The sequence below is a fragment of the Natronorubrum thiooxidans genome (assembly GCF_900156475.1).
In the GTDB taxonomy this organism is placed as follows: domain Archaea; phylum Halobacteriota; class Halobacteria; order Halobacteriales; family Natrialbaceae; genus Natronorubrum; species Natronorubrum thiooxidans.
Window position 1 is genome coordinate 1 of record NZ_FTNR01000010.1, and the last position, 54,870, is coordinate 54,870.

57 protein-coding genes, 5 tRNA genes and 1 pseudogene (1 of these 63 only partly in view) are annotated in these 54,870 nt (G+C 61.4%); 28 read left to right on the forward strand and 35 right to left on the reverse strand.

From position 1 onward, the window contains the following. The 4 genes and pseudogenes from BW940_RS13530 to BW940_RS13545 all read right to left on the reverse strand — a co-directional run. Positions 1–512, reverse strand: a pseudogene (locus tag BW940_RS13530) (ISH3 family transposase); the annotation flags it as partial. 26 nt (positions 513–538) lie between these two features. Beyond that, positions 539–2,359, reverse strand: a complete 1,821-nt coding sequence (locus BW940_RS13535) for a hypothetical protein (RefSeq protein WP_076609757.1) — start codon at positions 2,357–2,359, stop codon at positions 539–541. A 5-nt stretch (positions 2,360–2,364) separates the two neighbouring features. Continuing rightward, on the reverse strand, positions 2,365–4,140 hold the full coding sequence (locus tag BW940_RS13540) for an ATP-dependent helicase (RefSeq protein WP_076609758.1): 1,776 nt from the start codon (positions 4,138–4,140) through the stop codon (positions 2,365–2,367). Continuing rightward, positions 4,137–5,165, reverse strand: coding sequence for a hypothetical protein (locus BW940_RS13545; protein WP_076609759.1), 1,029 nt, complete (start codon positions 5,163–5,165; stop codon positions 4,137–4,139). Before BW940_RS13545 ends, BW940_RS13540 begins: the two co-directional genes overlap by 4 nt. 188 nt (positions 5,166–5,353) lie before the next feature. On the opposite strand from BW940_RS13545, the gene BW940_RS13550 reads away from it, so the two are divergent. Further along, entirely contained in the window at positions 5,354–5,632 is a 279-nt protein-coding gene (locus tag BW940_RS13550; RefSeq protein ID WP_076609760.1) for a helix-turn-helix domain-containing protein, read from the forward strand. 852 nt (positions 5,633–6,484) lie between these two features. On the opposite strand, the gene BW940_RS13555 is transcribed toward BW940_RS13550, so the two are convergent. Beyond that, positions 6,485–6,967, reverse strand: a complete 483-nt coding sequence (locus BW940_RS13555; RefSeq protein WP_143823898.1) for a hypothetical protein — start codon at positions 6,965–6,967, stop codon at positions 6,485–6,487. Between the two features lie 435 nt (positions 6,968–7,402). Between BW940_RS13555 and BW940_RS13565 the strand changes: the two genes are divergently transcribed. Continuing rightward, positions 7,403–7,618 carry a hypothetical protein gene (locus tag BW940_RS13565; protein WP_143823899.1) on the forward strand — a complete coding sequence of 72 codons (216 nt, stop codon included), beginning with the start codon at positions 7,403–7,405 and terminating at the stop codon, positions 7,616–7,618. 62 nt (positions 7,619–7,680) lie between these two features. Here the strand turns inward: BW940_RS13565 and BW940_RS13570 are convergent, their stop codons facing one another. Next, entirely contained in the window at positions 7,681–8,514 is an 834-nt protein-coding gene (locus BW940_RS13570) for a hypothetical protein (RefSeq protein WP_076609764.1), read from the reverse strand. Positions 8,515–9,179: 665 nt separating this feature from the next. On the opposite strand from BW940_RS13570, the gene BW940_RS21510 reads away from it, so the two are divergent. Beyond that, complete coding sequence (locus tag BW940_RS21510; RefSeq protein ID WP_159440169.1) at positions 9,180–9,317, forward strand: hypothetical protein; 138 nt, start codon at positions 9,180–9,182, stop codon at positions 9,315–9,317. A 210-nt stretch (positions 9,318–9,527) separates the two neighbouring features. On the opposite strand, the gene BW940_RS13575 is transcribed toward BW940_RS21510, so the two are convergent. Continuing rightward, entirely contained in the window at positions 9,528–10,505 is a 978-nt protein-coding gene (locus BW940_RS13575) for a DUF4268 domain-containing protein (protein ID WP_076609765.1), read from the reverse strand. Positions 10,506–10,750: 245 nt separating this feature from the next. Then, positions 10,751–11,083 (reverse strand): hypothetical protein, encoded by a 333-nt coding sequence (locus tag BW940_RS13580; protein WP_143823900.1) that lies wholly within the window; start codon positions 11,081–11,083, stop codon positions 10,751–10,753. 290 nt (positions 11,084–11,373) lie between these two features. On the opposite strand from BW940_RS13580, the gene BW940_RS13585 reads away from it, so the two are divergent. The 5 genes from BW940_RS13585 (at position 11,374) to BW940_RS13600 (ending at position 13,910) form a co-directional block, all read left to right on the forward strand. Continuing rightward, the gene (locus tag BW940_RS13585) at positions 11,374–11,952 is read left to right on the forward strand and encodes a hypothetical protein (protein WP_076609767.1); all 579 of its coding nucleotides are present in this window, start codon (positions 11,374–11,376) and stop codon (positions 11,950–11,952) included. Continuing rightward, complete coding sequence (locus BW940_RS13590) at positions 11,949–12,272, forward strand: hypothetical protein (RefSeq protein WP_076609768.1); 324 nt, start codon at positions 11,949–11,951, stop codon at positions 12,270–12,272. Before BW940_RS13585 ends, BW940_RS13590 begins: the two co-directional genes overlap by 4 nt. A 146-nt stretch (positions 12,273–12,418) precedes the next feature. After that, positions 12,419–13,120: a hypothetical protein gene (locus BW940_RS21080; protein ID WP_143823901.1), complete on the forward strand. Its 702-nt coding sequence runs from the start codon at positions 12,419–12,421 to the stop codon at positions 13,118–13,120. Next, on the forward strand, positions 13,113–13,292 hold the full coding sequence (locus BW940_RS13595; protein ID WP_076609769.1) for a hypothetical protein: 180 nt from the start codon (positions 13,113–13,115) through the stop codon (positions 13,290–13,292). The genes BW940_RS21080 and BW940_RS13595 overlap by 8 nt, the downstream gene beginning before the upstream one ends. A gap of 291 nt (positions 13,293–13,583) precedes the next feature. Then, on the forward strand, positions 13,584–13,910 hold the full coding sequence (locus tag BW940_RS13600) for a hypothetical protein (protein WP_076609770.1): 327 nt from the start codon (positions 13,584–13,586) through the stop codon (positions 13,908–13,910). A gap of 218 nt (positions 13,911–14,128) precedes the next feature. On the opposite strand, the gene BW940_RS13610 is transcribed toward BW940_RS13600, so the two are convergent. The 3 genes from BW940_RS13610 to BW940_RS13620 all read right to left on the reverse strand — a co-directional run bounded on the left by BW940_RS13610 (position 14,129) and on the right by BW940_RS13620 (position 17,400). Continuing rightward, positions 14,129–15,550: an FAD-dependent oxidoreductase gene (locus BW940_RS13610; RefSeq protein ID WP_076609772.1), complete on the reverse strand. Its 1,422-nt coding sequence runs from the start codon at positions 15,548–15,550 to the stop codon at positions 14,129–14,131. 496 nt (positions 15,551–16,046) lie between these two features. Beyond that, complete coding sequence (locus BW940_RS13615; RefSeq protein ID WP_076609773.1) at positions 16,047–17,165, reverse strand: tyrosine-type recombinase/integrase; 1,119 nt, start codon at positions 17,163–17,165, stop codon at positions 16,047–16,049. Positions 17,166–17,328: 163 nt separating this feature from the next. Beyond that, positions 17,329–17,400: transfer RNA gene (locus tag BW940_RS13620), tRNA-His, on the reverse strand. A 172-nt stretch (positions 17,401–17,572) separates the two neighbouring features. Between BW940_RS13620 and BW940_RS13625 the strand changes: the two genes are divergently transcribed. Then, a complete protein-coding gene (locus tag BW940_RS13625; protein ID WP_076609774.1) occupies positions 17,573–18,028 on the forward strand; it encodes a DUF5814 domain-containing protein in 456 nt (151 codons plus the stop codon). Positions 18,029–18,031: 3 nt separating this feature from the next. On the opposite strand, the gene BW940_RS13630 is transcribed toward BW940_RS13625, so the two are convergent. Further along, a complete protein-coding gene (locus tag BW940_RS13630; protein WP_076609775.1) occupies positions 18,032–18,448 on the reverse strand; it encodes a CopG family transcriptional regulator in 417 nt (138 codons plus the stop codon). Between the two features lie 118 nt (positions 18,449–18,566). Between BW940_RS13630 and BW940_RS13635 the strand changes: the two genes are divergently transcribed. Then, a complete protein-coding gene (locus BW940_RS13635) occupies positions 18,567–19,532 on the forward strand; it encodes a VOC family protein (RefSeq protein ID WP_076609776.1) in 966 nt (321 codons plus the stop codon). Next, entirely contained in the window at positions 19,529–20,203 is a 675-nt protein-coding gene (locus BW940_RS13640; protein ID WP_076609777.1) for an alpha/beta hydrolase, read from the forward strand. The genes BW940_RS13635 and BW940_RS13640 overlap by 4 nt, the downstream gene beginning before the upstream one ends. 59 nt (positions 20,204–20,262) lie before the next feature. Here the strand turns inward: BW940_RS13640 and BW940_RS13645 are convergent, their stop codons facing one another. Then, complete coding sequence (locus tag BW940_RS13645; protein WP_076609778.1) at positions 20,263–20,904, reverse strand: RPA family protein; 642 nt, start codon at positions 20,902–20,904, stop codon at positions 20,263–20,265. Between the two features lies 1 nt (position 20,905). Continuing rightward, a complete protein-coding gene (locus tag BW940_RS13650; protein ID WP_076609779.1) occupies positions 20,906–21,835 on the reverse strand; it encodes a replication factor A in 930 nt (309 codons plus the stop codon). Positions 21,836–22,104: 269 nt separating this feature from the next. Between BW940_RS13650 and BW940_RS13655 the strand changes: the two genes are divergently transcribed. Then, positions 22,105–22,416 carry a DUF7091 family protein gene (locus BW940_RS13655; protein ID WP_076609780.1) on the forward strand — a complete coding sequence of 104 codons (312 nt, stop codon included), beginning with the start codon at positions 22,105–22,107 and terminating at the stop codon, positions 22,414–22,416. Between the two features lie 51 nt (positions 22,417–22,467). Here the strand turns inward: BW940_RS13655 and BW940_RS13660 are convergent, their stop codons facing one another. Next, on the reverse strand, positions 22,468–22,698 hold the full coding sequence (locus BW940_RS13660; RefSeq protein ID WP_076609781.1) for a CDGSH iron-sulfur domain-containing protein: 231 nt from the start codon (positions 22,696–22,698) through the stop codon (positions 22,468–22,470). Between the two features lie 163 nt (positions 22,699–22,861). Between BW940_RS13660 and BW940_RS13665 the strand changes: the two genes are divergently transcribed. Beyond that, complete coding sequence (locus BW940_RS13665; RefSeq protein WP_076609782.1) at positions 22,862–23,155, forward strand: DUF7521 family protein; 294 nt, start codon at positions 22,862–22,864, stop codon at positions 23,153–23,155. 104 nt (positions 23,156–23,259) lie between these two features. Here BW940_RS13665 and BW940_RS13670 read toward each other — a convergent pair whose 3' ends face one another. The 3 genes from BW940_RS13670 to BW940_RS13680 all read right to left on the reverse strand — a co-directional run bounded on the left by BW940_RS13670 (position 23,260) and on the right by BW940_RS13680 (position 24,930). Next, the gene (locus BW940_RS13670; protein WP_076609783.1) at positions 23,260–23,709 is read right to left on the reverse strand and encodes a hypothetical protein; all 450 of its coding nucleotides are present in this window, start codon (positions 23,707–23,709) and stop codon (positions 23,260–23,262) included. Positions 23,710–23,935: 226 nt separating this feature from the next. Continuing rightward, positions 23,936–24,007, reverse strand: a tRNA-Thr gene (locus BW940_RS13675). A gap of 95 nt (positions 24,008–24,102) precedes the next feature. After that, complete coding sequence (locus tag BW940_RS13680) at positions 24,103–24,930, reverse strand: DUF7114 family protein (RefSeq protein WP_076609784.1); 828 nt, start codon at positions 24,928–24,930, stop codon at positions 24,103–24,105. A gap of 61 nt (positions 24,931–24,991) precedes the next feature. Between BW940_RS13680 and BW940_RS13685 the strand changes: the two genes are divergently transcribed. Further along, positions 24,992–25,702 carry an enoyl-CoA hydratase/isomerase family protein gene (locus tag BW940_RS13685; RefSeq protein ID WP_076609785.1) on the forward strand — a complete coding sequence of 237 codons (711 nt, stop codon included), beginning with the start codon at positions 24,992–24,994 and terminating at the stop codon, positions 25,700–25,702. A gap of 70 nt (positions 25,703–25,772) precedes the next feature. After that, complete coding sequence (locus tag BW940_RS13690) at positions 25,773–26,312, forward strand: GNAT family N-acetyltransferase (RefSeq protein ID WP_076609894.1); 540 nt, start codon at positions 25,773–25,775, stop codon at positions 26,310–26,312. 58 nt (positions 26,313–26,370) lie between these two features. On the opposite strand, the gene BW940_RS13695 is transcribed toward BW940_RS13690, so the two are convergent. Beyond that, positions 26,371–27,165: an NAD+ synthase gene (locus BW940_RS13695; protein WP_076609786.1), complete on the reverse strand. Its 795-nt coding sequence runs from the start codon at positions 27,163–27,165 to the stop codon at positions 26,371–26,373. A gap of 155 nt (positions 27,166–27,320) precedes the next feature. Between BW940_RS13695 and BW940_RS13700 the strand changes: the two genes are divergently transcribed. Beyond that, positions 27,321–27,391 (forward strand) — tRNA-Gly (locus BW940_RS13700). Positions 27,392–27,466: 75 nt separating this feature from the next. Here BW940_RS13700 and BW940_RS13705 read toward each other — a convergent pair. The 3 genes from BW940_RS13705 to BW940_RS13715 form a co-directional block, all read right to left on the reverse strand. Continuing rightward, a complete protein-coding gene (locus BW940_RS13705; RefSeq protein ID WP_076609787.1) occupies positions 27,467–28,816 on the reverse strand; it encodes a hypothetical protein in 1,350 nt (449 codons plus the stop codon). Between the two features lie 167 nt (positions 28,817–28,983). After that, complete coding sequence (locus tag BW940_RS13710; protein WP_076609788.1) at positions 28,984–29,418, reverse strand: universal stress protein; 435 nt, start codon at positions 29,416–29,418, stop codon at positions 28,984–28,986. A gap of 181 nt (positions 29,419–29,599) precedes the next feature. Beyond that, positions 29,600–29,839 carry an amphi-Trp domain-containing protein gene (locus BW940_RS13715; protein WP_076609789.1) on the reverse strand — a complete coding sequence of 80 codons (240 nt, stop codon included), beginning with the start codon at positions 29,837–29,839 and terminating at the stop codon, positions 29,600–29,602. Positions 29,840–30,001: 162 nt separating this feature from the next. Between BW940_RS13715 and BW940_RS13720 the strand changes: the two genes are divergently transcribed. Beyond that, positions 30,002–30,853, forward strand: a complete 852-nt coding sequence (locus BW940_RS13720; protein WP_076609790.1) for an NAD(+)/NADH kinase — start codon at positions 30,002–30,004, stop codon at positions 30,851–30,853. 43 nt (positions 30,854–30,896) lie between these two features. Here the strand turns inward: BW940_RS13720 and BW940_RS13725 are convergent, their stop codons facing one another. From BW940_RS13725 to BW940_RS13735, 3 genes are all read right to left on the reverse strand, one after another. Further along, entirely contained in the window at positions 30,897–31,517 is a 621-nt protein-coding gene (locus BW940_RS13725) for a DsbA family oxidoreductase (protein ID WP_076609791.1), read from the reverse strand. A 120-nt stretch (positions 31,518–31,637) separates the two neighbouring features. Continuing rightward, complete coding sequence (locus BW940_RS13730; RefSeq protein ID WP_076609792.1) at positions 31,638–32,393, reverse strand: DNA-directed RNA polymerase subunit epsilon; 756 nt, start codon at positions 32,391–32,393, stop codon at positions 31,638–31,640. Between the two features lie 412 nt (positions 32,394–32,805). Further along, positions 32,806–33,753, reverse strand: a complete 948-nt coding sequence (locus BW940_RS13735) for a nucleotidyltransferase domain-containing protein (protein WP_076609793.1) — start codon at positions 33,751–33,753, stop codon at positions 32,806–32,808. 400 nt (positions 33,754–34,153) lie between these two features. Between BW940_RS13735 and mptA the strand changes: the two genes are divergently transcribed. After that, entirely contained in the window at positions 34,154–35,086 is a 933-nt protein-coding gene (mptA, locus tag BW940_RS13740; RefSeq protein ID WP_076609794.1) for a GTP cyclohydrolase MptA, read from the forward strand. 86 nt (positions 35,087–35,172) lie between these two features. Here mptA and BW940_RS13745 read toward each other — a convergent pair whose 3' ends face one another. Then, the gene (locus BW940_RS13745; RefSeq protein ID WP_076609895.1) at positions 35,173–35,976 is read right to left on the reverse strand and encodes a TrmB family transcriptional regulator; all 804 of its coding nucleotides are present in this window, start codon (positions 35,974–35,976) and stop codon (positions 35,173–35,175) included. An 85-nt stretch (positions 35,977–36,061) separates the two neighbouring features. Beyond that, positions 36,062–37,711: a DUF255 domain-containing protein gene (locus tag BW940_RS13750; protein ID WP_076609795.1), complete on the reverse strand. Its 1,650-nt coding sequence runs from the start codon at positions 37,709–37,711 to the stop codon at positions 36,062–36,064. Positions 37,712–37,870: 159 nt separating this feature from the next. Here BW940_RS13750 and BW940_RS13755 point away from each other — a divergent pair, with 159 nt between their 5' ends. The 3 genes from BW940_RS13755 (at position 37,871) to BW940_RS13765 (ending at position 39,725) form a co-directional block, all read left to right on the forward strand. After that, on the forward strand, positions 37,871–38,485 hold the full coding sequence (locus tag BW940_RS13755; RefSeq protein WP_076609796.1) for an FxsA family protein: 615 nt from the start codon (positions 37,871–37,873) through the stop codon (positions 38,483–38,485). 68 nt (positions 38,486–38,553) lie between these two features. Then, positions 38,554–38,627, forward strand: a tRNA-Ile gene (locus tag BW940_RS13760). Positions 38,628–38,915: 288 nt separating this feature from the next. Continuing rightward, positions 38,916–39,725: a diphthine--ammonia ligase gene (locus BW940_RS13765; protein ID WP_076609797.1), complete on the forward strand. Its 810-nt coding sequence runs from the start codon at positions 38,916–38,918 to the stop codon at positions 39,723–39,725. Between the two features lie 44 nt (positions 39,726–39,769). On the opposite strand, the gene BW940_RS13770 is transcribed toward BW940_RS13765, so the two are convergent. From BW940_RS13770 to chrA, 3 genes are all read right to left on the reverse strand, one after another. Beyond that, entirely contained in the window at positions 39,770–40,123 is a 354-nt protein-coding gene (locus BW940_RS13770) for a 2Fe-2S iron-sulfur cluster-binding protein (protein ID WP_076609798.1), read from the reverse strand. 63 nt (positions 40,124–40,186) lie between these two features. Further along, on the reverse strand, positions 40,187–40,645 hold the full coding sequence (locus BW940_RS13775) for a hypothetical protein (protein WP_076609799.1): 459 nt from the start codon (positions 40,643–40,645) through the stop codon (positions 40,187–40,189). A 244-nt stretch (positions 40,646–40,889) separates the two neighbouring features. Beyond that, positions 40,890–42,248 carry a chromate efflux transporter gene (gene chrA / locus BW940_RS13780; protein WP_173834893.1) on the reverse strand — a complete coding sequence of 453 codons (1,359 nt, stop codon included), beginning with the start codon at positions 42,246–42,248 and terminating at the stop codon, positions 40,890–40,892. Between the two features lie 165 nt (positions 42,249–42,413). On the opposite strand from chrA, the gene BW940_RS13785 reads away from it, so the two are divergent. Both BW940_RS13785 and BW940_RS13790 read left to right on the forward strand, forming a co-directional pair. Then, positions 42,414–43,484 carry an anthranilate phosphoribosyltransferase gene (locus BW940_RS13785; protein ID WP_076609801.1) on the forward strand — a complete coding sequence of 357 codons (1,071 nt, stop codon included), beginning with the start codon at positions 42,414–42,416 and terminating at the stop codon, positions 43,482–43,484. Between the two features lie 174 nt (positions 43,485–43,658). Further along, positions 43,659–44,420, forward strand: coding sequence for an SDR family NAD(P)-dependent oxidoreductase (locus BW940_RS13790; RefSeq protein ID WP_076609802.1), 762 nt, complete (start codon positions 43,659–43,661; stop codon positions 44,418–44,420). A gap of 17 nt (positions 44,421–44,437) precedes the next feature. On the opposite strand, the gene BW940_RS13795 is transcribed toward BW940_RS13790, so the two are convergent. After that, the gene (locus BW940_RS13795) at positions 44,438–45,409 is read right to left on the reverse strand and encodes a succinylglutamate desuccinylase/aspartoacylase family protein (protein WP_076609803.1); all 972 of its coding nucleotides are present in this window, start codon (positions 45,407–45,409) and stop codon (positions 44,438–44,440) included. A gap of 142 nt (positions 45,410–45,551) precedes the next feature. Between BW940_RS13795 and BW940_RS13800 the strand changes: the two genes are divergently transcribed. After that, on the forward strand, positions 45,552–46,070 hold the full coding sequence (locus BW940_RS13800) for a peptidylprolyl isomerase (RefSeq protein WP_076609804.1): 519 nt from the start codon (positions 45,552–45,554) through the stop codon (positions 46,068–46,070). Positions 46,071–46,153: 83 nt separating this feature from the next. Here the strand turns inward: BW940_RS13800 and BW940_RS21085 are convergent, their stop codons facing one another. Next, positions 46,154–46,309 carry a rubrerythrin-like domain-containing protein gene (locus BW940_RS21085; RefSeq protein WP_143823902.1) on the reverse strand — a complete coding sequence of 52 codons (156 nt, stop codon included), beginning with the start codon at positions 46,307–46,309 and terminating at the stop codon, positions 46,154–46,156. A gap of 627 nt (positions 46,310–46,936) precedes the next feature. On the opposite strand from BW940_RS21085, the gene BW940_RS13805 reads away from it, so the two are divergent. From BW940_RS13805 to BW940_RS13815, 3 genes are all read left to right on the forward strand, one after another. After that, positions 46,937–47,887 (forward strand): oxidoreductase, encoded by a 951-nt coding sequence (locus BW940_RS13805; protein WP_076609805.1) that lies wholly within the window; start codon positions 46,937–46,939, stop codon positions 47,885–47,887. A gap of 101 nt (positions 47,888–47,988) precedes the next feature. After that, positions 47,989–48,327 (forward strand): ferredoxin, encoded by a 339-nt coding sequence (locus BW940_RS13810; RefSeq protein WP_076609806.1) that lies wholly within the window; start codon positions 47,989–47,991, stop codon positions 48,325–48,327. 86 nt (positions 48,328–48,413) lie between these two features. Further along, positions 48,414–48,497, forward strand: a tRNA-Leu gene (locus BW940_RS13815). A gap of 108 nt (positions 48,498–48,605) precedes the next feature. Here the strand turns inward: BW940_RS13815 and BW940_RS13820 are convergent. The 3 genes from BW940_RS13820 to BW940_RS13830 form a co-directional block, all read right to left on the reverse strand. After that, entirely contained in the window at positions 48,606–49,742 is a 1,137-nt protein-coding gene (locus tag BW940_RS13820) for an ATP-binding response regulator (RefSeq protein ID WP_076609807.1), read from the reverse strand. An 89-nt stretch (positions 49,743–49,831) separates the two neighbouring features. After that, positions 49,832–51,610 carry a sensor histidine kinase gene (locus BW940_RS13825; protein ID WP_076609808.1) on the reverse strand — a complete coding sequence of 593 codons (1,779 nt, stop codon included), beginning with the start codon at positions 51,608–51,610 and terminating at the stop codon, positions 49,832–49,834. Positions 51,611–51,687: 77 nt separating this feature from the next. Next, positions 51,688–52,512, reverse strand: coding sequence for a winged helix-turn-helix transcriptional regulator (locus BW940_RS13830; RefSeq protein WP_076609896.1), 825 nt, complete (start codon positions 52,510–52,512; stop codon positions 51,688–51,690). A 279-nt stretch (positions 52,513–52,791) separates the two neighbouring features. Between BW940_RS13830 and BW940_RS13835 the strand changes: the two genes are divergently transcribed. Then, a protein-coding gene (locus tag BW940_RS13835; RefSeq protein WP_076609809.1) for a right-handed parallel beta-helix repeat-containing protein crosses the window boundary here: on the forward strand, positions 52,792–54,870 show its 5' end (the start). 6,762 nt of this gene lie beyond the right edge of the window; the window shows 2,079 of its 8,841 coding nt (coding positions 1–2,079); the start codon lies at positions 52,792–52,794; its stop codon lies off the right edge, out of view.

A 54,870-nucleotide genomic window follows, 5' to 3' on the forward strand; every position in this document is an offset into this window, starting at 1 on the left:
GCGTCGGCCTCTTTCTCATCGCTACGGACGTACGTCATCGTCAACGTCACTGGCTTTCCGTTCGAGACGAGATACGCCGTGCAGTACCGGTGGCATGTCGTTGTTCCGTCTTTCGCGTGCATGCGGCAGAGTTCACCTTCTTCATCGGCGTACGTTCCGTGGTAGGGGTTATCGACGAAGTCAATGGAAACGATCCTCGACCGATTAGGGTCGAGGATCGTCATCGCTACCTCTCTGAGAAGGCGGTTAGCAACCCGCTCAAGCCACTCTCGGTTGAGCGTATGGAGCCAGTCCATGACAGTATCGTCACAGACAGCGTTGTCGTTGTCCTTGCACGTCTCCCAGATGGACGTCTGATTGACTGCTGCAAGAATGACAACAGCCCAGATATCGCCGGGATCGAGGGGCGAGCCCTCGATCCCTGGCAAAGGGAGCTGGCAGATGACGTCTTTCGCTAGATCTTTTACGTCCGAGTCCGAAAGAACACCGTCTGGTTGAGGGGTTTTGAACACATTCACTTAACCAGACATCTTCCACATCAGATCAACGCTTTAGCTCCAGCACTCATACCGGTTGGGAAGTACCGATATTCGTTCTCGATGCGTGAGAGGGTCGCGTTGAACACCACCGCGTCGAGGCCGTAATCGTTGAACAGTGGCCCGATGTTGTGTTCGTTGGCGACGTGCCGGATGGCTGCCCACGGAATCGGATCTGACGTCGGGATGTACCGTTCTTTCTTCGCGTGCTTCCACGCCTCCCACACCTCGCGGCGGCTGAGCGGGCCTTCGGGTGCCGAGGGATGGCGGACGCCTGCCTTGCACAGGATGTACGTCAGCGCGTTGTACGCCACTTTGTACTTGTGTTCGTAGGCGAGTTCGTCGCTGATGATGACGAAGTAGTCCTCTCGACTGCCGTGGTGGCCGAGCGGGTTGTTGAGGCGGTCACCCTCGCTAAACCCGGTGACATCACGGAGTGTCAAGTCCCACAGTTCGGACTGCTGACGGTCGTCAGAATCGGTGTCAGAATCCTCGTGTCGATTACGTTCGCGGCGCGACTGCTCTCGGGCGGCATTCTTGCGGGCTTCCTCGCTGGCGGCGGGGTGGTACCCAGCCGGCTTTGCGGAGGCGGCGAGCGCGCGGATGTTGCCACCCCACTCCTGCACGTAGTCGTCGACATCCATCTTGTGCCCACAGGGACGTGGGGGCGTTCCCACCCGAACGTCGATGCCTCGGTCGGCGAGGCATTCGCCCGTCTTGACCGCACCCTTGATACCGTGACCGTGCTGCTCGATGCTGAGCACGTCCGTTATGCGGCTGGGGTCGTCCCCTTCGAGACGCGCGACGTTCGCCTCCTCTGAGTCTTGGAGGATATAGACGCGCTCAATCTCGTAGTCGTTAAGAACGCGGACGAGCCGCTCCTGCGCGTCGCCGCTGAACTGGGTGGTGACCGGCGAGATCGCCGAGATGCCCTGTTCGTGGAGCGTGTACGCGTCTGCGATGCCCTCGGTGATGACGGTCGGCTCGCTCTCCTCGATGGAGTCGAGGCCGCAGATTGGTTCCTTCAGAGGCACATTGTCACGGCTGATGAGCGGCTTGTCGTACTTGCCGTCCTTCCAGTCGGACGGGTGGCCGGAGTCCCGCGAGATGGCGAACACGGGCTCGCCATCGTAGATGTACGGGATGACGTACCGGCCCTGCCACATCGTGTAGAGGTTGCCGTCATCGTTCTCGCCGAACAGGCCGGTCGCCAGCATCTCCTCGCGACTGAACCCCTGTTCGTGGAGGTGAACCATCAGGGCCTCGCCGTCTGCGGGCGCCCACCCAACCATCTTCTCCGCGATCAGGTCGTCGCTCCAGCCGCGTACCTCGACGAAGTATTCGCGCGGTGTGTCAATTTCGACCTCGTCGACGCCGGCGAGGTCACGGTCGAGCTGTTCGTGGTAGTACCGGCACGCGACGTTCATCGCCGCGAGCGCGCGGTCGACGTCCACCTCCGGTTCGACTTTCTCGTCCTCGTCGTCCGTCTCCTCCTCGTCGCGATCGTCGTCCTCGTCAGTGGTCTGCGGGACGCGTTCACCGACGTCTCCGGTGACCTCCTCGTCCGTGTCCTCGCGCTGTGCGTGACTGGAACCGGCCAGCCAGTACCGTCCGTGTTCGTCGCGTTCCAACCATCCCTTCGATACCGCCCGCTCGACTCGGGGGCGGGCGCGGTCAGCCGTCTCGAAGAACCGCCTCCCGACGAGGCGGGCGAGCGTGTCCTCGTCGACGCCGTCGAGCGGGTTGTTGCCCGCGTCGCCGTCGTCATAGGCCTCTTCGATGATTTCGATCCAATCGGTCTGGGAGAGCTTGCGGTGCGTCATTGCCCTTAGTCTGCATGTTGGGTTTCGGTGCTGTCTGTCGTGCTGTGCGGGAGTCCGTCGCGGAACAGCGGCATCTGCTTGCCCGAGAAGAACTCGCGGGCGATAACCAGCTCCTCGCTGGCCCGCGTCGCCGCGACGTAGTACAAGCGTCGTTCCTCGGCGCGGAACTCGTCGTCGTCCCACCACTTCTCAGCGAGGTTGCGCGGATAGCCGGCGAAGGTCACGACCGCAGGGGCCTGTCGCCCCTTCGCGGCGTGGATGGTGCCGATCTTGATGTTCTCGGCGGCCTCGCGTATGTCCACGCCCGGGGACTCAGCGGCGGTCAGCACCATCTTCTTGCGCCATCCACCAGTCTCGAGCTTCTGCGCGATGTCGGAGATGTCCGAACAGCCCGGGAAGGCCGTCCAAATCGGGACGTCGGGTGCATCCTCTACGTCCGCCGGCGGGCCGGCATAGTCGGCGTCGCACTGCCTCCACCGGCGGTCGCTCGCCACCGCGGCGTCGATGAGCTGGTAGGCGTCCTCGTAGTCGAGGACGTCTGTGCCAGCGGCCATCCCTCGGAGGAGTTCGGCGACGTCGATCCAGCGGTCAGTCCACGGGTGCGTCTCCTCGGGATCGGCGTACGCTGGCGCGAACTTCATGCCAATCCCCGAGAACGGAACGCCCTGCTTTCGGAGCGCCCGAGCGATACTCTTCGCGTGTCGATTTGTTCGAGCAAGCAGGTACACGTCCCCGCCGTCGTCCGCATCGTGGCGGTCGAGGAGGCTGAGCGCAAGCTCCGCCGCCTCCACGTCCGTCCACAGGGACTGCTCCCGTGCAACACCCTCGTCGTCGAGCGCACTGTTGATCCCGCTCTCGGGGAGGATGCCGCGGGCGACGCGAGTGACTGCCTCGGGGCATCGGTAGCTCTGCCTGCGGACGTTCTCGACGTCGACGGGCGTCTCGTCGAACAGCCACGGCTTCGCGCCCTTGAACGAGTAGATAGACTGGTTCTCGTCGCCGGCGATCACGGCGAGGTCGTACTGATCCGCGTCCATCCACTCGCGGAGGATGAGGTACTCCGCCGGTGCGTAGTCCTGAAACTCGTCGATGAACAGCACGCTGCAGTCGGGCCAGCGCGCGTACTGCGGCTCTTCGTGGAGCTTCGTCGCGTACTCGCAGATGTAGTCGTGATGCTCGTAGAGCCCCTGCTCGTCCTTCCACGCGCGGTACTCGGCGAGGATGGCGGCAACCTCCGAGCCCGCGTACGTGGTGTCAACGGGCACCTCGTCAATCCACTCGGGCGTGAGTTCGACGCGACTAGCGTCAATGGCGTCGCCGTGCTGCATCAGCCACTGGTCGATCGCGAGGAGCTTCTCGCCCTCGCTCATCTCCCGTGACTCGTCTTCCTCGGCCTTCCGCAGGAGATTACCGGAGGGCTTGAACCGGATGCCGCGGTCGGTGAAGAACTCGTGGATGGTGTCGTCGTCGCCCGCGCCCGTCACGATGTCGTCCCCGTTGACACCGTTGAGCGACTTGACGAGCGAGTGGAGGGTCGTGACCCGCTCGGCCACGGTGTCGAAGTCGTCCGGCGTGAACGGGCCGTCGCCGCCGCAGAGGTCAATCACGAGGTCTCTGGCGTGCGAGTTCGTGAAGCTGATCCAGCGGAAGTCGTCCAGTTCGTAGCCGTCGTCAAGGAGTTCCTCTGTGCGGTGGAGGATCTCCGTGGTCTTTCCCGCGCCCGGGACGCCGCGGATGCGGTACACGTCCGCATCGTTGAGTTCGTCGGCGTCAGGTATCATGCGTCGATCACCCGCTCGTCGGCGGACGTTTCGCTATCCTCGTCATCACCTCCCATCAGGTCAGTCTCGTCAATGTTGAGCGCCTCTGGATCGAACGGGTAGCAGTGAATCTGCTCCCCGTCGACGGTGACGCGGTGAGTACTGTTGATCGTGTGACCGTTGCGCTGGAGCGCACCGGACAACTTACCGTGGTAGCCGGTGCCCGACTTGTTCGTCTGCTCCTCGACAACCTCCTCGATGGCCTCGGACTTGACCCACACTGTGGGCTCGTCGAACCGGCTGTCGGACGCATCCTCGTACAGGGCACCCCAGTGTCGGGAGATGAACTGTTCGCGGTCGCGGGTCGCGGCGGTGCTGCACCGCTGCGCAACGCGATCCGTCACGCGGTCGGCGATAATATCTTCCTCTGTCGCCTGCTCGGTCATCGCCACGGTTTTCTGCGCGTTCCAGTCCTCCCAGATCGCGTTCCAGTCCTGATCGCCAATCTCCGGTTCGACGAGGAAGTTCTGGTAGTACTTCGCCTTCACCGTCTCGGCGCTGTCGCTCCTCCACTCGGAGAGGTCGAAACGGAAGATCCGCGTGCCGTCGATGGGGGAGGATGTGGGTGATTCCACCCACACCATCACGGTGAGTCCATCGGCGGACTGATACGCCTTCACGTCGCTCGTAAGCTCCTCCACGAGCTTCTTCGCATCAGGCGTCATTTCTGTCGTCTCGTCGTCCTTCATCGTCAGGGCCAGCTCGCGGAGCTTCGTTTTCAGCCAGCCGCTGTTAAGATCGTCGCGGTCGGCGGCGTCCGCCATCTGGTTGCCGTACTTTTTGCGCTTCTGCTCGCTCTCGAACCAGTCGCGCTGCCAGTCGTCGCGGTACAGCATCTCGTCGTCCGTCGCGTCGCGGAGGCGGACGCGCATTTCGTCAGCGGAGACCTCGATGCTGAGGTGGTAGTTGTTTCCGATGTCGATGACTAGCTCGTCGTCACCTGCGTCACCTTCGCCCGGTCGCTGAATTACCTCGATTTCCTGCATATTCGCTGGAGAGGGTGAGTCCTCCGAGCTGGAATGGACGCGCCGATTAGGGGCGGCGCCGGGGTCTGGAGAGCCCATTGGACTCGCTCGAGCATATCCGGGAACAACATAAAAGATACACGCTACAGGGGGTGAGATGTATACGGCTCGGGCCACTCTTTTATATTTCCATCTATAACCAACACACGATGACGGGTCAGACTGACGCGCCGCCACAGCTCTCCAAGACGGACACCACGCTCCTTGGTCATCTCCGTGACGGACGGAGCACGCCTTCCATCCTCAGTGATGAAGACGATGTCTCCAGCAGCAGATCGTACGTCAGCAAACGTCTCTCCAAGATGCGTGACCAAGGCCTCGTCGAGCTGGTTGACGACCGGCACATCAGCCTCTATCAGATCACCCCAAAGGGCGATCGGGCTCTCGACGCGTGGCGCGAACTCCGAACAGCACTCGCCGAATCCTGACCTCTTCTTGCACATCTTTGGACTTCCTCACAACCAGTAGTGGTCTTTGCACCCTTATGCACGCGCGTTGAGGGGGCAGGTGGGGGGATACATACCCCTCTCTGCCGGATCGGGGGCGGGGGGTGAGGAATTTCGGCAGTAGAACCCTACCATATGCTCAATAACAGGCAGTAGAGCAATTGTTAGGGTCAAACCATCCCCAACATTCACCGCCGTTGTCTGGCGATTGGAAATGTGGGGGCAAATCACGCTCTACATTTCCCGGCCTAGTCGGGAGGTTCTTGAAACCAGATCTAAGGATTATGGCGCTCAAAGGTGGGTTAGCGGCACGTTCGGCGGCAACGCGCCCGCGTAAAGGGGCCAACACCTCCCGACTGGGTTCGTAGTACCGTGGCGGGATCTCGGCGGCGAACCCCGTCCTGCGTGAGGTTTACACCGGTTCAGGGCCTACTATCGGATGGAGCCGGTTGCTGGTTCCCGTGGTCTGGAGAGCCCACTTTCCTGCGCCTGCTTTCTGGGCGTAGGACGCTTCACGTCCCGCCAGCCCTACATCTGTTTCGCGTCTACGATGCGGTGTAGCCGGATTCTGGGTCTTCTTTCTGAGGTAAGGGGGGATCAGATAAGGCGGCGTCGAAAGCTGAAGGACTCGGTTGGCATCAGCAAGCGATGGCGCGCCGTACTGGCGAACGCTGTAGTGCCGTACGTGGCGTCTGAGGGTGTGGGTGACGTGGAGGTCATACGAGAACGAAGAGGCCAAATCTGCGTCTGTGAGCGGGTTCCTCGAAGCGATGTCGGCGTGGAAGGTTCTATAACCTTCTCGCCGAACAGGGAATGGAGATATTCCCCGGACTCCTATTCTTTGGGCGGATACCAGAAGACCGTCTTTTCTACCTCCTCTTCGGAATAGTAATCAGTGAAGTAGTGGCGTTTACGAATCTCGATCTCGTCTAGTGAGATTACCTCTGGCCACGCGACGCGTCGAAGCCTTTGACGTCCCATTGTCGGATGCTTAGGCTTGGACACTGTTCCAACCTTTCCTATCTGACCGGGAAATACCATCTTCGTCGCCAAGACTGTACAACTTAAGTCAGGGATATAGACGAGAAGTGCAAATTTTCCTCGAGTAACAAGTTCTACCCACTGGTCGTCCCAGACAGCAAATTTCCCGACTGACCCATCTTCGTATTCGCATGCACAGGACTTGATCTCAATTGGCTCATCGTCTTCAGTGCGCGCATCGTGCCACGACGCATGATCCTCAATGAGGCCATATTCCTCGATTACGTGTGTTTCGGCTCGCTTCCAGCGCGGCGGTGGATCACTATGAGGGAGCATCTGTTCCTGCCACGAATACAACGACTTCACTGTCGACCACCTCGTACAGTACGCCTGAAATCGGACGTCGTTCGGATGCTGGCTAGTATAGACATGCCTGTCTTGGCTCCGGTGAACGGAATCTTGTCGTCGCTACCGCGGCTCCAGCTGGCTTCTGTTGCTGGGGCCAGTCTCGAGGATCTTCCGATCGGTTATAGCAATTTTGTCAGAATCGCGATCTCGGATAGATCATCGAATTTGCTGTCTATCTGGATGTGCTACGAGTAATAGAATGCTTCCGGAAAATCGTCTCCTTACCTTCTTGCTCTTCTTTCGAACACGAGGAAGAATGAGTGGTTCTTGCGTGCTCGTCGTTGCTCGTACGTGCGGCCAATCGTCGATGCGATGCCCACCGCCCTGCACGCCGTCTGCATCGCCCTAGAAGCCCCCAGTGCGATGGCCCTTGCCGAAGCCCGCCGCCACGCGCTCGCCGAACACCTCGCGGAACTCCCGCACGCCACCGTTCTCGCCCCCGACGGACGCGGCATCACCTCGGAGAGCGACAACTGGGCCACGAACGCGTGGGCGGGGTTCTGCCGCACCCTCGACAACATCATCGACCGCCCACGCGTGCAGGACGCGCTCGACGACACGCACGCAGAAGAACAGTAGTCGTCAGTCTCGCTGAACTCCAACTCAGTGGCCAGACTCGCCGGGTATCGATCGCAGCCCTGCTACCCGAATAGACCACCGCTGTCGTCGTCCTCATCGTCACCGAGATTGAACACCGCCTCTGCCACCGCCTTCTTCGCCTCACCGTAGCCGTGTTCGGGGATCAGACCGACACCAACCCGATCCCAGATTTTGGCGATGTAGTTCCGGTTCTCGTTCACCATCTCGGATAGCGTCTCCTCGTCGCGCCCCTTCAGTGCCGCCTGCACGTCGCCGACGGACTCCTCCAACGACTCCACCTTCTCCTCGAGATCCTCGACGTCACCGCGGAGGTCTTTGATTTCCTGCTCGCGGTCAACGTCCTCGCGGATGAGGGAATTGAGGCGGTCGAGACGGTTGTCTACGCGGTCAACGTCACTCTGGAGGGCATCCATCTGACCGTCCCACCCGTCGACAGTCTCCTTGATGTCGTCGATCCGGTTGTTCGCCGTGATTGCACGAGTAGTCGCACCCTCGGCGTGCTGGCGGGTCAGATCGACGTTCTGCAGGAGCTGATCGATCTGCTGTTCCAACTGCCCACGATGGAGTTCCGGGGCGAGGTCAAGGTTCTGCCTGAGGGCGAACGCCTCACCTTCGTCGGTGAGTTGGTAGACGGTGGACTGGTGGCCGTTGTGTTCGCGGGTCTCGCCGGCGTCCTCGACGAGGCCGCGCTCGGCGAGAGCCGACCGGCCACCGGTGTCGAGATCGCACCTGTAGTGGACTTGCTGAGTCTGATCGAAGCCGACTTGTTCCTTGATAAACCCGGCGGTGGCACTACCCCCGGTGTTGAGCAGCACTTCAAGTGTCATCTGACTGTGGAAATCGAGGTCACCCCCTGTTTCTTCCACTTCTCCCATACGTGTTCTAATAGTCGCTCGATTCGGTTAAACACCCTGTTAAAATTAAGATGTTTCTGCTAACAGGGAGAGTACATTTGACGGCGTTTGACGGAAAATCGGGGCCACGACTAGAACAACCCCCGGTGTTCCCTCGAATAGCTCCGGGGCCGCATGGCCCGACGAGGACTGGGGCCTCAAACACCGGCCCCTGTGACCCCGCTTAGAAAACCATTAGATAGGTGATGAATCCTCGAGAAGAGCAGAGTTCCACGGGTGGGAAAGGAGTGCTCCGCAGACTCCGCGAGCGGGATCCCCGCCGGGGTGTCTCCGCAGGTAGAACAGGGGCTCTCAACGATGAAGGGTCGAGCCCCACCAGTTCTCCGGCCACCAGCGTGCTACCTCGAGGAAAGAGACCTCGATACATTGCGTCGACAATAGCAGACATCGGCGCCAGCGGCGGGCAGGCAGGCAGGCCCGCGTCTGCGTGCAGGAGGGACTCCCCGTGAGCATCGCCGCCGAGAATGGCAGCGGAGCAGGCCCCGTCTCGCGGGAGACAGGCTTCCCCAGTGTCCCCTCGAGAACACTGGTTCCTCACCGCGCCCACGCGCAAGCAGGCTTCTCCGGCTGTCTACGCTCAGGTAGGTTCCCAGAACTCTAACACGCAAGAGCGCGAACATACAATCATGATCAGCGACGACGAGATGACTCCCCGAGAGGAGCAGGCCATCGACGATCGCATCGAGGAGATCAACAACGACGAAAAACAATACACCACCGAAGAAGTGGCACAGAGCCTCGACATCGATCTCGACGACGAATAACCACCATTCTACGCACAAGTAGGGTTCCCGGCACTATCGCCGATAAGGTCTCGAGAGTCTCGACACGAACCGAAGGGGTTCCCCGACATCGCCAAGCGAGGAGTTCCGGGGAGACGCCGCGGCTTCGGAGTGGTGGCGAGGACTGACACATGCAAACAGATCATCAAGATCGGGTGTTACCGAGTTCTTGCCGAGGCGTCGGAGCGACAACTACAACTGACTGTGTAACCGCTGGATCCGGCCGGCAAAGGTCGATCGAAGGGCCCGTGTGGCCGATAGGAGCCATTGGTGATACGCGTCGTATCGGTTCACGGCCCGAAGGTCAAACTCGCCCTCGCTGTACTGGGTGGCGATGACGTCACGGATTTTGTCCTCTGACCCGCGTTCCCACGTGATCTCGGCGTCGCCCCTGATGCGAGAGCGTAACTCCTCGCCGATCTCCTGTCGGTTGGCTTCGAACGCGTCGAAGGCGGTGTGGTCGTCGTCCTTGTCGATCTCCAACCGGACGGCGAGGCCGGTTCCCGTGGCCCGCAGCGATAGCCGGTAATCGCTGGTCGAGATGTCAGCAGCGATAGGGAGGTGATAGACGTGCGGAGCCGAGGAGGAATGGGGGTGGACATCCCCGCTAGCGAGGGCCTCGTTACCCTCGTCTTCAGCGATCGCGACGAACTGCTTGAAGAACTGCTCCTGATAGACGCCGCGATCGACGTCCTCGCCGTAGGGCCACTCGGTCGGCTCAACCTCCGGCACGAGGCGGAACGCCGCCCGGTTGCACCCCTCGATTTCGACCACCTCGGCCCGTAGTGCAAACACGGCCCGGTCGGCGGTCTCGTTATGGTCGCGCACTGCCTCGCGGTGGCCATCGGTGAACTCGCCGGCGATCCACACGATCACATCGGCGTCAAGGTTCGCCGAGTAGGTGTTCGCCTTCCCCCAGTGGTCGTGGTCGGAGCGGCCGAACTGGTTCTCCACAACGACCTCCACACCGAAGGTCTCATCCCGAGCGTAGATGTCGACGAAGTAGCCCTCGACCTCGCGTTCGAGTTCCTCGGCGACCAGACCGTGCAGGCCAAGCACCTCCCGCAGGTAGTGGATGTTGTCCTTGTCAGCCAGCCACGCGCTGAAGGACTCCTCGTCGGCCCAGTACTCAGAGAAGGGAGGGCGCTGGAGAGTACTGAATTCCGTCATATCCCACAATGTTGTGGCCCAACGTATGTGCCTTGCTCCCTACTTCCGGCGAACGGGTCTGGAGCGGTACTACTGCAGGATCAAGACCGGGAACGCGTCCTTCGAGCGATCACAGAGCGCAGCGATGAAGCAGCTCGAACGAGAGAAGCACATTCTCAAGATCCGAATGCTCATCGAAGAGTTGGCCGATTACCCCCTGTGAATTCACGAGGTCGAATTGCCGACCTAACTAAGGCTATTTCGACTTACTCGTCTTGCCGTGCGTTTGCGTCCGCGCCGAAGCTCTGCCGGGGCTGGTATCCGTACTCGCGAAGCAGTCCGTGGAGTGCTTGTCCGACCTCGTGGCGCACATCGGTCTCCCGGATCACCGCCGCACGCTCGGTTTCATCGGTGGCGAGTCCAGAGCGTTCCTCCGCGTCGCTCTCCATCTGTACCTCGTTACCCTCCTCGATCTGTGACTGTGCGAACGCGTCTATCGCATCCGCGAAGTCCTCGTATCCGCTGAACTCCTCGACCGCATCTTCGGCCGCTTCCTCGGCCTCGGCCATGTGTTCTGCAACGTCGTAATCACGTGACATAGGGACGACGAGGAACAGCAAGCACATTAATTTGGTTGGTGTGCCGTCGTCTGGTCACTTCATCGGTTTCGTTTGAATTCTCTATCCGTCACAGCTGTAGGGAAGACCTGATCACGGCCTCATTCCATCGACTATCAACGAATCGGTGTAGGTCAGTATGATTCCCTCTATGCAGGAGGGCAGTCGGAACTGGGATATTTACCCTATAGCTACTGAGAACACACTACTCCACAGTACCCTCACTAAGGAAAATACTGAGTGGTAGTGTGTTGTTCTGTGGAGTAAGGGGAATGACGACGATGACTATAACCGGCGACGGAATCTCCATCAAGCGCGAGGTCTCCGAGGAGACGGCACTCGAAGTCATGGAGGTCGCAATGAGTGACGAAATGAACGACGACGCTCCCACCGTCACCGTGGCCCTGAGCGGCGAGGGCATGGAGTTCGGTCGAGAGGTGTCCGAAACGGCCGGCGTCGAGGCGATGGACGTCGCCGTTCATGGAGGTTCACGGATGGTTGCCGAGAGAGAAGACGAAAGTGCCGGCGCTGACGGACTCCCGGACGACTTCTTCGACCGTCTGTCGACACGGCAGCGAGTCATGTTGGAAATCCTGCTCGAATCAGACGGAGAGTGGATGCGCGGCACCGATATTCGGCAGAAGATGCGCGAGGACTATGACATGGACGTCGGCGAGGGCGGCCGGGCAACCGCCGGTGTCATTGCCGGACTCACCCGGAAGTACAACGAGGAGTTTAGACGAGAGATGATTCCCGGACAGTGGGCCGACGAGACCCAGCAGCACGCGGAGTTCAAGATCGGTGAGAAGTACAAGGAAGAGATTCAAAGAGGCCTCAAGGAGGAAGGATGACCCGCGATACGCTCCCCGATGACTTCTTCGATCGGCTGTCCCCGAAGAAGGAGGCACTGTTACAGGTGCTGCTTGACGCTGAGGGCGACTGGGTTCGCGGCGTCGATATTCGAGAGCGGATGCGACAGGAGTACGGTCTATCCGTCCCCCACCATCCCGGCGCAATCGCCGTCCATCTCGGCCATTACACGCAATGGTACTCCGAAGAATTCCGGCGGGACGTGATTCCCGGCAGGTGGGTCGATAACAGCCGCACGCACGCAGAGTTCAAAATCGGCGAAAAGTACGAGGACGAATTGCGCGAATGGTTCGGTAAGTAGTCGCAACTGTCTGTTCCCACGTCCTCAACAAGTAGGAGATCACCGACGACCTCTAGGAGCGGTGCGAGGGGGTGGCCAATGTGACCGGCGATGACACCACCGAAACATTCTAAAATCTCGACTGTGCGACTATTAATCTACACAAGATGGTAAGCAAGCGGGAAACTCTTCTTGGGATATTTTATTACCTCGCCGGTTTAGCCGTTACTCTCGCCAGCCCGGAATTGGAAGTTCCTCAGCGGTTCGTGGTATTCAGTCTGTTTGCATCGATTGTTTTTGTTATTGAGTCAGGAAGGCGGGTTCTGAAGAGGAGAAAAGAAGATGCAATCTCACGGGAGCCACAGGTTGAAGTATTGCTCGACGGGTTAATAGAAAAGTATCGAGAGCGATCTGACTGCCACCTTCGCGCAAACGTCATGGTGCCGTTCGAGAATCGTCCAATCCAATCACAGTTTCTTAAACGACGATCCTACACGACGCTTGAGTTCAAAGACCATACTGGTGGATATTCTGAGCAAGAACTAGAATTATCATACGAGTCTGGACAGGGATCATGCGGCCTCGCTTGGAGACGATGCCGACCAGTAATATATGGAGAAGGTCAGAGAGAAGCGGCAGAGAAAGCGATGACTGATACCCAATTAGAGAAGGCCGGTCACGTAGAATCAGTCCTAAGTGTTCCAATCTACGAAAACGAGAGACGCCCAGAGAATCTTGTTTGTGTAGTGAATGTCGACAGTGAAGATAGCCTGTCCGAAACTTGTTTTACAGAGGACGATATAATGTCGTACACAGAGCGTCACGCGGACGTCATAGCGGCCACAGTGGAGGAGGACTATCATGCCTGAACAAGAAGCCCGATCCGACGACAAGGGGTACGATACGCTTGAATATGCGAACGAGCAGGGCGGTCAGGTTGGTTCGCTGACGTCCGATGAGCTGTACGAGGTTCTGGATACGGTTCAGTCCAGAGAGATGGCTGAACAAATCCAGCGGAGCTACACTAAACGACAAGATTAGCTGCTTTTTGTAGATCGTTTGTAGCCGTTTCCTATAGTCAGGTATTTCCAGAGGCCGAGGAATACGCTGGCCAGTTGCCGGCCTCGAAGGGCTTGCTCAAAATCCAAGTTGCTTCAGAAACGAACCAAAAACATCGACGCGTACCTCCTCGCCGACCATAACCTGTCGATCAAGGAACCAGCGGACATCGACCGGGACACGTAGACGTTCGACGTAGGGGCTCGATGACTGAGGACAGAATGATGGAGGTCTGGGAGACCATCGCGGTGGAGAAGATCGAGATGGTCAGCGATGAGTGACTCGCCAAGCGAGATCATTGAGGCCGTGCGACAAGCGAACAATCGCGGCGGATGGGCCGTGATTCGGCTCGCCACCGATGTGGAGATTGGTGTCCGCTTCGAGCACGTCGAGATCGTAGAGTCGGATGGAGAATGGGAGACGCGTTCGCTAGCAGCCCCATTCGCTCGCACCCACGGCGGCGGGCCGAGGATGAGCGGCGTGTTGATCGCGTCACAGCGGGATCCGCATCGGTGGTGGGTGTGGGCGACGTGGCTGGAGGCAGGGCCGTCGGTGATCGACGAGCGCCAAGCCCGCGTCGAGGACGTGGATGCTGCATGAGCTAGAGCGCGTTTTGTGTCGTCGTACTTGGATATGCCTGTATTGATGCCAGTGAATGGTTCGTGTTGCGGGTACCGCGTCTTCACTAGTCTCCTGTTGCTGAGGCTGATCTCGAGGATCCTCTTGCTTATTGTAAAAATTTGCCAGAGTCGCGATCTCGGACTGATTGCTGAAGACTACGCTCGAGAGTTGTTGGTCGCGAACGGCTTGGTTTCCACTTAGGCGTCCTCTGGATCGACGTTGACGTTCTGCTGGAAGACGTTCTTGGGATCGTACTCGGCTTTGACATTGGCGAGGCGGTCATAGCTGTCGGCGTAGACCTGTTCCGTCCAGTTCTCCCAGTTGCGTTCCTCAACGCCGGTAAAGCCAGCGTAGGCACCCTCGGCACCTTTGCGACGGAGTTTACGTTCAGTTTCGGCGGCCCAATCAAGGGTGGGCTGATTCTGGAACTCCTCCCAGTTGCCTTCGATAGTAATCATGTATTGCTTATTCTCCCACGCGTAGGCGGCATCGGGGCTGGCGCCAATGTTGCCGCCAAGCGGCCAGACACCAACAGCGGCCATCGGGGTCGGGGCTGCCTCGGTCTGTTCGACGATGAAGTTGCGAATGCCTTCCGTGAGTTCGTCTACGTAGACCGAACGGTGGGTGTACTTGCGGCCCCACGGATACATCTGAGTGCCGAGGTCGTGGAGCGCCTCGTAGGGCATCATGTCGCTCATGTCGATAAGTGGTTCGCCGATCTCACGGAGAGGTGCAATGGCCTCCTCGCCTTCAGCGGGGTCGCCTGCGTAGCAGCCGAGGATGCCGACGGCGTCGGTACCTGCGAGTTCGTCGGGCATCGGCGGGAGGTTCGGAACGTGACCGCTGAGGAAGATGGTGGTCAGTTCCTCGGGTGCGTCGCTCATGACCTGCTGGAAGGTGGCTATCGCGTCATCCACCATCTCGTAGGGGTAAAAGATGCCGAGCGCTTGCACCATCGGGCCAATCTCGTACAGTTCAAACTCGAAATTGGTGACAACGCCAAAGTTGCCGCTACCACCACGTACCGCCCAGAACAGTTCTTCGTTTTGTTCGGGAGAGGCTGTCTGCACCTCTCCGTCGGCCGTGACGATTTCAACGCTACGGAGTGCGTCGATGCCGAGTCCGTGCTTGCGTCGTACCCAGCCAATGCCACCGCTGAGCGTGGAGCCGGGAATTCCGACACTGCCCGCGCTGCCGGTAGGACACGCGAGACCGTGTTCCTGCGTCTCGGCGAGTACGTCCTCAGCGCGAGTGCCGGGTTCGACACGAGCGACTTTCGCCTCGGGATCGACCTGTATGCCGTCCATCTTCGAGAGATCGACGACGAGACCCTGATTGACGACGGCACTGCCCGTCTGATTGTGGGCACCTCCCCTGATCGCGAGTTCGAGTCCGGCGTCCTGAGCGAACTGGACGGCAATAGCCACGTCAGTCGCATTTTCGACGCGAGCGATGACTGCGGGGTACTTATTGATCAGGCCGTTCCACACGGTTCGCGCTTCCTCGTACTCGTCACTATCGGGTAGTACGAGATCGCCCTCAAGGCGCTCAGCAAACTCTCTAATGTCCTGTTCGTCGAGTTCGGCGACCGTCCCAAGCGGATGCTTGTGTACCGACATTAATGTACATTCATGCCCACTCCCCTATAGGTAGTAAAAACTTACATTCAGTTTCTATGATGTATATCGACAACTCAATTTAGAGTGAAGAAATAATAGCCACAACAGGCGGCACAAATAACTGTCCAATGCCTACGTCTGTCTTGACTACTGGAACAGGATTCCGTATCCACGTTCTTGACAACGCGGCAACTCACGTTGCAGAATTGCAAAGTGATTCGAGTTTACTTTGCAATCTTGCAACATCTCTATCTGGACACATCCACACTCGCTGAGGTCACGGATACCCCCATCTCGGGAAGTGAACGTACACAACTGTGCGTCGAGCCTTGAGTACAATTGGAGATAGCCGAGTCTACGCTGATGGAACTGAAGCCTTCGATCGCTACTGCGATCCTTCGGCTGACGATCCGCACATCAAGACCTGCTCAAATCGAACGCAGTGATTGAAGACCTCCACCTGTAAGGCCTGAATGCCTCGTCAGAGGCCAAGTCGTCACATCCTGTCGAGCGCGTCTCTGCGGTCTTCAGGAGGCGTCTGATCGTAGCGCATTGTGGTTTGCTGGGAGCGGTGGCGGAGCTGAGACTGCGCGGCTGCAAGTCCTTCTTCGCGAGCCATGTACGTGCCTGTGGAGTGACGGATCGAGTACCACGAGATGTCGCGGTTCTCCGTCTCAATTCCAGCTTCGTCGCAGAGTTTGCCGAGGAGGTAGTTGAGAGCATTCGAGCCGTACGGATTTCCCTGTGACGTGAGCCAGAGGTAGTCTGAGTCGTCGTACTTGGGACGTGTCTCTCGTTCGGCGAGCCAGCGGTCGAGATGGCGGGCTGTGTCCTCGCGGAGACTGACCGTCCAGTTTTCACCGCCGTTCGTGCCTTTCGAATCCTGCTCCTTCGGGATCCGCAACACCGCGTTTGCGGTGTCCACCCACGAGACGCGTGCGCGTTCGACTTCGATGGGGCGCAAGCCGGCATCCAGACCGGTGGCAACGAGCGACGGCACCTTCCAACTCGTCGCTTTCTCCCACTCTTCGCGTCCGACCTCGCGTTTCGGCATTTCGAATCGTTGTGCGAGATATATTTTCCAGCGATCGCGCTCGTCAGGGTCGACGTAGTCGTACGATGGAATACTGCCGTAATTGAGACCGGCGTCACGGATACGTTGCCGTTCCTCGAGCGTGAGGTAATCGCGAGCGTGGTGGGAGGTCTGGTTTGGTGTGTAGGTCGTTTCAGGTTCCCACTCGTCAGCGCCTTTCTCGTGCGCTTGCCACCACATATACCGTTTGAGGGCTTTCACGTACTGATTCTTGTTTTCATCGCCCCAGTCCTTGTACTTCATCTCATCGACGAACGCGTCCGCGTGTCCGTGCGTCAACGAGGCCGTGTACCCTTCGCGTTCCCACACCCACCGGTAGATCTTCGAGAGACGATAGGCAGTGCTCTCCACTACGCTCTCGCTGTACCCTTTGCCTTCGTCGGGATTCTTGCCCGACTGCCAGAGCCACGTGAGAACTTCGCGGCGGTGGTCTCGGTAGTCCTTGATTTGGAGTTGGTTGAGGTTCTTCGCGTCAATGTCGTGGACGAGAGGGATGCCGTCCGGGAGTTTGGCGTCGCTCATAGCTGTATTTGTCCTGATAGTTTTCCGCAATCGCCGGACGGCGTGGGGATCGGGTATGAGATTTCTTTTCAGCCTTTTCGGCACCCCGGTAACCTTGGGTGATCGCCGGGATACGGATTCTTCGCCAGCGGCTCTGAACCCAGTGATTTTGCGGGAAAAGGAAGTCCGGGTGCGAGAATCGAACCCGCGTCTCAGCCTCCACAAGGCTGAAGGATAACCACTACCCCAACCCGGACACGCTTGCAAGACAAAGTAGGAGCGGTTAGACTCAAATACGTTACGACTCGTGCACGGTCCTATGCGAGTTCGTACCGCGTGAACGGTGGTCGTGAACGCGGCCAGACGGCATCCCACAGCGAACCGGACCGGGACGTTTTTTGGCACACAGGCGCTAGTACTGCCAACGCGTGGCCATCACCGACAAAATCTACGTCAAGAACCACCGCCAGCTCAGCTCCCAGCTCGAGACCAACATCCCGAAGGGGGCGTTCAAGGGTGCAACGCTTGACATCCTCTTTCAGGGTGCGGGCCTCGAGAAACTCGACGAGGCGACCCGTGACCGGGTGCTCGATTTCGCACAGGACTTCCTCGACTGTGGCTGTGACAACAACCCCTACTGTGGCTGTCCGGAGCGGAAGTTCATCCAGTATCTCCTCGAGTTGCGCGCACAGGGACTCGGCCCAGACGCGATCGTCGACGTGATGACCGACGACTACATGGTGTATGCCTACTCCGGCGACGTCCTCTCGTTTCTCGACAACGGTGTCCGCACGCTCGAGGCGGCCGAAGCGCTCGCACGGGTCGAGGGGGCAGACGAGAAATACGACGAGATTCGACGGGCAAAACAAGACCTCGCGAGGTAGCCGCTACCGCAACTGGTAGCGGTCGTCGTCGTCGTCCAGTTCGTCGAGCAGTAGGACCTCGTCTTCTTCTTCCTCGAGTCGATCCTGTAAGTCGTTGACGTAGGCTTTGTACTCGTCGAGTTGTTCCCGCAGGTGGTCGGCCTCGAGCTCGAGCCGTTCGTGTTCGCGGATGAACCGCTTTGGGACTTCGACGGTCGGCGGGAACGATTTCTCACCGTCGCCATCATCGCGGCCCCCAGTCTTCGTCTCGAGGTCGTCTTCCGGAACGACGGCGACCTGTCCGTCGTGGTCGACGAGCAGGTCGACGTAGTCCCGAAACACCGCGGACAACGAGATGTCGCGTTCGGCAGCGATGTCTTGCAGCGCCTCGAACGCGTCCTCGTTTACGCGAAACGAGATTGTCTTGTTCTTGTTGCCCATTGATCGCTACATTATCCGTCATCCCACTTAACCGTTCGTCAGACCCGACAGAGACGACTGTTCGACAGTCTCTTCGCTGGACCAGACTGGCTATGGGCCTCGAGGCCCACTCGCTGGTATGCTTGCTGATACGCCCGGCCTCCACCACGTGACTGGGATTGTCGGGGACGCACAGGCGGCGATCGACTTCTATACGGGCGTCCTCGGCCTCCGACTCGTCACGCAAACGATTAACTTCGAAGACATTCTACAACATCACCTCTATTTCGGCGATGCGGACGGAACGCCCGGAACGGTCCTAACGCAGTTTCCGGATCCCCACGGCGACGCCGGCCGGGTGGGAACGCCACAGGTCGAATCGGTCGCGTTCGTCGTTCCGGACGACGCCCTCGCGTACTGGCAGGAGCGACTCGATGATCACGGGATCGCGGTCGAGGGGCCGTGCGAGCGATTCGGCGAGCGAGCCCTTCGACTCGAGGATCCCGTTGGAACGCAACTCGAACTCGTCGGACATCCACGGCCGACGATCGATCGCGCCACCGTCGAGCCGTGGGCGGCCGGACCGGTTCCGACGGACGTGGCGTTCCGCGGGCTCTCCGGCGTCTCGGTCCTGTCGGTCAATCCCTATGCAACGGCAAGCACACTCGAGACGCTGGGGTTCGAGCATGAGGCCGAACATGCGGCTCGGATTCGGTATCGAGCGTCAGGGACTCGAGCAACGGTCGTCGATATCCTCGATCGCAACGCGCCGTTCGGCCGCGAAGGACAAGGCACGATTCATCACGTCGCGGTTCGCGTTGGGAGCGAAGAGGAACTCCACGAGTGGCGTGCACTCTTCGACGACCGCGGCTACGACGTTTCACGGGTCAAAGACCGTCACTTCTTCCACTCGCTGTACGTCCGCGACCCGGGCGGTGTCCTCTTCGAACTGGCGACCGACACCGGCGGCGTCGCCGCGAGCAACGATGGCGACCGCTCGGGTGAATCGCTGTATCTCCCCAACTGGTTCGAACGGGATCGCGACCTAATCGAGAGCCAACTACCGACGCTGACGGTGCCGACGACCCACACACGCGACCGATGACTGGCTCCGATCGATTCATGGACGCCGTCTCAGGGCCCCACGCTGGCCAGCCGCTGGTGACGGCCGGTGCGCCCGCGCTGGTCGCAGACGCGGCGTTTATCGTCTGTCACGGCCGCGGTGCGACGGCGCAGGGCGTTATCAATCTCATGGAACCGGTCTCCCGCCACGGCGTCGCCGTCCTCGCCCCGCAAGCCGAGCGAAGCCGCTGGTTTCCGAGACGGGCGACAGCCCCGCGGGCGGCCAACGAGCCGTGGCTCTCCTCGAGCGTCGACTGCGTCGGGGCCGCACTCGAAGCCGCCCGAGCGATCGATATCCCGCCCGAACGGACCGTCATCGGCGGCTTCTCGCAGGGGGCCTGCGTCGCCGCTGAGTTCGTCCGCCGGACACCCACCCGCTACGGCGGGCTTGCCGTCCTCTCGGGGGTGCTTCCCGGCTCGGACGACGACCTTGAGGCAACGGTGATCGACGGCTCGCTCGAGGGCACGCCGATGCTCGTCGGCTACGGCGCGGCCGATCCACACGTCGACCCTGAGCGCGTCGCCGAGACGGTCCGCGTGTTCGAACGGGCAGACGCCACGGTCGACGAGCGGTGCTATCCCGTGGGCCACGAGGTCACCGACGACGAGTTCGAGGCGATCGGGACGCTGCTCGAGGCCGTGCTCGAGGGCTAAGCCGGCGACGCTCGAGTCTCTCTGATACGAAAAAGAACGGGAACGGAAGCCGACCGGTCTCAGACCGTCGCTTCGGCGTCGTCGCGCTCGACGTCCTCGAGACTCTCGAGGGCGGCGATGACGTCGTTGCGGTAGTTGACGACGGGCGAGTCATAGCGCTCGCGAGCCATCTGCGCGTACTCGTTGGTGGGCGCCGTCGAGGCGCTTTCTGGCGCTTCCTGTTCGGCTTCCCACGCTTCGAAGGCCTCGATTCGGTCGAGCGTTCGCTCGGCTGTTTCGACGACCCAGCGATCGCGAGTCGCGTCGTCGACGACTGCAATCGACTCGGGACGAACGGAGACGTTGACGGTGCCGTCGTCGGTCTCGTAGGTGCGTGGTTTGCCGACGATGGCGACGTAGGCCGGCGGCTCCGTGTCGCGAAGCGCCGAGGCCGCCTCGGGCTGGTACTGGCCGGCGTAGACGAAGAAGGTCCCCGTCGGGTCGACGACGCGGCCGCGCCAGTACTCGCTGTCGTCGCCGACGTCTTCGGTCTCGGTCAGGGTCCCAACAATAAAGACGCGGTTGGCGCGGTCGCCAGTCGGGAGCAGCGCGTAGTTGGGCGCACGCTCGTCGTCGCTTTCTTTGAATGTGTACGTCGAGTCGTTGAATTCGGAGGCGAAGACGCGGCGGGCGACTTCGCGGGTGAGTTCTGCCTGGCTCATGTTACATCGACCTCGCTTTGATCAGCAACTGTTCTGGATCGGCTGGCCCGTCGAGTTCTTCGACGTCGTCGGCCAACACGTAGCGGCCGAACGTCGGCCCCTCGATACGGTAGTAGGTGCCGACGATATCGTCCATGATCTCGTCGGCGACGACGGTCGTATCGAGCGCGTCCATCGCCATGTCCTTGGCCTCCTCCAAACTCAGCCCCGTCAGGTCCTCGGTGGCTTCCTTGTCGAAGATGACCTCGTGGGCGTCGATGCCGTCGTCGACAACGGCCTTGATCCGGAGGTCGAACTCGCCTTCGACCTCGCCGTGTTCGTTACAGCGGCCGTTCTGGAGCACTCTGGTGCAGCCTTCTTTCGGGCAGCGCTTGATCAGCCCGCTACCACTTTGCATGTCGACGAGCGCGCCTTCGATCTCGCTCGTGTCGTTGCCGACCTCGAGGTCCTCCTCGAGTTCCTCGATCACCGTCGTCGAGTTGAGTTTGACCGAGTACCGGCCCTGATACTCGTCAGTGACGACGTTTTGGAGTTCGTAGACGCCGCCTTCCTCGAGCGTTGGAAGCTCGGATTTCGCCCACTTGGTGAACTTGATCGTCCCGGTCGGATCGCCCAGCAGGCCGACCTGTGCGACGGAGTCGCTGCGGGGGTCCCAGAGCTCGATGACCTTCGCGGTGAGGTCGATCCACTGCTCGGGTTCGTCGACGTCCTCGACGTTTGCGGCCTCGCTCCCGCCGCGTGAGATGTCCTCGCGCTCGAGGTCGGCTTCCTCGAGGTAGTGGTTCGTGACGCTCCGTCGGGCCTCGTCCATGGGGACTTTGTACTCGTCGACGAGCGTGGTCAGGCGCTCCTCAATATCCTCGACGGCAACGTCGATATGGTCTGAAAACTGGTCGTGGATGTCGTCCGCGTGCTGTCGTACGTCGCTCATTGTGTCACGCCTCCTCTTTCGTTTCACTGGGAGGCATACGCGAGTTCGCTCCCGATCATATTTAAACTGCCGCCACCGGAGCGAAAGTGAACTGCAATGCTTCGAACCGGCTGCTGACGGCGGGATTGGGTTGCTGTCAATCGGTCGTTGGGCAGGGTTCATCGTCGAGTGTCGGGCGATCAGATCCGATGTGTTGATTGGGCCAACCGACGGCCAGCGAACGTCTCCCAGCGACGAGACTATGGGGCCTGCGGCCTAACAGATCGGTAATGTCGGATCGTCGTCGCCTCGAGCGGTTCCTTCGCTCGAAGCTTCAGGAGGCTGGCGAGCAGTACGAAGAGGTTCGTGGCTCGACGACCGAGCAACTCGAGGAAGCTCGCGAGGCCTATCGGGTGGCGAAAAACGCCCGCAGTCTCCCCTCTGACGAAGCGGGGCGGGCGAAGATCGTCTGTCGTCGGTACGCCGAACAGCGGGCGGCGATGCTCGACGATCAGTACCGGCCAGCCTGTTTCGAAGCCGATCATCCCGACTGTGAAGGCTGTGTGGAAGACGTTCGAGAAGGGCGGATCGAAACCTGGTAAACTGCCTCGTGACCCCACATACTCGCCTCACCGGCACGTCATGAATCGGCGCTACTCGTCGTCGGCCGTGACGACACGCTCGACGACTGCCCGCTCACCGTCGTCGTACACGTAGGTCGTCTCCGACTCCTCGTCGTCGGTCTGTCGGTGGCTCCCATCACAGAATGGAAACGACGCCGAAAGCCCGCACTGACAGACCGCAACATCGCCTTTTTCGTCGTCGATATCCGACGGCTCCAGTTTTCGCGGCCCCGTTGCCTCGAGTTCGACCAGTCGTGTCATGTCTGTGGCTTCGTGTGGTCACAACGAAAAGGGACTGGTTGAGAGTTGTGTGCGCTGCTCGCGGTCATCCGCGCCGTCTCGAGCCCGTTCGATCACGGTGGCCGAAATCGTCGTGAACACAAGGTACTTGAGCCCGGTTTGTGATTTCGAAGTACGAACCAGCATGAGTTTTCACGAAACAGGGCTGCCGATTGCGATCCTGCTTGCAGCCGTCAAGACGCTCATCCTGCTCGTGGGCAGTGTCATCACGTTTTTCGCGTACAAAGCCTACCGCCGCACCCAACAGCGCGCACTCGGGCTTCTCGCCGTCGGGTTCGGGCTCGTCACGCTTGGACTGGTGCTCGCTGGCTTGCTGTATGAGCTTCTCGGGGTATCGCTGATGATGGGAATTCTCCTCGAGAGCCTGCTGATGTTCGCCGGCTTTCTCATCATTGCACGCTCCCTGTATGTCACGTAGTCAGTCTGCTTTCCCCGCCACAACTGCTGATTCGATACTAGCCATTGAACGCCACTGCACACCTGACCGTGCGGTCGACTGCCGGGGTTCGGCCTCGAGGCTGTTCACTCGATGACTTCCCTGTGGATTTCGTCGAGCATTCCCTCGAGTTCCTGTTGCCGCTGTTCGAGTGTTGCAATCCGTTCTCGCAAGGCAACATCGGATCCGGTCGCACGAGTGGTCGGTGTGGCGGTTGGCTGATGAGTCGTGTTGTGGTGACGGCCCGAGGATCGATCCACCGGTGACGACAGTGATGGGCGTGCGGCGGCCTGTTCCGGCGTCGAACTGTGCGTTTCCGACTTCGTGTCCGTCACGAGCATGCTGTTCCACCCACTGAGCCAGAGTTCGTACGCGCGAGCGTAGTGTTCCATGGCTCGCGTACTCTCTTGTAAGCCATCGACGACTGCTTGCTGCGTTTCGATGTACGTACTGCTCATATCCTGGTACTCCTCGAACGCGTCAGTGATGGCTTTCAATCCCGAATAGGGCGAGACTGTGGCTTGAGAGTCGTTCATTCCGAATGGTGTGTCATCGACACTCATGATGAATGTTCGGACATATATCATATCCTGACCGTCCGACGGACAAGAAAAGAAACTCATCTGGACTGTAAGTGGTCATCTGTGTTCATTCACAGGATGGAAAAACGCGAATACGGGAGTCATATCCTATGACAACCGCCGCATGCCAGGCTGCCATCAGCTCTCAGATATCGGAAACAGCTATCGATCGAACAGTAAAAGCCTAGGCCGGGATTTGAACCCGGGCTCTCGTCCTTACCAAGGACGCGCTTTACCGCTAAGCTACCCAGGCGCGTATCTCTTCGTTGTCGCGAGTTGTCTTTATGCGTTTCGATTCGCAACCGGGCATGGGTTGGTATGTCGCATCTCGATCCCGGCCACAAACCGTCAGGGATCCGTCGCCGATGTTGCCCGATCGGTCGGCTGCTCCTCAAGTGACTGCTCCGAAAACGACGGCTCGAGACCGTCGAGACACTCGGGTACCGGTGGGAAATCGGTGTCGACGGCATCGGCGATCGTTTCTGCGGTAGCAAGCAGCCGCGATGACGGCGTGGTCCCGACGGCGGCGGTTCCGGTGAGGACGGCGAGTTCGAGGATGTTGCGTTCCAAGTTGGCGTCGATAGTTGCGGGATCGACACCGGTGTTGTCGTCAGTGTGAGTGGCGCTTTCGGCTGTGGTCTCTGTGCTAGACGATCGTGTCGGCCCGTCGGTCGCAGCGACCGTACTACGCTGGGTTTGGTCCCGACCGAACGCCTGGACCGTTCGAACCGCTTTGCCGGCCGCGTCAGTCCGAGCGAGCAGATAGAAGCCGCGTGCAACGAGGATATCGGCGGCGAGGATCTCGAGGTCGCCAGCCTGTCCGTCGGCCGTCTCAGCTGTCGTCCCCGTCTCGGCTGTCGTCCAGGGTTCGTCGTGTGCGAGCGAGCGCGTGAGTCGAAGTCCCTCGTAGATAAGCTGGACGCCGGCTGCCTGCGTGGCAATCCCGTCTGAATCGTTCGGACTGTCGTCGCTGTGATCGGTGTCGAGATCTCCCTCGAACTCGCGGCGACCGCTTCCGTCGGGCGCTGCCGCTGCTGTAGCACTCTCAAGGGTGAGAACGCCGGGAACCATCGAGGCCTCGTCGAGTGTTGCCTCGAGGTAATCGTGTAGCTGCGGTGGTTCCACGTCCGCGATAGCCTCGGAGGCGGCACGCCGACAGCTGTCGGCTTGTTCCATTGGAAGGAGGTTACGACGGAGGAGGCAAAGACCTTTGGAAACGTCGGGTAGACTGGCGTATATGATCGATGTCGAGACTGATGCCGATCGCTCTCTCCGGACGGTCACGATCGACCGTCCCGAAGCACGAAACGCCTTGACCGTCGAGTCCCTCAAGGCCCTCGAGGCGGCGATCGACGACGCCGACGAGCCCGTCGTCTACCTCCGTGGCAACGGCCCTGCGTTCTGTGCAGGGGCCGATCTCGAGACCGTCAGCGAGCTCGAGGGCGACCGCGAGCGGGCCATCGAGTTTGCCCGACTGGGACAGCGCGTCGCCCGAACGATCGAGGACTCACCGGCCATCGTCGTCGCCGGCATCGATGGGCCGGCCCGCGGCGGCGGCCTCGAGTTCGCGCTGGCCTGTGACGTCCGCGTTGGGACGCCTGACTCGACCTACGGCGAACCCGGCGTCACTTTTGGCCTGTTCGGCGCCTGGGGCGGCACCGTCCGGCTGCCCCGCGTGATCGGCGAGGGTGACGCCCTCGAGTTCGCCCTTTCGGGACGGGCCGTCGACGCCGAGGAAGCGCGTCGGATGGGGCTGATCTCGCGGATCGAAGCCGAGCCACGGACCGTCGCCGAGGAGATCGCTGCGAACGCTCCAGACACACTCGCCGTGTTGAAACGACGGATTCGGGACGATCGCGAACGGGCGACGCAGGAACGACTCGAGGCACAGGCCTTCGGCGACCTCGTCGAGGCCCACGCCGACGATATCGACGCGTTACTCGAGTAGGGACGAACGCCTCTCTTGGCATGTGACTGCGCCACAACCATTATTTCGCGACCGATCGTACGCCGAATCGATGCCCGATCCGGTCTTTCTCTCCGGCGACCGTGTCGAGCTCCGCCCCATCGAGGAGGCCGACCTCGAGTTCCTCCAGCGACACGTCAACGACCCGCGGGTCTGGCGGGCGATTGGCCGGTCGAAGCCGCTCAACCGCGTTCAAGAACGGGCGTTCTTCGACGACGTCGTCTGTAGCGACGAATCGATCCAGTTGCTGCTCGTCGCCGAGTCGACGCCGGTGGGAACGATCGGGCTGCAATCGATCGACTGGGTCTCGAGTCGAGCGGAACTCGGCTACTGGATCGCACCCGACCATCAGCGCAACGGCTACGCGTCCGATGCGGTCGAGCGGATCGTCACCTACGGGTTCGACCAACTCGGTCTCCACCGGATCGCCGCCCGCGTTTTCGCATGTAACGAGCCCTCGCGACGCCTCCTCGAGTCGGTCGGGTTCAGACAGGAAGGCGTCCATCGGGACGTCGAGTTCATCGACGGCGAGCATCAAAACGCCTACTGGTATGGCCTCCTCGAGGATGAGTGGCGCTCGGAGACGGCGTAATCGTCGCCGTCGGCGACCCACCAAACAGGAAGTCGTTACGACCGGCGCGCCGAGCTGCTCAGTTCAGCGGCTTCGGCGCGGGCGGCGCCTGTCGTTTGTGCTCGCTTCGCTCGTACATTCCGCGGACCTTCTTGACGGTTTCCTCGTCGACCTCGAGCAGCCGGCAGGTCGCCGCGACCGACAGCGGGCCGTCGATGTGGGTCGCGAGGATCGAATCGAGCGTCTCGTAGCTGATCCCCAGTTCGTCTTCGTCGGTCTGGTCGGCCCACAGCTCCGCCGTGGCCGTCTTCGAGACGAGGTCTTCAGCGACGCCCATGTGTCGTGCGAGTTGGCGAACCTGTGCTTTGTAGAGGTTCCCGATCGGATGGCAGTCGACAGCGCCGTCGCCGTACTTGGTGAAGTAGCCGACCGCAGCCTCGCTCCGGTTGCCGGTGCCGACGACCAGCCGGCGCTCGTGGTTGGCGACGAGGTAGTTCAGGAGGGCTCGCAGCCGCGCTCGAGCGTTGCCGACGGCTTCGTGGTCGCCTTCGGCGTCGGGGTAGGCCGCAAGCAACGAGTCGATGATCGGCTCGAGTTCGATGACATCGTAGCCGATCTCGAGGTTCTGGGCGACTCGCTCGGCGTCGCTCATGTTTTCGTCGCTGCTGACGGTCCCCGGGAGGACGAGCCCGTGGACGTTCTCGACGCCGACTGCCTCGACGAGGAGGCGGGCGGTGAGTGTGCTGTCGATACCACCCGAGAGTCCGAGGACGACCCCCTCGGCACCGGCGGCGTCGACCTGTTGGCGGATGAACTCGACGATATGATCGCGTTGCTGATCCAGTTCCGCATCCGAAAGGCGAAGATCGATCATGTTACCGAATACGAGTGGGCAGGTTTAATAATCACCCCTTACGGCTAATCTGTGGACGTTTGTTGTATTCCTGACCGGACATAGCCACGGGTGCCCTCGAGGAACGCTACGTTGAAGTGGATTCGGCAGCTACGTTTGGGTGACTCGAGTACAGTGCGCTGGTGGTCTAGTGGTAGGACATGAGCTTCCCAAGCTCATAGCCCGGGTTCAACTCCCGGCCAGCGCATTCCGAAACGGACGTCCACGGAGCGCGTACGTTTTTTGACAGCATGGCCCCGCTCTCGAGCGACGCGCATCGCACTCAGAGGTAGCCAAGCAGCGTCCCGCCGAGGACGACCACCCACATTACGACGCCGACGAGGAGCATGTCGTTGAGCCGGGGGTCACGCGCCGCGCGTTTCGTCGCCCCACCGGCGATCAGTCCGAGTGCGACGATGACGAGCATCCGCTGGAGGACGACGTCGATCGGCAGCGAGTCCACGCCGACCAATCCGTAGTCGAGCCAGATGGCCAGTGCGAGCGACCCTGCAGCGACGAGAGCGGCATCGAGCCGTCGTTCGAGCGTCCGGGCGATCAGGGCGGTCGTGATTGGAATCCCGACTGCGATGATGGGATACAGCACAGCGGCGATCATGTGTGGCGTCAGGACGTCGACCCGGCGCTCGAGGAAGAGCCCGCCCATTCGGACGCCGAGAAACAGCGCGAGGATGGTGAAGACGAGGATCAGGTGGCCGGCCTCGAGTCGGTCGTAGGCGGCCGCGATCCGGCGACGGTCGACGTCAGTCAGATGGGTATCGATGGCGTCGGGTGTGTACTCGGAGACGCGCTCGGAATCGGTCCGGCCGTCGGCGCCTGTGTCGGTCGTCGCGACGCGTTTGCGGGCGATGAGCCCCACGCCTGCCGGGAGGACGATCATGCCAGTCAGTTCGACGACGGTTGCCCAGCCGTTGGCATCGGAGGGGCCGGCGTTGTCGAGGTAGATCCGACGGACGTCCCGTTCGGTGTCGACCTGTGGATGGCTCATGAAGTCCGACTCGATTTTCGATTGGGCTGCTTCGACGCCATCGACGCGATGGCGGAGCGTAAACCAGTCGAAATGTTCGGTGTGACCCTGCATGGCGATCCACTGGTCGGCAGGATTTGGACTCTCGTAGAGTCGGATATGATACCGGTGGCCGTAGTAATCCCCGTCCTGGAGTTGTGCGGTCTCGTCCGTCCAGTAGGCGCGTTCGTCGGGACCAGGATCGATCCAGGCGTACCGTGTTGCACCGATGGCTTCGCCCCACTCGACGCCCGTCGCGTGACCGGCTTCCTCCTCGAGAATCGTTCCGTTTTCGGCGTCACCACTGGCCGCTGTCGTTTCGATTGCTTCCCAGTCCCCGTCGCTTTCCTCAGTCATCGTCCGGAGAATGTCGGCAGTGTCACCACGAACGATTACGTTGATCGGGCTCCGCTGCTGGAAGCGCTCCTGCGGGCTGAGAAACCGCCAGAATTTGCTTTCGGAGTCGTTTACGGACGTCAGTCTCGGGGAGACCTCCGCTTCGTTGGTCCCGATATCGGTGGTCGATGGCGAGACCAACAGCGAGAGGCTCCCGACAAAGAGAACGGAGAGTGCGAGTAAGGCAACGACAATCACGATCGAACGGCGCATTTCATCCCTCTAGCAAAGGGGTACATATCAAGATTGGTGTTCGTTGAACGGCGATTTCGACGCCGATATCACTCGAGTGTCAACTGACGCGAGTTCATCACCAATCACGATGAGAATCGGCAATATCGGCTCTCAGACCGGTGTGGTCAGCATAACCGTCCGTCCGATCAGCGCTCGACGTCCGGACCGACGGTGAGAACGGGCGCGGGTGCCTGGCGAACGACTCGCTGAGAGACGCTTCCGACGACGTTGCGCTCGTACTCGTCGCCGCTCGTTCCCATCACGATCAGGTCGATCTCGTGTTCGTCGGCGTAGTCGACGATACACTCGGCGGGATTGCCCGAGTCGAGAGCCGTCTCCACCTCGAGTCCATGATCGATCGTTTCCGTCGCAATCTCGTCGACGGCGTCGCGTGCGTTCGCCTGGAGATCGGCGCGGACGGCCTCGACACGGTCGTCGTCGAGGACCAGAAACGCACGGTCGTCGACGACCGAGAGGACGTGTACTGTCGCGTCTCTCGTCGTTGCGATTTCGGCTGCGTGGGCAGCGACGACTGCCGCGTGGTCGCTTCCGTCAGTGGGAACGAGGATTCGGTCGTACATCAGGGCTATCTAGACGACTCGAGTGAATAAAAAAAGCGGTTGCTGTGGTTCCTCCCGCATGGGAATAGACTACGGGTGCAACTGGACGTGAGTCGCCGAGACTGGTCGGGCGGGTCAGTACACCGACAGCTGACGGTATTGCTTGGCTGTGAGTGGATGGATTCGGTTGCGGGCGGTCCAATTAGGATTTCCAGCTGAGTTCGATCGCGATCGTCTCACGATTTCCGCGGAGCAACGAGGAGCGCTCGACGACGTCGATCGAGCAGTCGACCTCGTCGGGCGGTGTGAGCGTGATCGTCTTGTTGCCGACGTCGACGTCGATCTCGTCGGCGTCCGTCTCGAACTCCGCGGCGAGCGCCTTGAGATATGCCGCGAGTTCCGCTCGCGGGAGTTTTTCGTCTACCGTCGTCCGTTGGGCCATGCGGGCCAGTGGTAGCGACAGCCCCAAAAGTATGCACAACGAACGGAATATAACGCGTACGTACGCTCTCAAAGACGGATCATGCTGGCGCGATGGTCTCCTGTCGGCGGTCGCAAACGAGAGCAGATGGCTTTTTGATTATGGGATGGGTAGCCGCCGCCAATGGACGTCGCCGTCGGCATCGTCGCCCAACGAGACGACGAGCGTGCACAGGAACTCGCTGCGACACTCATCGAGGCCCTCGAGTGTCTCGGCGAACACGAGCAGGCGACCGTTTCGGTCGTCGTCGACGACGCGAGCGGCGACGCGGTCGATGCCCCCGCCGTTCCGGTCGCGTCGATGGCCGACCGGGATCTCGTCGTGAGTATCGGCGGCGACGGCACGCTGTTGTTCGTCGCCCGCGAGATCGGCACCACACCGATTCTCGGAGTGAACCTCGGCGAAGTCGGCTTTCTCAACGCCGTCGCGCCCGCGGACGCTCGAGATATCGTCACCGATCTCGTCGCAGCGCTCCGCGAAACCGGCTCGCTCGAGGGCCGAACACTCTCTCGACTCGAGGCAACCGGCGACGGCGACTGGACGCTCGAGCCGGCGCTCAACGAGATCGTCGTCCACGGGCCACGTCGGGGCCACGGCGGCGGTGTGACCGTCGAGACCCGAATCGGCGGCGACTGCTACGCCGCAAGTCACGCCGACGGCGTGCTCGTGGCGACACCGACGGGCTCGACCGCATACAACCTAAGCGAGGGCGGGCCGCTGGTGCACCCGGAGACGGACGCCCTCATCGTTACCCAGATGGCCGCCGCCGAGTCGATGCCGCCGCTGGTCGTCGATCCAGACACGGAACTCACCATCTCGGTGTCGGGTGCCGACACCGCCTACGTCATCAGCGACGGGCGAAACCGTCGGCGACTCGAGCCACCCGCGACCGTCACCGTCTCGCTCGCACCCGACCCGGTTCGACTCGTCGGACCGGAGGGAAATTTCGTCACGAGCCTCGAGAAACTCGACTAGCGACGAACTGCTCGTCTCGGGACCGATTGTCGCCGTTTTTCGTTCATTCGAGGAGGCGCTCGAGCTGCGCCGGGGGAACCGCGCCCCGGGCGGCCTGTCCCTCGTAAACGAACGTCGGCACACCGGTGATCCCCTGTCGCTGAGACATGGTGAACCGATCCTCGAGTTCCGTCCGGACGCCGTCGTCATCGATCGCGGACCGGATTTCGTCGACTGGCAGCCCGACGGCGTCTGCAACGTCTGCCAACACATCGGTGTCGCCGATGTCGCGGCCGTCCTGCCAGAGCGCTGCATAGATCGCGTCGTCGAACGCGGCCCACTGGTCGGGATATTCCTGTTTGACGTACCACGACGCCTGCTGGGCCGGTAACGAGTCGACTTCGATCGCTATCTCTTGGGCCATCTCAACATCGTACTCCGTCTGCAGGCGACGGACGTTCTGTTTGGCCTGCTCGAAGTACTGATCGTCTTTGCCGTCGTCGACGTCGTGGTCGATCGAGCCGTCCGGGTTGCGCTTCCCGCTTCGGAGGTCGAACGGCTGCCAGTCGACCTCGAGTGGCTCTTCACGCGTCTCGCGGTACTGTGCGAGCGACTGGTTGCCGAGATAGCAGAACGGACAGACGTAGTCGGCGTACAGTTCCAGACGGTCGGATGTCTCGGACATACACCCACGTCGCACGCAGGACGGAAAAGTCGATGGCAACCGGACCCGCCCGCTCGAGATGCAAGGCCATCGTAGCGCGCAAACGCGCGGTGTCCGTTACCTCCTCGAGCGCCGTTGCCGTTAGGCCTCGCCTTCGGTGTCGGCCTCGCCGGTTCCGGTCACGTCGGGCAGATTCGGATCCCGGTAGGGGTTGCGACCGTAGGCCGGGAGCTCGTCCTCGAGTTGGGCTTTGAGTACGCGCCGGAGTCGATTCAGGCTGGTCGTATCCAGCCCGTAGTCGGCGGCGAGGCGTTTGAACGTCTCCTCGTCGGTAATGTCGTGGGCCCGATACTGGCCGAACAACTCGTCCAGTCGCTCGGCCGACAGCGCTTGCGCGTCGATATCGTCCAGCCCGAAGTACTGCTGGCGGTCAACGTCGACGACGTGGCGGATTACTACCAGCGCGACCTTCTCGATCGCCCGCTGGCTGCCGAACTCCCGGAGGTCGATCTCGTCCATCACACCGAGGGCGAGATCGCGCTGCCACGGCGTCACGTCGAGGGCGTTACACAGTGCCTGGGTCGTCCGGAGGCGATCGAGATGGTGAGCGCGCTCGCTGTAGCCCGGCGTCGCCGCGTGCTGTTCGTCGTGGAGGCGACGAACGCTGTCGGAGAGGTCCCCGTCGGGCGACTCCGCGCGGCCGATAACGGTCGCACTCGGCGTGACGACGCCCCATTGGCGAACCGTCGAGTCGCGCTGGACGGCCGCTCGAGAGAGCGAACCGGAGCCGGGTCGTACCTCGAGGCGGCGCTCCGCCTCGTCCTCGAGATGTGGGCTGTCGCCGACGGCCACAGACTGGTCGGCAGCTGGACCGGGTTCAGCACCGTCGTCTCTCATTACGTCTCGCTGGGACAGGCAGACGGAAAAAGGCTCGCTCGTTACAATCATCTCTCAGACGGACTAACAGTCCTGCTAACACGTTCTCGCGTGAGAGACAGGGCGTTCGCTCTCGCGCCGGCACTGACGGACAGGGGTCTGCATGAGCCCGCAAAAAGCCCTTCGTAGCTCTGCTTTGTGACCAGAAATAGTTAAACGGTCGGCGCTGTCGACAGTCGCAACTCGCGAATATGTTTGCTCGAGAACGACCGTCTTCCCGTCATAGCTCTACCTTGTGACCAGAGGCACTTAAAACAGGTCGAGCAGATCAGTTCCGGACACCAGTAGCTGACTGATGTTGAGTCCTCGAGAAGCGACCGTTCTCCCGTCGTATCTTCACCTTGTGACCAGAAGTACTTAAAGGCGACATGACTCACGACGGGGGTGATCCGTACCGGTACTGGACTGCGGTGATCAGTTCGTCGACATACTCGTCCAACCGTTCGATGTCAGGTCCACCGCGTGCGTGTGTGTCGGGATCGATCTCTCTCGCTGGATGGGCGAATTCGCGACCGACAACGTCGCCGACCGTGGCCCCGCCCTCGCCCGCGCGCTTGCGCTCGAGCAGTTTACGAGCGCGCTCGATCCGTTCGGTGTCGAAGACGGCCGGAGCCTGCTCGGTCAGGAACCGCTCGAACTCGAGTGCAGGCAGGTCGTGGCCGTCCCGTTCTCCAGTCGCCTGCAGGTAGCGGGCAGACATCGCTGCCCGGGTGATCGTCAGGTTCCGTTTGACGGTGGGCTTCGTCTGTGTCTCGGTGAACCGCTCGTCATCGGCCGGAATCGTCATCGTCCCCACGTCGGTTTTGACAACGTACGCGCCGTCTTCGAGCACGTCGACGATTGGGAAGCGCTCGTCGTCGGTGGAAACCAGATGATGCGAGATGTACTTCCGGTAGTTGCTCGTCGCGATACCGCGCCACGTGTGGTAGAGGTCCATCGGGTTGTACGTCCGTTCGACGTAGGTAGCGAGATCGGCTGGATCGTATGCAGCCCGATAGCGGATCGGACTGCGAAGGACGTCGATCGCGCCTTCGTTGGAGTCGGCCAGCAGGCCCGCAAACGTGCGGACGTCCCAGCCCTGAACGTCGATCTCGCCGTATTCGCGGTCGATGACTTCGGTGGGTCCCTCGAGGTGGACGTACTGACGCAGGTCGGTCGGCACGAAGACGACGCCGACATCGTAGTCGCTGTCGGGACTCGCCGCGCCCCAGGCATGACTGCCGCGGGCGACCGCGAACACGATGGCAATATCGTACTCGCGTTCGATCGTCCCCAATACGTTGTCGATTGTTTCGAAAATGTGTGCCGGAACCGAATCCATAGCTGTCACTCGAGCAGTAGTATCAGTAAAAGCGGGCGGACCAGGCCCAAATGCCCTTCGTAGCTTTACCTTGTGACCAGAAGTACTTAAAGAACGACGGAGTTGGCAGCGGTCGCCACTCCAGTCGTCCGATCGAACTGCAAAGCACGTGATCGTCGCCGTCGCTCGTTGATTGTGACCCCTCGAGAACGGCGACTTCCCGTCGTATCTATATCTTGTAACCAGAGCCACTTAAAGGGACGAGCGAACGCTTGGGTTCGGTTGCCGCGAGGAATATGTCACATCCGCCGGACCGATCTCGGTTGCTGGAACGATTACACGTCTCGGTACCGCTCGACCGTTCGTTTCGAGAACGTCGTCTTCCGAAAGGTTGAATCGCATCCTGCCCTGAATACGCACAATGAGTCACCAGCTGCCGGACGTACAGGCGACGTCACCCGATGTCACTGTGGGTCTGAGTCAGGTCGGCGTCACTGGCGTCGACAAACTCGTCAAGATCGCCCGCGAAGACAAGCGCCCGATCGTTCTCACCGCCGAGTTCAAGGTCTTCGTCGATCTCCCTGGCTGGCGAAAGGGTGCGGACATGAGCCGTAACATGGAGGTCATCGACGAGATTCTCGAGGATGCAACCCGTGAAGAAGCCTACCGCGTCGAAGAGGTCTGTGGTGAGGCTGCAGAGCGACTCCTCGAGAAACACGACTACACCTCGAAAGCGCAGGTGACGATGGAGGCGGAGTTCATGCGCCGCGAGCAGACGCCCGCAAGCGACCGCGAAACCCAACACACTGTCGACATCATCGCGTCGGCGACGGCGACCGAAGACGGCACGCGCGAAGAAATCGGCGCGGAGGTCACGGGAATGACCGTCTGTCCGTGCTCGCAGGGGATGTCCACCTCGCGCGCAAAAGAGACGCTTCAGAACCTCGGCGTCGAAGACGAGACGATCACGCAGTTCTTGGAGGAAGTTCCACAACCGGGTCACTCCCAGCGGGGTCACGCGACGCTGACCGTCGAATCCAGCGGCGATCCCGAGATTGATCTGAACGACATCATCGATATCGCCCGCGACGCGATGAGCGCCCGGATCTACAACCTCGCGAAACGCCCCGACGAGGACCACATGACCTACGCGGCCCACGCGGACGCGAAGTTCGTCGAGGACTGTGTGCGCGCGCTGGCCGACGGCGTCGTCAACGAGTTCGATCATCTGCCAGACGACGCAGTGATCACGATGGCCCAGTCCAACGACGAGTCGATTCACCAGCACAACGCCCACGCCGAACGCGTCGTCGAGATGGCGACGCTGCGCGAGGAAGTCAACGGCGAGTTTTAACTGTTACACCGAGGCGATCGCTCACCGATCGGATCGGTCGAAAACCAGCTGCTTTTCTACGAAACGCCGACGTGAGGCGCTCAACGTCAGAACTCGAGTGGCGCTGCGTCGTCCCAGCGGGGGACGAACTCCTCGTGGACGTTTGCGGCGAACTCGGGGTCTTTGAGGTCGATCATGCCGAACGCCTCGCTAGATGAGAGCGGGTTCGGAACCTGAATACAGACTTCGACGCCGTCGATGATGTTGAACGAGCCCGTGATATCGTCGTTCGTCCGCACGTCGAAGTCGCCGCGTTGCTGTAAGGTCTCTCGGTAGCGCTTGCCGACGTCTTCGGAAAGCGACGATACCATCTCGCGAGTCATCAGGAGGTCGACCGAGACGCCCCGATCGAGGGCGTCCTCGAGTTGTGCGTTGACCTGCTCGCTGACGGCCTGCATATCCCACTGGGGGGCCGGATCCGCAGACACCATCACGATGTGGTCGTCGGCGGCTGCAAGCCGCTCGAGCAGCAGGTCGATCGTCTCCTCGGGACCGACTGCAGCGGTCCAGAACTGATCTTCGACCGGCTCGGCGGCGTCGAGTTCGTCGGCCAACTCGTCGACGATCGACGCATACTGGTCTGCCTTCTCCTCGAGTTCCCGTTTCTTGTCGTCGAGCAGCCGATCGAGCGCCGTCGCAGGCTCGACAGCGACGTACTTTTTCGGCCGGCTTGCGGTCTGGCTCCGGACGAGATTGTACTGCTCGATGCTGTTGAGGACGTCGTAGATCCGACCCATCGGCACGTCGCTTGCACGAGACAACTCCTTGGCTGTTGTGGGGCCGGTGTTGAGCAATGCTCGATATGCTCGAGCTTCGTACTCCGAGAGCCCGAGATCCCTGAGACTGGCCATGTGATGACCGACCAACTGAAGAAACATAAACGCTGTGGTGGTTTGATCGTCGTTCGATTTTCCATCGCAGCAGCGCCTGTTGGCGTTACTCGAGGATCGACTGGACGCGGTTACTCAACTCGTCGGGGGTTTCGGCACGGTCGGAGACGAACTCGCCACGTTCGGCTCGGGCGGTCCCGGCCTCGAGGGCGTCGGCAGCCGGGACGACGACCTTCTCGTGGTCGGCAAGTCGCAGGGCGGCCCGATGGAGGTCGGTGCCGGGCTCGTCACCGACCGTGATCACGAGCGGGCCTTCGAGCAGCCGGGAGACGGTCGTCGCGTAGCCGGCGATCTGGACACCGAAGCGATCGCTCGCGCCAGCGAAGGCCTCGAGCGTTTCCCGGGCGAGGTCACGATACTGCTGTGTGCCCGTCAGCACCGCGAGCTCGAGCAGCGCGTCCGCGATTGCGACGTTCGCATCCAGCGGCCGGAGCGGTCGGTCGAGGAGACCGGCACCCACTGCAGGCCCGTCGACGAACGACGCGCCGTCGTGTAAGTGTTCGATCGTCGCGTCCGCGACCGCCATCGCGTCCTCGAGGACGGCCGGCTCGAGCGTGCTCGCGACCGTCGTCAGCGCCGAAAGCGTGCGGGCCTGGTTGAGCAACAGCGGGACCGGGTCGCCGTTCGGTTTGCGTTCTGTGCGTCCCTCGAGCGTGTGGGCGACGACGCCGTCCGTGAGCAGGTCTTCCCGGAGTGTCTCGAGTGCGCGTTCGGTGTACCGTCGCGCGCGCTCGTCGTCGGTGTAGGCGTAGTACGTACACAGCCCCTCGATCGCCAGCCCGTTGGGGCCGGCAAAGACGCCCTCGTCGACTGGCGGCTCGGCCGCACCGGCGCGGTCGGTCGCATCGAGGGTGTGTGCATCGCTCTCGCCGGGTGCTTGGCTGTTCCCAAAGGCGTCGACATCGTCGTTCCACAGCGTCGTCGTCAGATACTCGATCGTTCGCTCGGCAGGCTCGCGATACTCGTCTTTGCCTGTGTGCAGGTAGGCGTTTGCGAACGCCCGAACGAGCGCGCCGTTGGAATCGAGCAGTTTCTCGTGGTGGAGCCCCGACCAGTCTGGCTCGCTTGCAAAGCGATAGAAGCCGCCGTCGTACTCGTCTAGCAGGTTCGCGCTGACCGCATCGAACGACCGCAGGGCCATCTCCCGGTCGCGCTTGAGCGCGAACTCGAGGGCGTCTGGCAGCGGGAACTTCGGGCTGTCTCCCCAGCCACCGGCGACCTCGTCGTAGGTTTCGGTGAGTTGGCCGAGCATCGCGGCTTCGACGTCGGCTGTCAGTTCGCCCGCGGGTGGGTTGTCCTCTCGGAGTGGCCGCGGGATCCGTCCGGCACCGCTGCCCTTGGTGTCCCACATGGTTCGGACGCTGTCGAGTACCTGTCGCATCCCGTCCGTTCCGAGATAGCCCGCGCCGGTCAGCACCGAGCCGTCCGGGGCAAGAAAGACCGTGGATGGAAAGCCGCCCATGTTGTACCGATCACGCACGCGCGGGTGACGGTCGGCGTCGACCCGAACCGGCACGAAACTATCGTTGAGATTCGCCGCGATTCGTGGTTCGGCGTATGTCGTGCGGTCCATCTCGTGACAGTGCTCACACCACGTCGCAGTGAGCGAGAGCAAGACGGGCGTGTCCGCCTCCGCTGCCTCGTCGAAGGCTTCCTGTCCCCACTCGCGCCACTCGACACGCGTCGGATCGTTCATACCGGTGTCTCGGCTGTCGCGGGCGTAAGCCCTTCGTTCGATAGTGGATTCGACGGCTCCTCGGACCTCGAGGCCATCGCAGCCGACTCGAGGCCGGTTCGCGTTCCCAGTACAACTCGAGAGTAAAGCGTTTTCACCCTCCACGGGCTATATCGGCGCATGCTCCGGTGGATCTTCGCGCTCCTGCTCATCCCGTTTCTCGATGCGGTGATCCTCGCGATCGTCGTCAGCCAGACGACATACCTCGGCTGGGTGGGAATGGTGTTGCTCGTCGTCCTGACCGGCCTCGTCGGCATGTTGCTCGTCCGTGCCGAGGGTCGCCGAACCATCCGGAAGATGCAGCGGTCGATGGCTCAGGGAAAGCCGCCGACGAACGAACTGCTCGACGGTGGCCTGCTGATCGCCGCCGGCGCGTTCCTGCTGACGCCCGGGCTGGTCACCGACGCTATCGGGTTCCTGCTCGTCGTCCCCCTGACGCGGCTTCCGATTCGGGCCGCCCTCAAACGCTTCGTGATCGTCCCCTACGCGGACAAGAAAACCGGCGGCTTCGCCAGTGGCAAGGTCTGGACGTTCGGGTTCCCCAACGAGGGGATGGCTCGAGACGGTGCCCAGACTGGCACAGGAGACGGTGGCGCAGGTGGCACGTACGACCTCGGTGCTGATGACTACTCCGTTGACGCTGACAACGGCCAGGAGTCGTACACGATTGACTTCGGGAGCGAATCCACGACCGACGACTTGGACGATGACACCGACGACCCCTCCGCTCGGTAGCGGTTCTCACAGTACCTGAAGAAAGAAACCCTTAAACATACCAGCCAACAACTACTGAATGCGAACGCGGGCCAATAGCTCAATCAGGTTGAGCGCCACTCTGATAAGGTGGAGGCTCTCGGTTCAAATCCGAGTTGGCCCATACTTTTGCTGCGAACAACTTCGTGAGCAGCAAGTTCTGTATCGACCTCTGTTTGAACCCTGGAAGTCGCATGCTCGCGAGCGAAGCGAGTGAGACCGTCTTCCTTCGGTTCAAATCCGAGTTGGCCCATATTCTCGTGGCGAGCAAATTCGCGAGCCATAGCTATTGTATCCAACTCGGATTTGAATGAGACCAGTTGCATGCTCGCGAGCGAAGCCGCCTTCCGCCAGTGGAACAGACTCGTAGCCCGCCCCACAGGCGTTTGTTCGTCGACAGGGTATAGCGTGTATGTCCAACTCCGACGGCGGGTGGATCTCCCTCTTCTCCGGCGGCAAAGAGTCCTCGTGGGCGCTCTACCGCGCACTGGAATCCGGACGTGATGTTCGCAGACTCGTGCTTATCCATCCGCCGGCCAACTCTCAGATGTACCATGCACCCGCAATAGCTGTCGCTCGGCTGGCTGCACGGAGCATCGGGATCCCCATCGTCGATGTCGGGATCCCCGTCGTCGATATCGAACCCCCCGACATCGGCGGGGATGTCGATCCTCGCTCGAGACCGGAGGATACCACCGCAATCGAACCCCTCGAGGACGCACTCAGGACGCTGGACGCCGAGCTCGACGGCGGTGTCAGTGGAGTCATCACTGGCACCGTCGAGAGCGAGTTTCAGGCCGATCGACTCCGGTCGATGTGTGACCGCATCGGGTGTGAGTTCGCCGCGCCACTGTGGCAGGCCGAGCCGACCGTCCTCCTCGAGACGATGATCGAGGCGGGCCTCGAAATCGTCGTCGTCGAGGTGACGGCACCCGGGTTCGACGAGTCCTGGCTTGGACGACAGCTGGATTCCGATGCAGTGGCCGACTTGGAAGCACTTACCGGTGAGTACGGTGTCCATCCACTGGGTGAGGGCGGAGAGTTCGAGACGATCGTCACCGACGGCCCACATATGTCCCGTCGAATTTCCCTCGAGTTCGAGCGGGTATGGCACGGGAACTGGGGGACGTTGCGAGTTACCGACGCCCGACTCGAGACACCGCCGCCGGGAGACGATCACCACTGCGAGGACGATAGCCCACCGTCGGACAACGGCGGGTGACCGCCCCATCGCGTGTGGGCGATGCGATCGGTGTGTCGATTCGGTCAGTCGTCGGTATCGGCCGGCGATAACTGGCGCGGAACGATCTGTCCCCAGACGTGCTTGTCGATGAGCCAGACTGTCAGCGGCTCCTCGACCTCGAGACAGCAGGAGAGTCGTGGATAGCCGAATCGGACGGCTGCAGCATCGTGCCAGTGGGTCGGTTCCGGTGCGGGATCGACCTCGACGGTACAGGTCGCACACAGCCCTCGACCGCCGCAGTTGACGTGTCGCGAAACGGTCCCGTACACCGGCAAGTCGCGTTCGAGCAGTGCATCCCGAAGCGTCGTGCCGCGTTCGACCTCGAGAGTCGTTTCCGCAGCCTCGGTGACGACCCGAACCGGAATGTTCTCACCCATAGTGTTCGGTTCGGCTGCACCTCCCGTGATTCTACTGGTGACTCGCCACTCGACCTCGAGACATCAGTCCTGCTCGGAGGGGTTCGATGCCGTGTACGCTGCGAGATCGGAGACGACCCTGTCCTGCTCAGAGCTGGCACTGCGCCCCGGTCGCTTCGACAGATGGGTGTACGCCAGCAGCGAGTCGTCGTTGAGGACGACTTGCAGGATATCGCGTTCTGCGATCGCCTCGAACGAGACTCTGGGTTCGACGTGTTGATCGACGAGTTCGCCGCCGTCCTCGAGCAACAAGACGACGTGTCTGTCGTCGACGATTCGATCGACGACGGCGACGTACCGTGTTGCGCCGTCCGGGATGTCGTCCGGCGTGTCTCTCGTCGACCGGCACCGTGTATCGCCTGCTCGATCGTCACCACGGCCGAGATCCGCACCGACGGTTGTCGAGGTGGCTACTGTCGCCATCCCGAGCGAGCCAAGCGTCTGGAGGACCGTTCGTCGCGATGGTCGCTGTCGGCGTGACATGCCCTGGTTGGCCGCGGTATAACTGATAAACGTGCGGGCGGTCGACGTCTGGGTAGACGTCCCGAGTTCGGTGCTGTCTCTTCGAGAGGGGGTGTCGCGGCAGAGACAATTCAGGCAGTATCGAACCCAACCAGTTAGGCAATCATCTTGTTGAGCGGACTCATGTACGTCTACGTGCCATCCGAAAACGTGGATGGCGGTCCCAGGGGCACACGTGGAAAAACAACGGGGCCATTTTTTGTGCCTAGACGACGAGAAAGTACCACGCCATACCCACGCCACCGCCACCGAGGATGAGGAACGCGGCGTGAACGTCGCGGACGAACAGCACGCTGGTTACGGCTGCCAAAGCGACGGTGAAGCTGTCGACGAACGACTCGAGCGCCAGTGTCACGGTCGCACCCAGAATCGCCCCGACGACCGCGGCGTTGACGCCGACGAGAGCCGACTGGACGATATCGTTCTCCCGAACCCTCGCGAAGTACGGGAAGAAACCCATGATGAACGCAAACGAGGGGCCGAAGGCACCGACCATCGCGACGAACGCGCCGACGACGGCAATTGAAACCAGACCGTAGGTGTCGAGCATGAGTTTGTAGCCGACGAAGGCCGTCGTCATCACGACCGGGCCGGGCGAGAGCTGGCCGATCGCGATCCCGTCGACGAACTCGCGGCCGGTCATCCAGCCGAACTCGCTGACGACGTAGAGTTCGATGAAGGGAATCAGTACGAGCCCACCGCCGTAAATGAACGAGCCGGTATAGATCATGAACGCGAACAGTTGCACCCACGGGTTCGCCCAGATTGCGAGGAGGAGTCCCCACAGCGGGCTCGCTTCGATGGTCCGTCGTGCCGCTGGGCCGAGGAGATCGAATAGCCGATCGCGAAGCGTAAACGCGGTGAGGGTGATCGCTCCGCCGATCGTCCACACCGAAACGCGACGCCAGTTCCGCCGGACCCACGTCGAGCGGTAGATGCCGACCGCGATCGCCCCGGCGACGACGAACTGCACGACGGGATTGGTGCCGATGGTGGCCGTCACGACGATTGCGGCGGCGAGCAGCCCCACCAGCAGGTAATCGATCGACCACGTCTCCGCACCGAGCCGAAACTCGGCGTCCGTCCGTCCCTCCGCGAGCGCACTCTGTGCCATCGACCACGACGCCCCGACGATCAGCCCGATCACGACCGGGTTGATGCCGTAAAACAGCGCTTCGACCGACGGCACCGCTTGATAGGCGAAGTAGAGCCACGAAAAGAAGACGACGATGACGAACGTCGGCAGCATGAAAAAGAAGCCGGCGACAACTGCGCCGGGATTGCCGGCGTAGATCCAGCCCATGAAGATGCCGAGCTGTGTCGAGGCGGGGCCGGGGAGGGTGTTACAGATCGCGAGCCCCTCCATGAACGTCGACTCGTCCGTCCACTCGCGGCTGTCCTCGCCGACGAGGTCGGACTCCATCATCGCGATGTGAACCAGCGGCCCGCCGAAGCCGACGATGCCGATGAACAGGTAGTATCTGGCGATTTCGAGCAGTTTCCGCCGCGACGGCTCACCGCGATAGGCGTCAGCGGAAGACGCCGCGTCCGTCGTCTCGCTCACAGCGTGAGACTCACCTCGAGTCCGGATAAGCGTGCACCTGTCCATCGCTGCGTTACGGCCGAGTCGCGTCGGTCGTGGCTCATCGAGACGGCTCGTTCGACCGCGTCTCTCGTGTTGACTCCCGGAAGCGGGAGGCTTTTGGCTGGCCCCTCCAAACCGCACTCCATGACTCACTCAGCCCAGGAGTTCGGCGAATGGCCGCTTAAACGGCTGCTGACGGCCGTCGTCGGCTCCGGCCCAAAATCTGCCGACGACATGAGCCACGCGCAGGCTCGAGAGGCCTTCCAGCGGATTCTGGCCGGCGAGCCCAACGAGACGACGCTCGGTGCGTTCTGGCTGGCAAATCGCTGGAAGCGAAACACCCCCGAGGAGCTGGCGGCCTACACCGACGTCATGCGCGAGGAGTCGGTCGTGACCGCAGAACCCGACGTCGATCCCGTCGACTGCGGGGCAAACTACGACGGCAAACACTCCTCGGCCGTCCTCGGCGTCGGGGCTGGAATCGTCGCTGCGGCTGCGGGCACGCCGGTCGTCGTCCACTCCGGCGATCGCGTCCCCACTCAGAAGGCGACGGCGTACAAACACGTCCTCGATGAACTCGGCGTGCGGACGGACCTCGAGCCAACCGAGAGCGCCGAGATGGTCGACGAAACCGGCTTTGGCTTCTACTATCAGCCCGCGTTCAACCCGGGTATTCAGGACCTCTACGAACGACGCGACGAGATGGGCGTCCGCACGTTCGTCAACACGATCGAGACGGTCGCCAATCCCGCAAACGCCGACGTCCACCTCGGCTCGTTCTACCACCTCGCGTTCGCGAAGAAGCTGACTGATCTCCTCAGAGAAAGCGAACAACTCGAGTTCTCGCGGGCGATCTTCTTCCAGGGAATGGAAGGCTACGACGACATTCGCCCCGGTTATACGAAAGTCGCCGAATGGAGCGAGGAGGACGACGAACTCGAGGACTACGAGATCGAAACCGCCGAGTACGGCATGGCGATGGAAAGCGACGACCTCGCAGTCGACGACGTCACCGCCGATTCGGCGGCGATCACCGAAGCCGTCCTCGCTGGCGAGCGCGACGACGCGTTCACCGACGCCATTGCGCTCAACGGCGCGTTCCGGATGTACGCCCGCCAGGACGTCGACACGCTCGAGGAGGGGTTAGCGCAGGCTCGCGAGGTCATTGCAGACGGCAGCGCCGACGCAGTGCTCGAGGAGCTGCGGGCGTTCTGAGTCCCGACACACCGGGTTTCGTTCGTCGTTTGAGATTCCATCGTCGACACGACATGTACAGTCCAGACGATGGCTTACCATTGTTCGACGTTTCTGGATCTTCTCCGAACAGTTGATCGTCGCTGTCCTCAAATAGTGAACGAATTTATATAATGTGCGTACGATGATGGGTGTATGCGACTCGAAGACAAGACTGTTGTTATCACTGGTGCAGCGTCGGGGATCGGCGAGGAAACGGCCAAACGGTGTGCCGATGAGGGCGCGCGGGTGATCGTGACGGATATCGATACCGACGGCGGCGAGGAGACCGTGGCTGCGATCGAAGACGCTGGTGGCGAGGCGGCGTTTGCCGACCTCGACGTCACCGACAGCGAGGCCGTCCACGCTGTCGTCGACGAAGTTGCCGAGCGCGACGGTCTCGACGTGATGATCAACAACGCCGGCACCGGCCACCCCGGGGGGAGCCTCGAGGAGATCGATGACGGGATCCGCGATTTCGTAATCGACGTCAACATCAAGGGTGTCTGGAACGGCTGTCACGCTGCCTTGCCACACATGAAAACACAGGGTCACGGCTCGATCGTCAACATCGGCTCGTTGGCGAGCATCCTCGGGCTTCCAAAACAGGCCGCCTACTCGACGACCAAAGCCGCCGTTCTGAACATGACCCGGACCATCGCCGCCGAAGCGGGACCGTACGGTGTCCGGGCGAACGCCGTCTGTCCGGGCTTTACCGAAACGCAAATGCTCGAGCAGTATCTGGCGACGCAGGATGAGCCGGAGCAGGCCCACCAGGAACTGGCTGAGCAGTATCCCCTCAAGCGCCTGGGCACGCCCGAAGAGATCGCAAACGCGGTGCTCTTTCTTGCAAGCGACGAATCGTCGTTCGTCAGCGGCCACGGCCTGGTCGTCGACGGTGGGTTCTCGACCTGCTGAATCGCGTTCGCTGCTGGTCACGCCTCGCGGACCAACGCGACGCTTGCAAGCTGGTCGCCCGCGACGACGGTGGCCTCCTGTGTGAGGACGTAGAGCAGGCCGCCTCGATCAGTCACCGCCTCGTGGAGTGGGTCGTACGTCGTCGGATCGTACACCGTTCCGACCGTCGTCCCTTCACTGACGAACTGGCCGACCTCGAGCGTCGGCTCCGGACGGAACAGGCCAGATTCAGTGGCAGTTACCTGTCCGAGATGGTTTCGAGCGACCGTCTGGTCTCGCTCGGTGATGTCACCAGGTAGCATCCCAAGGTACCGGCAGACGTCGAGCAGCCCGTCGACACCGATCTCGACGACGGCCTCGATGATCTGCTTGTTGTGTGCGAGCTCGGGCGTAATGGCCGGGATTCCTGCGTCGGCACCGGCGACACGCAGTTTGCCCGCGAATCCGCGCCGGTGCCACTCGTCTCTGGCGTCGTCGTTGGCCCGTTCAGAGAGTAAGAGACCGGTTCCAAACGCTTCCGCGAGCTGTCGAGCATCGTCGTCACCCTCCTGATAGACGACGTGGGGAAGCATATCCGGGCTACCCGTGTGAAGATCGACGATAGCATCTGCCTGGCTGATCTCCTCCCAGAGCCGGGCGGCCATGCGCTGGTGGAGACTCCCCTCAGCGTCGCCGGGCCAGATCCGGTTCATGTTCGGATTGACGCTATCGAGTACCTCCGGCGTCGTATAGGAGACGCGATCGAACGTCAGCGGGTTCGCGACGGGAACGGTGACGACGGTTCCCGACAGCTCCTCGAGGGGCAGTCGCTCGTGAAACCGTCGGAGCGCTTCAGCGCCGTTGATTTCGCGACCGTGCTGGGCACCCTGAACGTAACAGGTCGGCCCGTCTTCGACGCCGTGATACCGGTGAATCGTCGTCGTCACCGCCATGCCGGAGGGGAGCCGTGCGAGCGTGACCTCCTCTGCGGTATGCGTCCCAGTGCTCATGCTCGGTCGTTCCACGGCCGGTAATATGTACCTGCGGCCGCCTCGTGTCGCTCGAGGCCGTCGTGTCCGGGCTGTGACTTCCTGAGAGCCGCCGCAACTCGAGACCACTATCGTTTTCTGTCGGCCCGCCGTCGCTGACGCTATGGGAAACGTTACTGCGACCCTTCACACCAACAAGGGAGACATCGATGTCGAACTGTACGACGACCGCGCACCGCGGACCGTCGATAACTTCGTCGGCCTCGCAACTGGTGGCAAAACCTGGACCGATCCCGAGTCGGGCGAAGAAGTCGAGGGCGAGCCGCTGTACGACGACGTCGCTTTCCACCGCGTCATCGAGGGCTTCATGATTCAGGGCGGCGACCCGACCGAAACCGGTCGCGGCGGCCCCGGCTATCAGTTCGACGACGAGTTCCACGAGGAACTGCGCCACGACGATGCGGGGGTTCTGAGCATGGCGAACTCCGGGCCGAACACCAACGGCTCGCAGTTTTTCATCACGCTCGACGCCCAGCCCCACCTCGACGACCGCCACTCCGTCTTCGGCAAAGTCACTGACGGCATGGACGTCGTCCGCGAGATCGGCTCCGTCGACACCGATCCGAACGACAAACCACGAACGGAAGTCGTCCTTGAGTCGGTTTCGGTCAACTACGAGTAACGCCACCGCTTGGCGTTTCGAGCGAGTCCCCGTTTTTGGACCGAAACAGCACGACTCGAGCAGCCGGTCTCGCGGGCGGACGACTACTCGACTGATTTCGCTCGGTTGTGGAAATCACCGCCACAGGCCTCGCATTTGCCGGGATTGGTCTCGGCCGTGACGATTTTTCCACACTGGAGACACTCGTACTCGGATGTGATATCTGACGTGTCGTTTTCGACGTCTTGACCGTGAGGCATATCATGGTATTAGTTCGCCAGACACAAAAGACTGCGTGTACTGTGTGACCTCCTCCTTGCCGTAAACGGCAAGGCTTCCCACGGCACCGCACCGCTGAGTTGGGATATTTACTGGTTTACGACCTGTCGGCATGACAGGCCGATGGCGTTCACGAGAACGGAGTTCTCGTGCAGCCCATCAGAAATCAAAGATTTCTGAGGACGGGGCCACACCGCCGTTACTCCTATCCCGACATGGGACTCGGAGTTATCTTGTACCGAGACACCACAGCGGTTCGAGATGAGTGTCTCGAACGTTCTGGTTCTCGGAGTCCCGATATTGTGCATTTGAGTGGGCGGTGTGACCGCCTCGGTGTATGTCATGCTACGACAGAATGAAACTTAAATATCCGTACTGCTGCAAAACGTGGACTGTGTAGGCGTCGTCGGATTCACGCCCGTCCTGAAGGACGAGATTCTCTCCTCGAAAAAGATAGTAACCGTCACGAACGCTGTCCTGATACGGACTGCTGTCACTGTGTCTACGACGGTTGCTGCCATCCAGAACAGACAGCGCCGACTCCCTGCCCGCCGTCGTGGAGTACCGCGAACAGTATGCTTAGTTGTGTCGCACCCGTTCGCACACGCATGGGCTGGACTGCCGCCGACATTCCGGAGCAACGAGACCGCACAGCCATCGTGACGGGCGCAAACAGCGGCATCGGCCTTGAGACCACCCGCGAACTCGCCCGAAACGGTGCGACGGTCGTCATGGCCTGCCGGGATACCGACCGTGGCGAGGACGCAGCACGGGATATCCGGGTAGACGTCCCCGGTGCAGACCTCCGCGTCGAACCATGTGATCTGGCGAGTCTCGAGTCGATTCGCGCGTTTGCAGACCGTCTCGGCGACGAATCGACCGACGTGCTGATCAACAACGCCGGGACGATGGCGATCCCGCGCCGGGAGACCGCCGACGGGTTCGAGACCCAGTTCGGCGTCAACCATCTGGGTCACTTCGCGCTCACGGGGCTGGTGCTCGACGACCTGCGGACCGATGGCTCGGAACCGGCACGCGTCGTCACCGTCTCGAGTGGCCTTCACGAACGCGGCGAGATCGCGTTCGACAACCTTCACGACGAGCGTGGCTACGACAGGTGGGACGCCTACAGTCAGTCGAAACTCGCGAACGTGCTCTTTGCGTACGAACTCGAGCGACGGTTTCGCGCAGGCGGCGTTAACGCGGTCAGCGTCGCGGTCCACCCCGGATACGCCGATACGCAACTGCAGTCACGCGGCGTCGAGGACCGTGGCCGTGTGATTCAAGCGGCAACGCGGGTCGCGAACACGGTGCTGGCACAGCCTGCCGAACAGGGTGCACTGCCGACGCTGTACGCCGCGACCGCGCTGGACGTCGAGGGCGGGGCGTACTATGGTCCTGGCGGATTCATGAATATGCGTGGTACTCCTGAGCGGCAGGCGTCGTCGGACCGCTCGTACGACCGCGAGACGGCCCGCCGGCTGTGGGCCGTCTCGAGCGAGCAAACCGGTGTTGCGTACGCCCTTCCCGAACCGACGCTCGCAGAACGCTCGTCGTAACTACAGCCGCTTGCCGTCGGCCTCGTCTCCGGTGCTGTCACAGCCACGCGTGGCGCTGCTCGACCGTAACGCGAAAGACCACAGCGACGAATCCCTCCTCAATGAGCGACGACGGTATCCAGCGCGCGAGCGACATCGGCTCGTCGGATGCACCACCGATCGACGAAAAGCCCTACAAGCTCATCTTCGAGGCCAACAAGTGCTTTGGCGCTGGCAAGTGTGCTGAGGTCAGCGACAACTGGGAGCTGTCGATCACATCGGGGCTCGCCCAGCCCACCACGTACTTTTTCGGTGAGGACGACCTTGACCACAACGTCCGTGCGGCGGAGGTCTGCCCGGCGAAAAAAGACGATGGCTGTATTCACGTGATCGACCGCCGAACCGACGAGGAGATCGCACCCGACCCACACGGTGACGGGACGTTAAGTGTTGACTGGTAACTCACCGATAGCCGTCCGTGTGATCGCCGACATCGACATCGAAACGCACATTCCACGTGGGGTACTATCCTCGAGTGCACTTCTGTGCGAGGGTAGCCAAGCAGGCCAACGGCGGTGGGCTTAAGACCCGCTCCTGTAGAGGTCCCTGGGTTCAAATCCCAGCCCTCGCATACCGACTCGAACAGACCGTGAGTGGTGACTTCTCCATCTGGATTAGAATCAGACCAGTCACAGCCCGTGATGGGTGCTGTGTTTGAACGGGAGTCACTCGAGTCCGGTCAGCGCTCGGCGACGCCACTCGGGTCGTCCGTGGGGGCTCGTTTGAGGTGGATCGACACAGTCGTCCCCGGGGTGTCGTCCGCGATCGAGATCTCGCCACCGGCCTGATCGATTACCGTCTGCACGAGATAGAGGCCGACGTTCACGTCCGGCCCTTCGTCGATCCGACGCTCGGAAGCGGCGAGAAACGCCCGCTGTGTGCGCGGGAGGCGGATAGCTTCGCCGCCGATCGAGACAATCACACGGTCGTCGTCCGACTCGAGTGCAACGGTGATCGTCGGCTGGGGGCCGTCGGCGTGACGGGCGAGCGCCGAGAGGAGCTGGGCGATAGCGGTCGAGAGCAACGGCGTTCCGAGGACCGGTACCGGGCGTCGATCGGCCGATGCGGGACGGTACTCGATGTCGACTGCCGGCAGTCTGTGCCGTGCTTGTTCGAGTTCGGTCTCGAGGACGGCCTCGAGGTCGAGAGACGCAGTCGTCGCTTCGACGTCGGTCTCGAGTGCTGTCGCCACGTCGGCTGCCATGTCCACGCACTCGACGACGTTTTGGGTGGCACCCCGCATCGATTCGAACGCCGCCGTCCCGTCCGGAGTGACCTGCGGCTCGAGCACATCGGCCCAGCCCAGCGCGACGCTCAGTTCGTTTCGGATGTCGGTCCTGAGGAGCCGACTGAGAACGGCGAGTCGGTGATTCGTTTCCGAAAGCGTTCGTTGCTGGTGCTTTCGCTCGAGTCCGTAGCGAATCGCTCGGTGGATGAGCGCGGCGCTGAGGTGTGCTTTCTCGAGGTAGTCCTGAGCCCCCCGCTGGATCGCTCGCGCACCGATGTCGCCGCCGTCGCGTCCGGTCAAGACGATGATCGGCACGCCCGGGGCGTGTGCTGTGACTGCGCTGACGGTGTCAAGACCGCGGCTGTCGGGCAACTGGAGATCGAGCAGGACGACGTCTATGCCGTCGTCCGTGAGCACCTCGAGTGCATCGCCGAGGCGTTCGACGCGGTCGAGTCGGCTGATCTCCGCGGCAATATCGCTCCGCTCGTGCCGATCGCGGCGGTGCTCGAGCACCAGTCGTTCGATGTAGCGCGCGTCGTCGTCGCTGTCTTCGACGAGTAACACCGCCAGTGGCTCGCCTGCAGTCATCGGCCTGACAGCCACCCCCTCCGAGAGTCGAGTTCGGCGACTGTCGGTCGAATCCCCCTCATTAGGCAGCCGGTTCGAACTGAACCGGGCTATTTCTTTCGACCCGACGGGCCGTCGGGAACGGTGACAGCGACTGTCGTTCCGACATCAGGTGTCGAATCGATCTCGATCGTTCCGCCGTGGCGATCGACGATTTTCTTACAGATCGCCAACCCCATTCCGGATCCCGACGCCGTTCCAGCGCGGTCGGCCCGGGTAAAGAGCTCGAAGACGTACTCGAGGTCGTCCGGCTCGATCCCGACGCCATCGTCTTCGACGGTCACCCGCCACCCGTCGTCGGCTCGCGTCGCAGCCACGTGGATCGTCGGGGGCCCGTCGCTCGAGTACTTGAGTGCGTTCCCGATCAGATTCTGAAACAGCTGTCGAAGCTGGTGTGGAACACCCCACACTGTCGGCAGCTCGTCACGGGTTACGGAGGCGTTTCGATCGTCGATTTCGAATCGATACGCGTCGATGACATCGTCAAGCACTCGGTCACAGTCGACCGCCGTCCACTCGTCGTCGACCGACCCGATCCGAGAGTACGCAAGCAGGTCGGTGATCATCTCCTGCATTCGATCCGTGTTCTTTCGTGCAACCTCGAGGAGTTCGGTTCCGTCGGCGTCAATCGCCGATCGATGTTCACGTTCGAACAAGGCGAGATACTGCTCGGTCGTCCGCAACGGTCCTCGAAGATCGTGTGAGATAACACCCATGAACGCTTCGAGTTCGGCGTTCGATCGTCTGAGCCGATCGATCGTCGCCTCGAGTTCGGCCTCGAGCTCTCGGGTTGCCGTGATGTCGCGAACGATGATCGACCGACCGATGCGTTCCCCGCGAACGTCGTAGACAGGAGCCGACGTGAGTTCGAGCTGTCGACGCTCGCCGCGACGCTCGTCAACGAGTTCGCCCGTAGCTGTCTCGCCATCGGAACCGCGCTCGAGGGCCATGGCGTGGTCGGGACGCAGCGTGTCGAACCGTGTGCCGATCGCGTCCTCGGAGAGTCCAAGCAGGTGTTCGGCGGCGTCGTTCAGATCGACAATGCGGTCATCGCGGTCGGTGACGATCACTCCCTCCCGAAGGTTGCCGACGACGATGTTGCGGGCGACCGGTGTCAGGTCGAGCAGCCGGTAGTAGTAGATCGCGATAAAAAACCCGATGCCTGTGATGGTGAAACTGAACGGGGTGAGATCGAAGTTAGGAACGGGTGTAAATCCGGCGTGGTGGATCGCGTTCGTCGCCATCGGTAGGGCCGCACCGACTAAGAGCAGTCCGACTTGTCGCCGGTAGATCCGCGGTGACCAGATCGATAGCTGGACGAGCAAGACGACGCCAGCGATCATGAGCGCGTATCCGTACGCTGCGTGCGCATAGAACACCGGTCCGAACTCCTGACGGAAGATCAGAAACGACGCGTCGGCGACAGCTTCGACGCCCAGCGGAACCCGAACGAACCGGTGGGCCTCGTTCGTAAAGACGAGCACGAGGTAAACGGCGGGAACGACCGAGAGCGCCCCGATCGTACGGCGTGTCACCCAGTGGCCTCGCCCGGTAAACTGGAGTGCGAAACAGAACCACGCGACAGGGACGATTGCAACGCCGATATGGACGATATTCGCCCAGAACAGTTTCGTCGCCACGGTCGCCCCCGCGAGTTGGAGCGCGTACGCGAACGCCCACAGCGAGGTGGCTGCCATGAGTGCGGCGAACGGGACTGCGCCAGTCGCATCCCGGTTGTTCCACGCGTACGTTCCGATCGTCCCCATGACGATCGCTGCTGCCACGAGGATGGGCGTAAAGGCGGTCCACTGCCACTCCCAACCGATCATCGAGAACACGGTCCTGGGTGGAGCTACCGTGAGAAATAGCTTAGCCGTTCTGCCGTTCCGCCGGTCGATTCGGTGACTCACTCGTCACTCGAGGACGACGAGAGCTGGTCGAGCCGATCACAGAGTATGTGGTACTGCTCGCTCTGTTCGAGGGCAGCAGCGGTGTACGCCGCCTCGAGCGCGGTTCGTTTCTCGAGCAGCGCGTGATACGTCCGTTCGGTCGGGGGCTGGCCGACGCGCTCGAGTTGCGTGTTGACCGTCTCGAGAAACGTCGGTTTCGAGACCGGCTTCCGAACGATCGTATCGCAGCGAACGTCAACGAGGTCGAGTCCGGGTCGGTCGGCGGTAAGCAACACGGTCCGACAGGCGTTGTTTGCGTGCCGAGCGAGTTCGTCGACACGTGCTGGTCCCTCGGCGGCGAACTGTCGGTCGTAGACGACGACGTCGATCGTGTGGTCGAGCGCTTCTCGGAGCGTCCGCTCGTCGTGGACTCCGTAGACGATCGCCTCGGAGTCGAGCCACTGCTGGTAGAGTTCCGTGAGCCGCGAATCGCGATCGGCGATCACGATTTTAGGCTTGGAGGCGTTGAGATGGTGATCGCCCCAGCCCGCGAGCGTCTCGAACACCGGCTCTAACTCTGCGCCGGCGTCGGTGATGTCGTACTCGACGCGAAGCGGTGATTCGTTCACGACGATGCGACTGATAAGCCCGTGTTCGCGGAGTGACTCGACGTTTTGGGAGAGGACCTTTCCCGAGATGCCATCCAGACTGTCGTGAAGTTCGTTGAACCCGAGCGGGCCGTCGTCGAGGAGTGCCATGACGATTCGCGGATGCCACTTCCTCGAGAGCAGCGCCAATACGGCGAGCGCGGTTTCGTCGCGAACACCACTCGCGGCCGTCATCGTCTGGTACACGTGGGAGGAACGTGATATACTCCCCGATACTGGAACTCTGACCGAGTGAGTCGATCGCAAGCCAACCGAGAACTGACACGAAATGAGCGTGGAGTCCGGGATGCGGTCGGGGTGTGATGGCGGAGCGTGGTCACTTACCTCGGGGTAACCTGAACGGTTACCATCGAGTCAGCGCGAGTATATATTTATAAATATATAACAACTATTATGAGTCTGCTAGAGTGGAAGTCACGTTTTTCTCAGGTCCGTACTCGATCGTTCGCCGTCGTGCTCTCCGTTTTACTCGTCACGTCCATCATGGTTCCGTTCGTGGCTGTTGGTTCTACAACAGGTGATGGCGACGGATCGTCGCTCGAGCAGCTGGCTGGCCTCGAAGCGACGAGCGATCATGGCACATGTGTCGTTGCAGACGAATCTATTCAGGACGCAATCGACGCTGCCAGTCCCGGCGAGACGATCTGCGTCGGGGACGGTACCTATCAGGAAGCGCTGTTCATCGACAAAGACGATCTGACGCTCATCGCATCGGATGGGTCACAGCCGGTACTCGACGGAAGCGACGGCGTGTTCGGTCACGGTATCCACGTTTCGGGTGCGACGGGCGTCACCATCGACGGAGTCGTCGTTCAGGGGTTCGAAGAGATCAACGGCTTGAGCGGGATCGGGATCTATCTCCAAGACGCTCACGAGGCAACGGTTCGCAACACCGAGGTTCGAAACAACGACGGTGGCATCCTCAACTGGAACGGCGACGACGTCACCATCGAATCGAACACGCTGACGAATAACGCACAGGGGAAGGTGTCGAATGCGTTCAACAACGTCCACGGCGGGATTCATCTGTCCGGTTCCAGCGGGAACACGATCGAGAACAACGACGCGAGCGGGAACCACGAAACCAACATCTACGTTCGGAATTCCGACGATGCGACCGTCCGCGGAAACACGGTCACAGATGCGCCCCAGGGACAACAGGGAAGCATCTACGTTTACGGGTCGACAAACGCGCTGATCGAGGCCAACACGGTCACCGACAACGTCGGCGGCGACCTCCGACGCGGGATCGGACTCAGGACGGCCGATGGCCCGACCGTCACCGACAACCATCTCGAAGGGAATCAGGGAACCGCCCTCCACGTACGCAGTTCAAACGATGTGTCCGTCTCGGGGAACACGATCACGAACAACCAGAATACTGGGCTGTTCGTGACGGGGTCCGCGACCAACACCGTTCTCGAGGGGAACACCGTCGACGGGAACGACGGGCACGGGATTCGTGTCCAGTCCGACGGCGTCATCGTCCGGGACAACGATATTCTCGAGAACGAGCTGTCGGGCGTGTCGGTGAGCGAGGCGCGAGAAGTCATCGTCCGGAGCAACGTGATCGCAGACAGCGACAACAGCGGCGTGGCTGTGTTCGGATCGACGTCGACTGCGGCGCGTAATGGGCTCATCGAGGGGAACACTGTCTCCGGAAGCGGCGGAGACGGGATCTGGATCAGCGGGCCGCGGGACGTGACCGTCCGTGGCAACGACGTGACGACCAGCAGCGAACACGGCATCCACGCGATCGACGCCGAGAGCGTCGTCATCGACGAAAACGACGTGTCCGGCAGCCAGCGAAGTGGGATCAAAACGGACGGCGCGGTGAACGTCACCGTCACGAAGAACACGGTCACCGCCAACGCCGACACGGGGATTCTCGTCCGGGATACGGTCTCGGACACCCGAGCGATGGCAATCAGTGAGAACACCGCCACGGACAACGTTGATGGGGTTCGTCTGGAAGGGAGCAATCTCGAGAACGTGACCGTCGAGGCAAATCGTCTCGAGGAGAACACGAACGGGGTGACTATCGCGGACACCCCCTCCAGCCAGGACGCGCTTAGAATCAACGAAAACGTCATCCAGAACAATGCCAACAGAGGAATTAACCACGAAACTAATCAGCTGATCGACATCACGAGCAACTGGTGGGGTGATGCGAGCGGGCCGAGCGGCGGCGCGGTCGACCGTGAGACCGGGGCGGTCGCTGACGGGTTGGGCGATTCGATCGAACACGACTCGCATGACGACCGCTTCTGGTTCGATCCGTGGCTCACGACCGACGTGGGCGGCGAATCAGACCCAGTCGGCGCACAGTTCGACATCGAGATCACCGACACGAACGAACCGATAACTGCCGGTGAGACGCTCGTCGTCACGGCCACCGTCACCAACATGGGTGATCAGTCCGGAACCGAAACAGTCGAACTCATTGCCGACGACGGCGCGACCGGTCTGGATAGCACCGAGGTGACGCTCGGGGACGGCGAGAGTGAGCCGATCGACCTCTCTTGGGAGACG

Bases quoted from the DNA above. Each gene is read 5' to 3' on its own strand.
- BW940_RS13535 (WP_076609757.1), bottom strand. From the start codon at position 2,359: ATGACGCACCGCAAGCTCTCCCAGACCGATTGGATCGAAATCATCGAA.
- BW940_RS13540 (WP_076609758.1), bottom strand. From the start codon at position 4,140: ATGATACCTGACGCCGACGAACTCAACGATGCGGACGTGTACCGCATC.
- BW940_RS13545 (WP_076609759.1), bottom strand. From the start codon at position 5,165: ATGCAGGAAATCGAGGTAATTCAGCGACCGGGCGAAGGTGACGCAGGT.
- BW940_RS13550 (WP_076609760.1), top strand. From the start codon at position 5,354: ATGACGGGTCAGACTGACGCGCCGCCACAGCTCTCCAAGACGGACACC.
- BW940_RS13555 (WP_143823898.1), bottom strand. From the start codon at position 6,967: ATGCTCCCTCATAGTGATCCACCGCCGCGCTGGAAGCGAGCCGAAACA.
- BW940_RS13565 (WP_143823899.1), top strand. From the start codon at position 7,403: ATGGCCCTTGCCGAAGCCCGCCGCCACGCGCTCGCCGAACACCTCGCG.
- BW940_RS13570 (WP_076609764.1), bottom strand. From the start codon at position 8,514: ATGGGAGAAGTGGAAGAAACAGGGGGTGACCTCGATTTCCACAGTCAG.
- BW940_RS21510 (WP_159440169.1), top strand. From the start codon at position 9,180: ATGATCAGCGACGACGAGATGACTCCCCGAGAGGAGCAGGCCATCGAC.
- BW940_RS13575 (WP_076609765.1), bottom strand. From the start codon at position 10,505: ATGACGGAATTCAGTACTCTCCAGCGCCCTCCCTTCTCTGAGTACTGG.
- BW940_RS13580 (WP_143823900.1), bottom strand. From the start codon at position 11,083: ATGTCACGTGATTACGACGTTGCAGAACACATGGCCGAGGCCGAGGAA.
- BW940_RS13585 (WP_076609767.1), top strand. From the start codon at position 11,374: ATGACGACGATGACTATAACCGGCGACGGAATCTCCATCAAGCGCGAG.
- BW940_RS13590 (WP_076609768.1), top strand. From the start codon at position 11,949: ATGACCCGCGATACGCTCCCCGATGACTTCTTCGATCGGCTGTCCCCG.
- BW940_RS21080 (WP_143823901.1), top strand. From the start codon at position 12,419: ATGGTAAGCAAGCGGGAAACTCTTCTTGGGATATTTTATTACCTCGCC.
- BW940_RS13595 (WP_076609769.1), top strand. From the start codon at position 13,113: ATGCCTGAACAAGAAGCCCGATCCGACGACAAGGGGTACGATACGCTT.
- BW940_RS13600 (WP_076609770.1), top strand. From the start codon at position 13,584: ATGAGTGACTCGCCAAGCGAGATCATTGAGGCCGTGCGACAAGCGAAC.
- BW940_RS13610 (WP_076609772.1), bottom strand. From the start codon at position 15,550: ATGTCGGTACACAAGCATCCGCTTGGGACGGTCGCCGAACTCGACGAA.
- BW940_RS13615 (WP_076609773.1), bottom strand. From the start codon at position 17,165: ATGAGCGACGCCAAACTCCCGGACGGCATCCCTCTCGTCCACGACATT.
- BW940_RS13630 (WP_076609775.1), bottom strand. From the start codon at position 18,448: ATGGGCAACAAGAACAAGACAATCTCGTTTCGCGTAAACGAGGACGCG.
- BW940_RS13635 (WP_076609776.1), top strand. From the start codon at position 18,567: ATGCTTGCTGATACGCCCGGCCTCCACCACGTGACTGGGATTGTCGGG.
- BW940_RS13640 (WP_076609777.1), top strand. From the start codon at position 19,529: ATGACTGGCTCCGATCGATTCATGGACGCCGTCTCAGGGCCCCACGCT.
- BW940_RS13645 (WP_076609778.1), bottom strand. From the start codon at position 20,904: ATGAGCCAGGCAGAACTCACCCGCGAAGTCGCCCGCCGCGTCTTCGCC.
- BW940_RS13650 (WP_076609779.1), bottom strand. From the start codon at position 21,835: ATGAGCGACGTACGACAGCACGCGGACGACATCCACGACCAGTTTTCA.
- BW940_RS13655 (WP_076609780.1), top strand. From the start codon at position 22,105: ATGTCGGATCGTCGTCGCCTCGAGCGGTTCCTTCGCTCGAAGCTTCAG.
- BW940_RS13660 (WP_076609781.1), bottom strand. From the start codon at position 22,698: ATGACACGACTGGTCGAACTCGAGGCAACGGGGCCGCGAAAACTGGAG.
- BW940_RS13665 (WP_076609782.1), top strand. From the start codon at position 22,862: ATGAGTTTTCACGAAACAGGGCTGCCGATTGCGATCCTGCTTGCAGCC.
- BW940_RS13670 (WP_076609783.1), bottom strand. From the start codon at position 23,709: ATGAACGACTCTCAAGCCACAGTCTCGCCCTATTCGGGATTGAAAGCC.
- BW940_RS13680 (WP_076609784.1), bottom strand. From the start codon at position 24,930: ATGGAACAAGCCGACAGCTGTCGGCGTGCCGCCTCCGAGGCTATCGCG.
- BW940_RS13685 (WP_076609785.1), top strand. From the start codon at position 24,992: ATGATCGATGTCGAGACTGATGCCGATCGCTCTCTCCGGACGGTCACG.
- BW940_RS13690 (WP_076609894.1), top strand. From the start codon at position 25,773: ATGCCCGATCCGGTCTTTCTCTCCGGCGACCGTGTCGAGCTCCGCCCC.
- BW940_RS13695 (WP_076609786.1), bottom strand. From the start codon at position 27,165: ATGATCGATCTTCGCCTTTCGGATGCGGAACTGGATCAGCAACGCGAT.
- BW940_RS13705 (WP_076609787.1), bottom strand. From the start codon at position 28,816: ATGCGCCGTTCGATCGTGATTGTCGTTGCCTTACTCGCACTCTCCGTT.
- BW940_RS13710 (WP_076609788.1), bottom strand. From the start codon at position 29,418: ATGTACGACCGAATCCTCGTTCCCACTGACGGAAGCGACCACGCGGCA.
- BW940_RS13715 (WP_076609789.1), bottom strand. From the start codon at position 29,839: ATGGCCCAACGGACGACGGTAGACGAAAAACTCCCGCGAGCGGAACTC.
- BW940_RS13720 (WP_076609790.1), top strand. From the start codon at position 30,002: ATGGACGTCGCCGTCGGCATCGTCGCCCAACGAGACGACGAGCGTGCA.
- BW940_RS13725 (WP_076609791.1), bottom strand. From the start codon at position 31,517: ATGTCCGAGACATCCGACCGTCTGGAACTGTACGCCGACTACGTCTGT.
- BW940_RS13730 (WP_076609792.1), bottom strand. From the start codon at position 32,393: ATGAGAGACGACGGTGCTGAACCCGGTCCAGCTGCCGACCAGTCTGTG.
- BW940_RS13735 (WP_076609793.1), bottom strand. From the start codon at position 33,753: ATGGATTCGGTTCCGGCACACATTTTCGAAACAATCGACAACGTATTG.
- mptA (WP_076609794.1), top strand. From the start codon at position 34,154: ATGAGTCACCAGCTGCCGGACGTACAGGCGACGTCACCCGATGTCACT.
- BW940_RS13745 (WP_076609895.1), bottom strand. From the start codon at position 35,976: ATGGCCAGTCTCAGGGATCTCGGGCTCTCGGAGTACGAAGCTCGAGCA.
- BW940_RS13750 (WP_076609795.1), bottom strand. From the start codon at position 37,711: ATGAACGATCCGACGCGTGTCGAGTGGCGCGAGTGGGGACAGGAAGCC.
- BW940_RS13755 (WP_076609796.1), top strand. From the start codon at position 37,871: ATGCTCCGGTGGATCTTCGCGCTCCTGCTCATCCCGTTTCTCGATGCG.
- BW940_RS13765 (WP_076609797.1), top strand. From the start codon at position 38,916: ATGTCCAACTCCGACGGCGGGTGGATCTCCCTCTTCTCCGGCGGCAAA.
- BW940_RS13770 (WP_076609798.1), bottom strand. From the start codon at position 40,123: ATGGGTGAGAACATTCCGGTTCGGGTCGTCACCGAGGCTGCGGAAACG.
- BW940_RS13775 (WP_076609799.1), bottom strand. From the start codon at position 40,645: ATGTCACGCCGACAGCGACCATCGCGACGAACGGTCCTCCAGACGCTT.
- BW940_RS13785 (WP_076609801.1), top strand. From the start codon at position 42,414: ATGACTCACTCAGCCCAGGAGTTCGGCGAATGGCCGCTTAAACGGCTG.
- BW940_RS13790 (WP_076609802.1), top strand. From the start codon at position 43,659: ATGCGACTCGAAGACAAGACTGTTGTTATCACTGGTGCAGCGTCGGGG.
- BW940_RS13795 (WP_076609803.1), bottom strand. From the start codon at position 45,409: ATGAGCACTGGGACGCATACCGCAGAGGAGGTCACGCTCGCACGGCTC.
- BW940_RS13800 (WP_076609804.1), top strand. From the start codon at position 45,552: ATGGGAAACGTTACTGCGACCCTTCACACCAACAAGGGAGACATCGAT.
- BW940_RS21085 (WP_143823902.1), bottom strand. From the start codon at position 46,309: ATGCCTCACGGTCAAGACGTCGAAAACGACACGTCAGATATCACATCC.
- BW940_RS13805 (WP_076609805.1), top strand. From the start codon at position 46,937: ATGGGCTGGACTGCCGCCGACATTCCGGAGCAACGAGACCGCACAGCC.
- BW940_RS13810 (WP_076609806.1), top strand. From the start codon at position 47,989: ATGAGCGACGACGGTATCCAGCGCGCGAGCGACATCGGCTCGTCGGAT.
- BW940_RS13820 (WP_076609807.1), bottom strand. From the start codon at position 49,742: ATGACTGCAGGCGAGCCACTGGCGGTGTTACTCGTCGAAGACAGCGAC.
- BW940_RS13825 (WP_076609808.1), bottom strand. From the start codon at position 51,610: ATGATCGGTTGGGAGTGGCAGTGGACCGCCTTTACGCCCATCCTCGTG.
- BW940_RS13830 (WP_076609896.1), bottom strand. From the start codon at position 52,512: ATGACGGCCGCGAGTGGTGTTCGCGACGAAACCGCGCTCGCCGTATTG.